Annotated in this window: 50 protein-coding genes (1 of these 50 running past the window's edge); 26 read left to right on the forward strand and 24 right to left on the reverse strand. The window is 46.2% G+C overall.

Annotation, left to right across the window (positions count from 1 at the left end; translation table 11 throughout):
* Window positions 1-183: 183 nt before the first annotated feature.
* Window positions 184-330 carry a hypothetical protein gene (locus QUB52_RS11455; RefSeq protein WP_265237859.1) on the forward strand — a complete coding sequence of 49 codons (147 nt, stop codon included), beginning with the start codon at window positions 184-186 and terminating at the stop codon, window positions 328-330.
* Here the strand turns inward: QUB52_RS11455 and QUB52_RS11460 are convergent.
* From QUB52_RS11460 to QUB52_RS11470, 3 genes are all read right to left on the reverse strand, one after another.
* Window positions 298-1,947, reverse strand: a complete 1,650-nt coding sequence (locus QUB52_RS11460; RefSeq protein WP_265237858.1) for a CHAT domain-containing protein — start codon at window positions 1,945-1,947, stop codon at window positions 298-300. The genes QUB52_RS11455 and QUB52_RS11460 overlap by 33 nt on opposite strands.
* Window positions 1,948-1,951: 4 nt before the next feature.
* Entirely contained in the window at window positions 1,952-2,206 is a 255-nt protein-coding gene (locus QUB52_RS11465) for a hypothetical protein (RefSeq protein WP_265237856.1), read from the reverse strand.
* Window positions 2,207-3,302: 1,096 nt separating this feature from the next.
* Window positions 3,303-3,497: a hypothetical protein gene (locus QUB52_RS11470; protein ID WP_332968361.1), complete on the reverse strand. Its 195-nt coding sequence runs from the start codon at window positions 3,495-3,497 to the stop codon at window positions 3,303-3,305.
* A 257-nt stretch (window positions 3,498-3,754) separates the two neighbouring features.
* Between QUB52_RS11470 and QUB52_RS11475 the strand changes: the two genes are divergently transcribed.
* A complete protein-coding gene (locus QUB52_RS11475; RefSeq protein WP_332976178.1) occupies window positions 3,755-9,085 on the forward strand; it encodes a beta strand repeat-containing protein in 5,331 nt (1,776 codons plus the stop codon).
* A gap of 288 nt (window positions 9,086-9,373) precedes the next feature.
* Here QUB52_RS11475 and phnE read toward each other — a convergent pair whose 3' ends face one another.
* From phnE to QUB52_RS11490, 3 genes are all read right to left on the reverse strand, one after another.
* Window positions 9,374-10,168: a phosphonate ABC transporter, permease protein PhnE gene (gene phnE, locus QUB52_RS11480; protein WP_332973253.1), complete on the reverse strand. Its 795-nt coding sequence runs from the start codon at window positions 10,166-10,168 to the stop codon at window positions 9,374-9,376.
* A 76-nt stretch (window positions 10,169-10,244) separates the two neighbouring features.
* Window positions 10,245-10,985 (reverse strand): phosphonate ABC transporter ATP-binding protein, encoded by a 741-nt coding sequence (locus tag QUB52_RS11485; protein ID WP_332973254.1) that lies wholly within the window; start codon window positions 10,983-10,985, stop codon window positions 10,245-10,247.
* Window positions 10,986-11,160: 175 nt separating this feature from the next.
* Window positions 11,161-12,135 carry a phosphate/phosphite/phosphonate ABC transporter substrate-binding protein gene (locus QUB52_RS11490; RefSeq protein ID WP_332973255.1) on the reverse strand — a complete coding sequence of 325 codons (975 nt, stop codon included), beginning with the start codon at window positions 12,133-12,135 and terminating at the stop codon, window positions 11,161-11,163.
* Between the two features lie 249 nt (window positions 12,136-12,384).
* On the opposite strand from QUB52_RS11490, the gene QUB52_RS11495 reads away from it, so the two are divergent.
* Window positions 12,385-12,690, forward strand: a complete 306-nt coding sequence (locus QUB52_RS11495; protein WP_265237849.1) for a small RNA NsiR4-regulated ssr1528 family protein — start codon at window positions 12,385-12,387, stop codon at window positions 12,688-12,690.
* A gap of 137 nt (window positions 12,691-12,827) precedes the next feature.
* Here the strand turns inward: QUB52_RS11495 and QUB52_RS11500 are convergent, their stop codons facing one another.
* Complete coding sequence (locus QUB52_RS11500; RefSeq protein WP_265237847.1) at window positions 12,828-13,250, reverse strand: EamA family transporter; 423 nt, start codon at window positions 13,248-13,250, stop codon at window positions 12,828-12,830.
* Between the two features lie 216 nt (window positions 13,251-13,466).
* Window positions 13,467-14,342: an NAD(P)H-dependent glycerol-3-phosphate dehydrogenase gene (locus QUB52_RS11505; RefSeq protein WP_332976179.1), complete on the reverse strand. Its 876-nt coding sequence runs from the start codon at window positions 14,340-14,342 to the stop codon at window positions 13,467-13,469.
* On the opposite strand from QUB52_RS11505, the gene QUB52_RS11510 reads away from it, so the two are divergent.
* Window positions 14,248-14,445 (forward strand): hypothetical protein, encoded by a 198-nt coding sequence (locus tag QUB52_RS11510; RefSeq protein WP_332976181.1) that lies wholly within the window; start codon window positions 14,248-14,250, stop codon window positions 14,443-14,445. The two genes, QUB52_RS11505 and QUB52_RS11510, sit on opposite strands and share 95 nt — an antisense overlap.
* A gap of 131 nt (window positions 14,446-14,576) precedes the next feature.
* Here QUB52_RS11510 and QUB52_RS11515 read toward each other — a convergent pair whose 3' ends face one another.
* Together QUB52_RS11515 and QUB52_RS11520 are read right to left on the reverse strand one after the other, a co-directional pair.
* Window positions 14,577-14,699: a hypothetical protein gene (locus tag QUB52_RS11515; RefSeq protein ID WP_332973256.1), complete on the reverse strand. Its 123-nt coding sequence runs from the start codon at window positions 14,697-14,699 to the stop codon at window positions 14,577-14,579.
* On the reverse strand, window positions 14,677-15,105 hold the full coding sequence (locus QUB52_RS11520) for an NUDIX hydrolase (RefSeq protein ID WP_332973257.1): 429 nt from the start codon (window positions 15,103-15,105) through the stop codon (window positions 14,677-14,679). The genes QUB52_RS11515 and QUB52_RS11520 overlap by 23 nt, the downstream gene beginning before the upstream one ends.
* Before the next feature lie 155 nt (window positions 15,106-15,260).
* Between QUB52_RS11520 and QUB52_RS11525 the strand changes: the two genes are divergently transcribed.
* Genes QUB52_RS11525 through QUB52_RS11535 form a run of 3 tightly spaced genes read left to right on the forward strand, consistent with a single transcriptional unit; the run spans window position 15,261 to window position 18,198 of the window.
* Window positions 15,261-16,181 (forward strand): alpha/beta hydrolase, encoded by a 921-nt coding sequence (locus QUB52_RS11525; RefSeq protein ID WP_332973258.1) that lies wholly within the window; start codon window positions 15,261-15,263, stop codon window positions 16,179-16,181.
* Between the two features lie 11 nt (window positions 16,182-16,192).
* On the forward strand, window positions 16,193-17,893 hold the full coding sequence (locus tag QUB52_RS11530) for a phosphatidylglycerol lysyltransferase domain-containing protein (RefSeq protein ID WP_332973259.1): 1,701 nt from the start codon (window positions 16,193-16,195) through the stop codon (window positions 17,891-17,893).
* An 11-nt stretch (window positions 17,894-17,904) separates the two neighbouring features.
* Window positions 17,905-18,198 (forward strand): hypothetical protein, encoded by a 294-nt coding sequence (locus QUB52_RS11535; RefSeq protein WP_332973260.1) that lies wholly within the window; start codon window positions 17,905-17,907, stop codon window positions 18,196-18,198.
* A gap of 289 nt (window positions 18,199-18,487) precedes the next feature.
* Here the strand turns inward: QUB52_RS11535 and QUB52_RS11540 are convergent, their stop codons facing one another.
* From QUB52_RS11540 to deoC, 4 genes are all read right to left on the reverse strand, one after another.
* Entirely contained in the window at window positions 18,488-19,714 is a 1,227-nt protein-coding gene (locus QUB52_RS11540; protein ID WP_265237835.1) for a glycosyltransferase family 4 protein, read from the reverse strand.
* A 127-nt stretch (window positions 19,715-19,841) separates the two neighbouring features.
* Complete coding sequence (locus tag QUB52_RS11545) at window positions 19,842-21,416, reverse strand: MFS transporter (RefSeq protein WP_265237833.1); 1,575 nt, start codon at window positions 21,414-21,416, stop codon at window positions 19,842-19,844.
* A 220-nt stretch (window positions 21,417-21,636) separates the two neighbouring features.
* Window positions 21,637-22,512: a DNA repair protein RecO gene (recO, locus tag QUB52_RS11550; protein ID WP_332973261.1), complete on the reverse strand. Its 876-nt coding sequence runs from the start codon at window positions 22,510-22,512 to the stop codon at window positions 21,637-21,639.
* Window positions 22,513-22,769: 257 nt separating this feature from the next.
* Complete coding sequence (deoC, locus tag QUB52_RS11555) at window positions 22,770-23,450, reverse strand: deoxyribose-phosphate aldolase (protein ID WP_332973262.1); 681 nt, start codon at window positions 23,448-23,450, stop codon at window positions 22,770-22,772.
* Between the two features lie 434 nt (window positions 23,451-23,884).
* Between deoC and QUB52_RS11560 the strand changes: the two genes are divergently transcribed.
* The 3 genes from QUB52_RS11560 to QUB52_RS11570 all read left to right on the forward strand — a co-directional run bounded on the left by QUB52_RS11560 (window position 23,885) and on the right by QUB52_RS11570 (window position 25,720).
* Window positions 23,885-24,247: a hypothetical protein gene (locus tag QUB52_RS11560; protein WP_265237826.1), complete on the forward strand. Its 363-nt coding sequence runs from the start codon at window positions 23,885-23,887 to the stop codon at window positions 24,245-24,247.
* Between the two features lie 262 nt (window positions 24,248-24,509).
* On the forward strand, window positions 24,510-25,532 hold the full coding sequence (locus tag QUB52_RS11565) for a tetratricopeptide repeat protein (RefSeq protein WP_265237825.1): 1,023 nt from the start codon (window positions 24,510-24,512) through the stop codon (window positions 25,530-25,532).
* The gene (locus QUB52_RS11570) at window positions 25,529-25,720 is read left to right on the forward strand and encodes a hypothetical protein (RefSeq protein WP_265237823.1); all 192 of its coding nucleotides are present in this window, start codon (window positions 25,529-25,531) and stop codon (window positions 25,718-25,720) included. The genes QUB52_RS11565 and QUB52_RS11570 overlap by 4 nt, the downstream gene beginning before the upstream one ends.
* 207 nt (window positions 25,721-25,927) lie before the next feature.
* On the opposite strand, the gene QUB52_RS11575 is transcribed toward QUB52_RS11570, so the two are convergent.
* The 3 genes from QUB52_RS11575 to QUB52_RS11585 form a co-directional block, all read right to left on the reverse strand.
* A complete protein-coding gene (locus tag QUB52_RS11575; protein ID WP_265237821.1) occupies window positions 25,928-26,821 on the reverse strand; it encodes a hypothetical protein in 894 nt (297 codons plus the stop codon).
* 65 nt (window positions 26,822-26,886) lie between these two features.
* On the reverse strand, window positions 26,887-27,147 hold the full coding sequence (locus QUB52_RS11580) for a hypothetical protein (protein ID WP_265237819.1): 261 nt from the start codon (window positions 27,145-27,147) through the stop codon (window positions 26,887-26,889).
* A 140-nt stretch (window positions 27,148-27,287) separates the two neighbouring features.
* Window positions 27,288-28,010: a pyridoxine 5'-phosphate synthase gene (locus QUB52_RS11585; protein ID WP_265237815.1), complete on the reverse strand. Its 723-nt coding sequence runs from the start codon at window positions 28,008-28,010 to the stop codon at window positions 27,288-27,290.
* A 57-nt stretch (window positions 28,011-28,067) separates the two neighbouring features.
* Here QUB52_RS11585 and QUB52_RS11590 point away from each other — a divergent pair, with 57 nt between their 5' ends.
* The 3 genes from QUB52_RS11590 (at window position 28,068) to QUB52_RS11600 (ending at window position 31,124) form a co-directional block, all read left to right on the forward strand.
* Window positions 28,068-28,220, forward strand: coding sequence for a hypothetical protein (locus tag QUB52_RS11590; RefSeq protein WP_265237813.1), 153 nt, complete (start codon window positions 28,068-28,070; stop codon window positions 28,218-28,220).
* Window positions 28,221-28,695: 475 nt separating this feature from the next.
* Window positions 28,696-29,556: a Tab2/Atab2 family RNA-binding protein gene (locus QUB52_RS11595; RefSeq protein ID WP_265237811.1), complete on the forward strand. Its 861-nt coding sequence runs from the start codon at window positions 28,696-28,698 to the stop codon at window positions 29,554-29,556.
* A 272-nt stretch (window positions 29,557-29,828) separates the two neighbouring features.
* Window positions 29,829-31,124, forward strand: coding sequence for a TldD/PmbA family protein (locus QUB52_RS11600; RefSeq protein WP_332973288.1), 1,296 nt, complete (start codon window positions 29,829-29,831; stop codon window positions 31,122-31,124).
* Between the two features lie 134 nt (window positions 31,125-31,258).
* On the opposite strand, the gene QUB52_RS11605 is transcribed toward QUB52_RS11600, so the two are convergent.
* Window positions 31,259-31,393 carry a hypothetical protein gene (locus QUB52_RS11605; RefSeq protein WP_265237121.1) on the reverse strand — a complete coding sequence of 45 codons (135 nt, stop codon included), beginning with the start codon at window positions 31,391-31,393 and terminating at the stop codon, window positions 31,259-31,261.
* A gap of 5 nt (window positions 31,394-31,398) precedes the next feature.
* Here QUB52_RS11605 and QUB52_RS11610 point away from each other — a divergent pair, with 5 nt between their 5' ends.
* The 4 genes from QUB52_RS11610 to QUB52_RS11625 all read left to right on the forward strand — a co-directional run bounded on the left by QUB52_RS11610 (window position 31,399) and on the right by QUB52_RS11625 (window position 37,194).
* On the forward strand, window positions 31,399-32,355 hold the full coding sequence (locus tag QUB52_RS11610; protein ID WP_265237119.1) for a GDSL-type esterase/lipase family protein: 957 nt from the start codon (window positions 31,399-31,401) through the stop codon (window positions 32,353-32,355).
* A 247-nt stretch (window positions 32,356-32,602) separates the two neighbouring features.
* Window positions 32,603-32,782 carry a hypothetical protein gene (locus QUB52_RS11615; protein WP_265237117.1) on the forward strand — a complete coding sequence of 60 codons (180 nt, stop codon included), beginning with the start codon at window positions 32,603-32,605 and terminating at the stop codon, window positions 32,780-32,782.
* 58 nt (window positions 32,783-32,840) lie between these two features.
* Window positions 32,841-33,914, forward strand: coding sequence for a tetratricopeptide repeat protein (locus tag QUB52_RS11620; RefSeq protein WP_332968330.1), 1,074 nt, complete (start codon window positions 32,841-32,843; stop codon window positions 33,912-33,914).
* Window positions 33,915-34,407: 493 nt separating this feature from the next.
* The gene (locus QUB52_RS11625; RefSeq protein WP_332973263.1) at window positions 34,408-37,194 is read left to right on the forward strand and encodes a chloride channel protein; all 2,787 of its coding nucleotides are present in this window, start codon (window positions 34,408-34,410) and stop codon (window positions 37,192-37,194) included.
* A gap of 124 nt (window positions 37,195-37,318) precedes the next feature.
* On the opposite strand, the gene QUB52_RS11630 is transcribed toward QUB52_RS11625, so the two are convergent.
* On the reverse strand, window positions 37,319-37,567 hold the full coding sequence (locus QUB52_RS11630) for a hypothetical protein (RefSeq protein WP_332968326.1): 249 nt from the start codon (window positions 37,565-37,567) through the stop codon (window positions 37,319-37,321).
* Here QUB52_RS11630 and QUB52_RS11635 point away from each other — a divergent pair.
* Together QUB52_RS11635 and QUB52_RS11640 are read left to right on the forward strand one after the other, a co-directional pair.
* On the forward strand, window positions 37,559-38,680 hold the full coding sequence (locus QUB52_RS11635) for a glycosyltransferase family 4 protein (protein WP_332973264.1): 1,122 nt from the start codon (window positions 37,559-37,561) through the stop codon (window positions 38,678-38,680). The two genes, QUB52_RS11630 and QUB52_RS11635, sit on opposite strands and share 9 nt — an antisense overlap.
* A gap of 10 nt (window positions 38,681-38,690) precedes the next feature.
* Complete coding sequence (locus QUB52_RS11640; RefSeq protein ID WP_265237112.1) at window positions 38,691-38,924, forward strand: hypothetical protein; 234 nt, start codon at window positions 38,691-38,693, stop codon at window positions 38,922-38,924.
* A 153-nt stretch (window positions 38,925-39,077) separates the two neighbouring features.
* Here QUB52_RS11640 and QUB52_RS11645 read toward each other — a convergent pair whose 3' ends face one another.
* The gene (locus tag QUB52_RS11645; protein ID WP_265237111.1) at window positions 39,078-40,013 is read right to left on the reverse strand and encodes an exopolyphosphatase; all 936 of its coding nucleotides are present in this window, start codon (window positions 40,011-40,013) and stop codon (window positions 39,078-39,080) included.
* A gap of 66 nt (window positions 40,014-40,079) precedes the next feature.
* Here QUB52_RS11645 and bioF point away from each other — a divergent pair, with 66 nt between their 5' ends.
* Together bioF and pirA are read left to right on the forward strand one after the other, a co-directional pair.
* Window positions 40,080-41,252: an 8-amino-7-oxononanoate synthase gene (gene bioF, locus QUB52_RS11650; protein ID WP_332973265.1), complete on the forward strand. Its 1,173-nt coding sequence runs from the start codon at window positions 40,080-40,082 to the stop codon at window positions 41,250-41,252.
* 270 nt (window positions 41,253-41,522) lie between these two features.
* Window positions 41,523-41,672 (forward strand): arginine synthesis PII-interacting regulator PirA, encoded by a 150-nt coding sequence (pirA, locus tag QUB52_RS11655; RefSeq protein ID WP_265237109.1) that lies wholly within the window; start codon window positions 41,523-41,525, stop codon window positions 41,670-41,672.
* 376 nt (window positions 41,673-42,048) lie between these two features.
* Here the strand turns inward: pirA and QUB52_RS11660 are convergent, their stop codons facing one another.
* A complete protein-coding gene (locus QUB52_RS11660) occupies window positions 42,049-43,416 on the reverse strand; it encodes a TldD/PmbA family protein (RefSeq protein ID WP_265237108.1) in 1,368 nt (455 codons plus the stop codon).
* A 292-nt stretch (window positions 43,417-43,708) separates the two neighbouring features.
* Between QUB52_RS11660 and QUB52_RS11665 the strand changes: the two genes are divergently transcribed.
* From QUB52_RS11665 to QUB52_RS11680, 4 genes are all read left to right on the forward strand, one after another.
* Window positions 43,709-47,986: a PAS domain S-box protein gene (locus tag QUB52_RS11665; protein ID WP_332973266.1), complete on the forward strand. Its 4,278-nt coding sequence runs from the start codon at window positions 43,709-43,711 to the stop codon at window positions 47,984-47,986.
* Between the two features lie 245 nt (window positions 47,987-48,231).
* Complete coding sequence (locus QUB52_RS11670) at window positions 48,232-49,089, forward strand: DUF1361 domain-containing protein (protein WP_265237106.1); 858 nt, start codon at window positions 48,232-48,234, stop codon at window positions 49,087-49,089.
* A gap of 438 nt (window positions 49,090-49,527) precedes the next feature.
* The gene (locus tag QUB52_RS11675; protein WP_332973267.1) at window positions 49,528-51,501 is read left to right on the forward strand and encodes an ABC transporter ATP-binding protein/permease; all 1,974 of its coding nucleotides are present in this window, start codon (window positions 49,528-49,530) and stop codon (window positions 51,499-51,501) included.
* A 217-nt stretch (window positions 51,502-51,718) separates the two neighbouring features.
* Complete coding sequence (locus QUB52_RS11680; protein WP_332973269.1) at window positions 51,719-53,341, forward strand: NB-ARC domain-containing protein; 1,623 nt, start codon at window positions 51,719-51,721, stop codon at window positions 53,339-53,341.
* Between the two features lie 162 nt (window positions 53,342-53,503).
* Here the strand turns inward: QUB52_RS11680 and QUB52_RS11685 are convergent, their stop codons facing one another.
* From QUB52_RS11685 to QUB52_RS11695, 3 genes are all read right to left on the reverse strand, one after another.
* Complete coding sequence (locus tag QUB52_RS11685; protein WP_265237103.1) at window positions 53,504-55,234, reverse strand: NAD(P)H-quinone oxidoreductase subunit 4; 1,731 nt, start codon at window positions 55,232-55,234, stop codon at window positions 53,504-53,506.
* Window positions 55,235-55,481: 247 nt separating this feature from the next.
* Window positions 55,482-56,183: a DUF4079 domain-containing protein gene (locus QUB52_RS11690; protein WP_332973290.1), complete on the reverse strand. Its 702-nt coding sequence runs from the start codon at window positions 56,181-56,183 to the stop codon at window positions 55,482-55,484.
* 278 nt (window positions 56,184-56,461) lie between these two features.
* A complete protein-coding gene (locus tag QUB52_RS11695; RefSeq protein ID WP_332973270.1) occupies window positions 56,462-57,145 on the reverse strand; it encodes a YHS domain-containing (seleno)protein in 684 nt (227 codons plus the stop codon).
* A 293-nt stretch (window positions 57,146-57,438) separates the two neighbouring features.
* On the opposite strand from QUB52_RS11695, the gene QUB52_RS11700 reads away from it, so the two are divergent.
* Window positions 57,439-57,671 carry the 5' portion of a cupin gene (locus QUB52_RS11700; RefSeq protein ID WP_332973271.1) on the forward strand. The gene runs 379 nt beyond the window's last position, so only the first 233 of its 612 coding nucleotides appear in the window; its start codon is at window positions 57,439-57,441; the stop codon falls past the right edge of the window.

A 57,671-nucleotide genomic window follows, 5' to 3' on the forward strand; every position in this document is an offset into this window, starting at 1 on the left:
GCTTTGATTTCGCCTTTGAAGGTTCGTATTTGGACTCTTCAAGAATCCCCTCGCCTTTAGGCATGGGGAGTATCAAGTTATTTCCACAGGCGAATGGAAAAAGACCGAATTAAATGCAGTACAGCTTAAATATTTGATGCAACACAAATTAGCAGCCATTCCCGGCAGCGAGTTTTGGTCGAAATGATGGTAAGTCCCAGATGCGATCGAGCAGCAGCCGATCGCGAATTACCAAAGATCACCGCAGTTAATTTCGATCCCCAGCAAGCAGGTTCAAACTCAGGATGGCGATCGGTTTTAGTGGCGTTCTTGCAAGTAATTTTGCGATAGGGGAGTCCGTACCGCCGGCAGTAACTCTTCCGGTTTCGTGCCTCGTTGATTCCAGTGCCGCCACCCAAACAAGCCAGCACTCAAAGCAACGGGCAACAAGCAAAGCATCACTACCAGACCTTTTTGCAATCCCCATTGTTTTAAAGATTTCTGAGTCGGTGCAGTGGCGCGAGTTGCTTTGATCGCCGCAGACTCAGGATTAGGAATAGAGTTCGGTGAATTAGCAGCAGAAGATCGATCGTTCTGGTGAACCCAATCCTTGCGATCTTTTAATTGGTCGGGAAAATATTCCCAGACTTCGCCATCATCAGTATCTGACTCCTGCGGTTGATTGGCTGCGATTGGCGGGTATGGGGCGATCGTCGAGAGCGCAGATGGCGCCTTCCATTCTGTACCTGCTCCCGCCGTCGGCGTTCCCGGTAAGATTAAATTTTGCACCGCAGATCCGGATGGCGCGCCGGTCAGATAGCCGTCAAAGTCCGGGTGCTGGTAAAGAATCGGCAAAGCCCAGTATAACTGATGAGAACCGTAGGCAGAAATTAGTCCCGCCCTGGCCCGACTCAGGCTGAGATCGACTGGATAGCCTTGATTCAGGTTGCGGTAAAACAGTCGCGTCAGAGTTAGGGCTACATCGTCGGGAATGCTTTCTGCCATTGCTAGCACTGCTGGAATGCCCCGCTTGACTAAAGCTGCGGTTAAATTGCGTTCCGGGCTGTCGTCCCCGATGTCTGAGGGGTCGCCGTAGGCCCCGCGGCAGGAATTGAACACGGCCATCTGAATGCCGTTGTTGACGAGCAATCCGGCTAAGTCGTCGCCACTCAAGGTTTCGGTTAACCCGGTGCGACTGCTGACTAGGTAGAGTTCGCCGCCCCTAGAACCTAAGTTGCTGTGGCCTGCGTAGTGCAAGACTTGGTAGTGTCCTTGTTCTAGGGCTTGGGTAAGCTGTTCTCGATCGGGCTGTTCGAGAATAGTCAGTTGAATTTCCGGGGAATGGGGGCTGTTTTTGAGGGGATTAGCGCTGCGGTTTTGCAGTTCTTGTTGCAGGTGGAGCACTTCTCGTTTGAGCTGCAAGCTGTCTTGATCGCTCGGAGAGGCGATCGCCACTAAAATTTTTAGTGGGCCGCTGCTAGGTACCATCCGGGTTTGTTTGAACAAACTTGTACCTGGTTGGTAGCGGGAAAATACGACATCGGTGCCGGTTGCCAAAGGGCGATCGTCCGCGTGCAGAACTTCCCACGGCAGCCGCGGTAAGTGCCTGCCTTTGAGTCCGAGGCGCAGTTGCAGCACTTCTCGGCGGTGCTGGGCGATGCCTTGAGCGCAAGTCCAGCTATCGCGCAAGTTTCCTTGAAACAGCCCGCTATATAATTGTTGCCCCAGGGCTACTAAATTCGGCGCTGAGTTTTTTGTGGATCGCCCAAGTCCGCGACCGGCACCGACTCCTTGGAATACGCCCACCATCGGGTCATTCATCAGTTGAGCAGAAAGTGCCAGCCATTGGTCGATCGGCCAGCGGACTTGTTGTTCTGCTAAGGGTACACCGGGTGCAACCTTTTCTGTCCGCACTAGATATTCGTCGTCGCCAACTGGGGTGACTGAGAGTTGAAATTCCTGGCTCACTGATTTAGCGCCCTCCCGCCTCAATTTTGAATATGCCTGCGTTTTTGCAGCTAGCAATCGCGATCGGCAAACTGATTTTTACTCTTTCAATCAAAGTTTCTGAATGCGCTTCCCCCGATCGGGCGATCGCTGGGTTCAAATATATTTCTTCAAACACTTTGAGGCTATAAAAGTTGTACTTTAATAACAGTTTATTAGTTTTGATTGCCCTATGGCTCGGTGAAAGCCGAATTTTCTCCAATCTTTCTATTTTGAACATTTTGCACCTCTACCGCAGACCCCTTTACCTTCGTCGGGAACTTGAGTTTGTCATTGCTCAGTAAAGTTAAATTGGAGGCACTTTACCAGGCGGATCTCTAGTTCTTATTAAAATTACTTCAGCTATCGCCCACCACTTTCAGGGCAATATCAGAGGTAAATTTGAGTATTTTTTTGGCGGTGGCGATCTGTCGCTGTGTCTTAACCGCTTATCCTCTACCATCAACCCCCCCATCTAAAATCTTGATTTTGTGTCAATTAATTAATTGGTCAGCCGGCGAGTCCTCATCCATAAGCCCTTCCCCTCATCCATCAGCCCTGAGTGGCGATCGCTAATCGATAGAGCGACCATCGAGGATTCCTCATCGATTATTGCTAATTTACCGCTTCTATGTTATAGATATTTTTAATTTAACTGTCTTAATCTAGTTAAAGTTAAGCAGGAAAAATCAAGTCAAGTATCCAAGAAGTTTTCAGAATACAACTGCTATCAAATATTCCCAGACTCTCCAGCAACCAGCATTTTGATCATCTAGACGGTTCAGCCTCATCCAGCCTCTTTATCGTAGAAATATTGGGAAAGGCAACTATAAACCTACAAATAAACCGGCTTTGTGATGCCCGCCAGGGGTCATTCGCGATCAAAATGCCGATCGATCTTGTAACTTTAACCCAAAATAATGCCAGTTTTAAAACGTAATGGAACTGTAGGCAAGCTTCAAGACTATACAAAATCGGTTATTACTCATGTCAAATCTCAAATCTCAAATTTATTATCTCAAATCTCAAATTCCAAATATAAAATGGTATAAATCCCGTGTTTTCTACTGTGTTGTCGGATTTTTACAATCTTTCTTGAGATAGATGTTTTTGGGCGTAATTAGTATTTTTATTCTGAAAATATAATATTTTATCGGTTCGCGAGGCTGGCTCGAATCGAGATCAACTTGTACGACAGAAAATTAAAACAAATATTTGTCTGGGCCAAATATCTAAATTTTTTATTAATCATCGGGAACTAAAATTAGGAGCGTTTAGTCAGTGGCAAAAGAGATGCAAATCCTAAGTCAGGGAAGGATTTGCCAGAGCTGGGAGTGTTACGAAAAGTTAATGCAACCAGGCTCGATCGCAGGAAAAGCAAGGGTAAAATTTTGATAATAAAGGTTTTGGGTAGTTATGTGGGAGTTGTGAGTTGCGAGTTTAAATTCTGCTAATTCACTGTAGAAATTACGTAGAAAATCTACAATTCGGCGCACTTCGGTGCAGGTTACTGTAGAAATTACGGAGAACATCAAAAGTGATCTGCGTTTCCGCGCAGCAATTACGGTGTATGTGGCGGATCAATTATTTTTGGTGCACCATTGCAGAAGAGAAAACTCGCAACTGATGGAAATAACCCCTTGCAGTTTAAATAGCATCTACAAGTAGAAACGTGGGAAATCAGCTATAGCAGGCGAAAGTATGAAATTAAAATTTTCTGCTTCTACTGCCTCATCCTTGCTGATAAACTGACTCTAAGAAACTCAGCCCTTTTTTGGAAATATCAAAGATGAAAGAAGAAATCAATGTATCGGGAACACTTTTTCCCGATCGAGATGAAACACAAATTTCTGACCTAAAAGCAACCAGTTTGTTTGTACCGCCCGTGGATGATGAGCAGCCAAAACTCGTGTTTTCTGCCAGCGAACTCGCTCGACTAGCAGATTTTCGCAACTCCAGCGCGCTCGATTCCAATAGCGAGTTAGCCAAGTTAGTTGATGATGCGATCGGCCAAAACAGGGGCAGCACTAACGGCCAAGTTCCGAATCCGCCTAACGACGCATCCCCCAAAGTTACTGATGATAGCAAAATTGCTGAATTGAGCAGCGTACCCGAAGAAGGTGTGGGCGGCAAAAATGACAAAAAAGATGACAGCGACACTGATGGCAAGACGATCGAAGGCACGGATGATGATGACATAATTGTCGCCACCGGCGCTAACCAGTCGCTCTACGGCAAAAAAGGCAAAGACAAACTCAAAGGAAAGAGTGGCAAAAATAAACTCTATGGAGGCAAAGACGACGACGATTGCGCGGGCGGCGATGGCGATGACGAAATAAAAGGCGATCGCGGCGACGACACCGTTAACGGTGGCGAAGGCAACGATACCATCTACGGCGGCAAAGACAACGACACTCTTTCTGGCGGCAGTGGCAACGATACCTGCAAAGGCGATGACGGCAATGACTGGGTGCACGGCAACGAGGGCAATGATGACGTTGACGGTGGCAGCGGCACTGATACCGTCTACGGCGGCAAAGGCAACGACAAGTGCGAAGGCGGCGAAGGCAACGATATCGTCAGGGGCGATCGGGGCGAAGACAACGTTAGTGGCGGCGAAGGCAACGACACCGTTAACGGCGGCAAAGATAACGACACCGTGATGGGCGGTGCCGGCAGCGACGTTTGCGACGGCGACGACGGCGACGACAGCGTGATGGGCGACACCGGCAACGACACCTTAATGGGCGGTGCCGGCAATGACGCTTGCGATGGCGGCGAAGGCGACGACAGCGTGATGGGCGACACCGGCAACGACACCTTAATGGGCGGTGCCGGCAATGACGCTTGCGATGGCGGCGAAGGCGACGACAGCGTGATGGGCGACACAGGCAACGACACCTTGATGGGCGGTGCCGGCAATGACGTTTGTGATGGTGGCGACGGCGACGACAGCGTTGTCGCTGGCACCGGCGACGACACCTTGATGGGCGGTGTCGGCAACGATACCCTCGTTACTGGCGACGGTAATGACATGGCAGACGGCGGCGAGGGCGACGACAGCGTTGTCGGTGGCGGATCTGGCAACGATACGCTGATGGGTAATGCTGGCAACGATACGATCGTTGGCGGTACTGGCAACCATACCTGTACCGGCGGTGCTGGAAATGACGTTTTTGTCATGAGTAACATGACCGCTCCCGGTAGTTCAGTCATCACTGACTACACAGCAGGTAGTGACAAGTTTCTGTTGTCTGGCGACTTGAATTTTAGCAGCTTGTCCTTTGTACAAGTCGGCCTCAATACCGAAATTCGAGGCAGCAATAACTTTGTGCTGACGATATTGTTGAATATCAACGCCACGATTATCAAAGCTGGCGACTTTTTGGGAGTTACCGCTCCAACTACAACTCCAACTCCAGCTCTACCTGTAGTTTCAGCTCCAATTACAACTCCAACTCCAACCCCTCTGTCAGTGGTAGCTAATCCCCTGACTGTCGGTTCCGGTGGCAGCCAAACTACTATTACTTCTGACTTGTTGAAGGTTGTCGATGGCCCGGCAGGCCCTAGTGGCACTGTCTTCAAGCTAACGGAACTGCCTGATGCTAAAACCGGGCAACTATTCTTTAAGGGAGTAGCGGTAACAGCAATCGGTGTTACCTTCACTCAAGCAGACATTAACGCCGGTTTGTTAACTTTCCAAGCAGTATCTGGTTTTACGGGTAAGGCTGACATTAGTTTTGGTTTTGAATTTAGCCAAGGCACAAAGATTATCACCGGTCAGCGTTTTAACTTGAAAGTCGAGCAAACTACCTTTGATTTTACTGGCAGTACAGCTCCTCAAGTTATTGTCGGTTCGGTGACGCTGGATAACGACATCAAAGGCGGCGACGGTGACGATGACATTAAAGGCGGTAACAAGACAAACAAAATTAAAGGAGGCAAAGGCAAGGACAAAATTAAAGGCGGTGATGGCGAGAATGATATCGACGGCGGCGATGACGATGACGATATCGAAGGTGGTAAAGGCAAAAACAAACTCATCGGCGGTATTGGCAATGACAAAATTAAAGGCGGCGATGGCGATAGTGAGATCGACGGCGGCGAAGGAACCAATACTCTAATTGGGGGTGCTGGGAAGGATCGCTTTATTTATCGCACTTCCCGCGAAAAGATTAAAACAGTTGCAGAAGCTGACTTAATTACTGACTTTAATGTCGATGACGATGTTTTAGATTTGTCGGCGGCAGCTTTTGGTAATCTCAGCGTTGCCAGCTTGACTCGAGTGGCGATTACTGCTACTTCTGCTGTTGGGGCGATCGGCAGCGCTAACTTACTCGACTTCAGCACTGATATCACCGTTACCAGCATCGCCACTTTGCAAGCGCGGTTTGCTGCTTTGGGTGGCAACAGCGATGCGCCTACTTTCTGTCAGTTTACAGATGCTGATACTGGCCGTTCCGTGCTCGTATTTGCTGTTGGAGTGCGCTTTGAAGTTATCGCTAGTTTCTCGATCAAAATTAGCCTGCAAATCAAGAACTTTGTCTTCAGTGGCCCATCGCTAAATGTTCCTGTCGGTACTGACGGCCCGGATACTTTTAACTTCGGTACTTATCCCGTCGGAGTTAATTTTGATGCTAAAGCAGGCGATGACAACATTGTCGGCAGCAACTTTAACGATACCATCAAGGGCGGTGACGGCAGCGATACCATCACCGGCGGTCTCGGTGCTGATGTTTTGAGTGGTGGCACTGGCGCCAATCTCTTTGTTTACACGACAACTAAAGAAGGCGACGATAAAATTACCGACTTCAAATCTGGAACAGATAAATTCCAGTTTGTATCGAGCGAATTCGGCAATTTGACTACTACTAACTTTGACGGTGTTAGCGGTTCAACTCCTGACATTACCGGCAAAGAGTTAGTAATTTTCACTGGCGGAACCTATGCCAGTCTCGAAGCCGCGCAAGCTAAGGCTTTGGGCAGTTCAACAACTCCTGGTTTCTTCGCATATAACAATGCTGCGAACGAAACGGTGTTGGTGTTTGACTCGAATGGTACGCTTCCAGGTGGTTCGACAATTGTTGCGAATCTGGGTACGGCTGCGGGGACTTTGGGCACAGCAGACTTCTTGTTTACTGGTGCGACTGGTTCTGCTCCGACTGGTACTTCTACCAATTCAGGTAGCATTGTTGATTTAACTGCTGCTGGAAATACCTATCCGACTGGAAACATTAATTTGGGTTCTGGTGCTGGCGGTTACAACTTCAGCACTCCTGTCTTATTTACCGGAGATGCGGCTGATAATAACGTCACTGGTACTGAATTTGCTGACATCCTCACAGGCGGCAGCGGTTCAGATATTCTGACTGGCGGTTCCGGTGCAGATATCTTTGCTTACAAGGCTCCCGGCGAAGGCGGTGATACGATTACTGACTTTGCTTTTGGGGTTGACAAATTGCAGTTTACTGCGAATGCTTTCGGCAATTTCACTACTACTAATTTTGCCAGTGTGAGCGGTTCAGCTCCTGATATTACTGGTAAACAGTTGGTGATTTTCACGGGCGGAAATTATTCGACGGTGGAAGCGGCTCAAGCTAAGGCTGTGGGTGGTTCTACAACTCCTGGTTTCTTCGTATTTACGAATACTGCGAGCGAAACGGTGTTGGTGTTTGACTCGAATGGTACAGCAGCAGGCGGTTTCACAACTGTTGCGAATCTGGGTACGGCTGCGGGGACTTTGGGCACAGCAGACTTCTTGTTTACTGGTGCGACTGGTTCTGCTCCGACTGGTACTTCTACCAACTCAGGTAGCATTGTTGATTTAACTGCTGCTGGAAATACCTATCCGACTGGAAGCATTAATTTGGGTTCTGGTGCTGGCGGTTACAACTTCAGCGCACCTGTGTTGTTTACAGGAGATGCGACTGCTAATAACGTCACTGGTACTGAATTTGCTGACATCCTCACAGGCGGCAGCGGTTCAGATATTCTAACTGGCGGTGCTGGTGCAGATATCTTTGTTTACAACGCTCCCGGCGAAGGCGGTGATACGATTACTGACTTTGCTTTTGGGGTTGACAAATTGCAGTTTACTGCGAATGCTTTCGGCAATTTCACTACTACTAATTTTGCCAGTGTGAGCGGTTCAGCTCCTGATATTACTGGTAAACAGTTGGTGATTTTCACGGGCGGAAATTATTCGACGGTGGAAGCGGCTCAAGCTAAGGCTGTGGGTGGTTCTACAACTCCTGGTTTCTTCGTATTTACGAATACTGCGAGCGAAACGGTGTTGGTGTTTGACTCGAATGGTACAGCAGCAGGCGGTTTCACAACTGTTGCGAATCTGGGTACGGCTGCGGGGACTTTGGGCACAGCAGACTTCTTGTTTACTGGTTCGATCGCAAATTCTCCAACTGGTACTTCTACCAACTCAGGTAGCATTGTTGATTTAACTGCTAATCCGGGTACTTTCCCGACAACCGGAGTTTACGACTTTGGTTCAGGTGTGGGCGGTTACAACTTTACCACTCCTGTCTTGTTTACCGGCAATTCAACCGCGAATAACGTTACCGGCACAGAGTTCTCCGATATCTTGAATGGTGGATCTGGTTCCGATATTTTCAACGGTGGCGCTGGTAATGACAGCATCTCCGGCGGCGCTGGTAATGACAGCATCTTCGGCGGCGTGGGTAACGATACTATCAACGGCGGTGACGGGAATGATACTTTAATCGGCGGTTTGGGAACGAATGTTCTCAGCGGCGGGCTTGGTGCTGATGTGTTTGTGTTCACCGGAACTACTGCTGGTGGCGGGGATATCATTACCGATTACAGCATTGTTGATGATGTCATGAACATTGACAAGATTGCTTTTGCCGGGTTGGGATCGGGGCCTTTGGGTGCGAATTTCTACCGGTATAGCAGCACGGTTGCTACTGTAAGTGCGATCGAGTCATCGTTGACTGCACCGTCGATTATTGCTCTCTTCGATAGTGTGGCTAATACTACTAAGCTGTACTACGATAGCAACGGTTCTACGGTTGGTGGCAACAGTTTGTTTGCTACTGTCAATGTCGATTTGGGAGTTTCTGGTAATTCTGAATTGGTCTTGTTCTAAAGGGCAAGAATTCCGATCTGGATATCGGCGGTATGTGTGGGGACAAAGCAATGCTTTGTCCCAATAAAATAAGGACACAGCATTGCTGTGTCCTTATTTTTGTATTATGTTAAATAATTTATAGATTGTGCGATCGATTACGATAATAAAAACGGTTCGTTCGTAGTGCGGAGTTTAGTCCGCAATCCGGGAACGGACTAAAGTCCGCACTACGAACCAATTTTAGATATGGCAATCTACCGGATGCGATATTAAGCGTAGATTCTACATTTTTTTCTCAATCCATGCTTACTTCGTTTCCAACCGCTGCCGCCAATTGCTGCTAATAATATCTATTACCGTAACGACAACCAACAACACCAACATCATAGTAGTAGCCTTATTGTACTCAAAAGACCTGATGTAATTCACCAATTCAAAGCCAATTCCCCCAGCGCCCACCACTCCCAACACCGAAGCCGCCCGAATATTATACTCAAACATCCACAGCGTGTAACCCAACGCTAGCGGCAACACCTGCGGAAAAATGCCGTATTGCGCTACTTGCAGCCAAGATGCGCCCGCAACTTGCAACGATTCGATCGATCGCGCTTCCACAGACTCGATCGCCTCCTGATAAAATTTAGCTAGATAACCTATAGTATAAATTCCCAGGGCCAAAGTACCAGCCGGCGCACCCAAACCAGTCGCCGATACAAACAGCAACCCCAGCACAATTGAAGGAACTGATCGCACGGCATTTTGCAATAAATTAGCTAACCATTGCAACCACTTTGGTGCTATATTATGGGAGCTGCAAATAGCAATTGGTATGGAAAGAATCGCCCCGATTGTGGTTCCCCATAGCGACATCTGAACTGTTTCGATTAAAGCCTTAATTGCTACATCAATAATTTCTAGATTCGGCGGCCACAAGCGCGAAAGAAAATCAGTCATGTAAGGCCAGCTACTTACCAAAGTTGTGGCATCAATTTCTAGTCCCCGTAGCGCCCAACCGTAAAGTACAATTAAACCTGCGATGATACCGAGATTTTTGATCCAACTATAGGTTTTTGATAAGTTACTTGAGTTTTTTTCGGTCATTGGCATTTATTTTAAGATTTTTTTTTAACCGCAGAGGGCGCAGAGGGCACAGAGGAAGAGTTGAGAAGAGAGCGGTTTAGGCTGGTATTTTGGGATTGGTTAATTTGCTGAATTTGTCGGAGAGGTTGTGGCATTTGCCATCATAGACTATTTGACCGGCATCTAGGACGATCGCCCTTTCGGGATAGGTGCTGGCCATTCCCAAATCGTGCAATACTACAACTATGGTCATGCCTTGTTCTCGGTGCAGTTGGGCGAGGATTTCCATTACTTGCTGGGCGGCGATTACGTCTAATCCGGTGGTGGGCTCGTCGGCGAGTAAAATCTGCGGTGATTGGATTAAGGCGCGGGCGATGGCGACTTTTTGCTGTTGTCCGCCGCTGAGTAGTCCGGTTTTTTGGTATGCTAGGTCTTGGAGTCCGAAGTCTGCTAGTAGGTCAAATGCTCGATCGCGCTTTTGCTTCGGAAAACCCCACAAAGTCTCCCAAGTATTCAATCCTCCCAAGCAACCACATAGCACATTGTCGATCGCAGGTGACTGTTTTACTAACCCGCCGCCTTGAAAAATTAAGCCGATATCCCGACGAATTCGGGCGATCGTGCGCGTATTCATCACAATATCATTAATCCGAATCTCTCCGGTTTTAACAGGGACTAAGCCGACGAAGGAGCGCAATAGGGTGGATTTTCCCGCACCGTTCAAACCCAGTAGCGCCACAAATTCGCCCTGTTTGATTTTGCAATCAATGCCGTTGAGAATGGGGCGATTTAGTGATTTGGAATAAGCTGTTTCTAAATTACAACATTCGATAGTCATGATCGATATTTATTGATAAATTAGCGATAACTAAATTGCGATTTGAAGGCAAATTTTGTACAGAGGCAGAGCCTCATTATCTCCATTCCCAGGCAGAGCGAGGTAATGAGGTAATGAGGTGATCAGTCAACAGTCAACAGTCAACAGTCAACAGTCAACAATAGACCTAATAAAATTAAGGCTCTAATTTAGCGCGCTGCAAAGCTTGCCGCAAAGTTGCTAAATGGCGCGTATGATCGACTTTTACTAATTTCTGGGAATTGTACAAGCTGCGGAACAATTGATTATTTGCAGGTTCGTTCATTTTCATGAAAGCATTGATCAGTTTTTCGCGCATTGGTGCAGGAATGCGATCGTCAATCACAATTCCGTGGGCGGGAACTCCGGGAACTTGTTGCAAAACTCGCAATTTCTTGCCTTCTTCCGCTGTAATCCAAGGTGGCAACAAAGCGTATTCGGAGACAACTCCGACATCTGCTTGACCTCTTAAAACAGATTGCAAAGCGCTGCTGTAGCCGTCGCCATAGGTGACATTTCCGAAGAAACTTTCCAATCTATCCGGCCCTGAAACTAATCCTTGACCTACCAATTCTGAGATTGGAAAAATGAATCCCGAACCGGAAGTTCGAGAAGTGAAAGCCATTTTTTTACCTTTCAATTGTTCGAGAGTTTGCTTTGCTGAACCTTTCGCGCGCAAAGGACTATCTTGGCGCACCACAAACACGGAATCGTAGGTATTTCCGCCGGAATAATCGCTGCGAACTTCTGCTAAATACATCCGCGCTTTCGCCAATTGTTCTGCTTTTAATGCCGCGCGCCCTGCTACAAATGCTACATCTGCCCTGTCGGCCCTCAAAGCTTCTACAGCGGCGGTTTCGTCGCCGATGACGGCTTCTACGGGCATTCCGATTTCTTTGGATAGTATTTGCGCTACTCGATTGGCTTTATTTTGCAAGTCTGTAGCATCTCTGCGGTTGGCAAATACGATTCTAATGCGAGTTATAGCAGCTTGTGCTCTTAAATCTCGATCGCCCTTTGGTGTTGTTTGGGTGATCGCCTTTTGCCCGATTCCAACTGCATTCGCTGTCAAACCAGCTAGCAGTAATAATCCCACGCTCGCGCTTGCTATAACTTTTGACTTGACCTTCATTAATCGCTCTCCTACTTAACCACAACTATTTGATAATTTATGGCAATAATTTTCCAATCATTGTAGAGCTTTTTTGGTAATTAGTTGCAATAGTGAAAGCATAACGATATATTATATAAAATATAAGCAATATTAATAATGCTTTGACTCTATGTATGGTATTTTTAGCATTCTACGGGGAAGAAGTGGTGCAAACTAGACACCATACTGATAAAATGCTCCTAAAGCAAACTTTGACAGCACAGCACAATGTCTTCAGAAACAAACTCAGCGCCTGCATCTACAACCGGTGCAGATGCGATCGATGTTGCGATCGCCTCAGGAATCGATTTTGACGGCACTCCGATTCCGAAAGCAAAATTAGACCTGTACGAGCAAGTAATGGGATTAGAAGCCGGGAGACAGCGCAGTGGCGTATCGAACACCATGCGATCGCGCATTGTCCGAATTGGTGTAAAACATCTGCCTCAAGCAGAACTAGATCCAATGTTAATTGCTGCCGACTTTGCACCGCTAAAAGACAAAGAAGTTGCCTTTTATTACGGCGCCAAGTAAAAATCAGATAATGCAGAAAGGCAAGATACAAGATATCAAAGAAACCGGGTTTTTTCCATGATTCAACGCTTTGATGCAATATTTTTCGCAAAAACCCGGTTTCTGCCTCCACGATAGATTCACAAAGGAGAGATATTTCAATAAGACGCAAGTATAACGGCAATTATGGCTAGCACAAGAGCGATAATTTGCGGAATTGTAATTGCTTCTTTCAGGAATAAAGATGATAGAAGTACGGTAATGACTGGGTACAGGGATGTAATGCTGATTACGCTGATAACTGGCCCGCTTTCAATGGATTTCAGAAAAATCACAGATGCCGCAGTTCCGCAAACACCGATTAATAAAGCAAATACGATTCCTGTAATATTTCCCTCAAAACTCAAGTTTTTACTGTTAGCAAGAATGAATACTGTAGTTAAAATAGCGCCGATTGTTTCATAAACAAAAGCTGTTTTGTAGTCGAGAGATTTAGTCGCTAACTTGCCAAAAAATCCCCAAAAACCGTATAATAATGAACAAATGAGTGCATAGATTAACCAATTGGGTATTTTAACCATTGTTTCAAAAATTTAAGTGTATTATTTTAGATCTGCAAAAATATCTAGGAATGGGCATCTTGCCAGTTCCACAAAAATATCTAGGAATGGGCATCTTGCCCGTTCCAAAATTTGATTAAAAAGACTTTTGCAAGAGTTTTTTTTTTGCTTGTTGTACTCGATTTTCCCTCGATATCACAGTTGATAACTTTTTGCTCATTGCCACCTGCAATGTTCTTAAATCTCCGGTTTCAAAGCACGTTCCATCAGCGATAAAACAGCTTGTTCGGGAGTAATATCACCATTCAGCAAACGATAAACTTGACGGGAAACAGGGACTTCAATCTCGCGCCGATTCGCCAAATCAATCAACACATTAGTAGTATTAACTCCTTCAGCAGTGCTCTGTAATTCCTGCAAAATTTGCTCCAAAGACTTGCCTTTCGCCAATCCGAAACCAACTCGATAATTGCGCGACAAAGAACTATTGCAAGTCGCGAGTAAATCTCCCAAACCAGACAAACCATAAAAAGTTTCGGCGCGAGCTCCCAAACGAACTCCTACCCGAATCATTTCCGGCAAAGCGCGAGTCAGCAAAGCAGATTTAGCATTAGTTCCTAATTGTAAACCATCGCAAACACCAGCGGCGATCGCAAAAACGTTCTTCAAAGTCCCACCCAACTCAGTCCCCAGGGGATCTTGATTCACATAAACTCGAAAAATATCGGAACTATAAATGGTTTGTACTTGCTTGGCTGCGGCTAAATCTAAACTCGCCGCTACCGTCGCAGCCGGTAATCCTTGCTGAATTTCCTCGGAAAGATTGGGCCCGGAAAGTACGACAATTGAATTGTGAGGAAAGGCATTTTGCCAGATTTGAGATGGAGTGCGTGTCGTCGCGGGGTCTAAACCTTTGGTGACAGTAACTATAATTGTACTGGGAGTTAGGTTTAAGGCAAGCAGGCGATCGACTGTTTCGCCAACTCCCTTCATCGAAACTGCCGAAATTACAACATCCGTGCCAGTTATAACCGATTCTAGACTAAAAGAACTGCGGCGCGACCACAAATTTACCCGATCGCCCTTTTTGCCTCCCAGATTTGCCAGTGCCAAACCCCATGCACCTCCGCCTAATATTGTCAAATTTACCATAAAATTTATTGAGAAGGAAGAAGGAAGAAGGAAGAAAGAAGAAGGAAGAAGAAATACCCAGTAAGCTTTTTCGCGAGCCGTATTTTACGTTTAACTTGGTAGATTTACTTATTTAGATCAACGAAAACGCAGGTGCACGCAGATCAACTATACATAATTTAGCATTCATCCGCGTTAATCGGCGTTATTCTGCGGTTAAAAATTTACATAATAATCTTCCTTCTTCCTTCTTCCCTCTTCCTTCTTCCCTCTTCCTTCTTCCCTCTTCCTTCTTCCTTCTTCCTTCTTCCTTCTCCTACAAACGCGGGCGCAATCCATAATGACGGTAACGCCAATAATCGCGTAAAATGCGATCGTGATCGAAACACAATTCACCTGGAATCTGCCAAGATTCAAAAACTTGTAAATTTTTAGCATCATCAGCAGCTTGGGGTTCGCCCGTTGCCGCAGCCAAGAATACAATACTGATAGTATGTTGGCGCGCGTCGCGATTTGGGTCAGAATAAACGTAAAATTGCTCAATTAATTCTACATTCAAACTCGTTTCTTCTAAAGCTTCGCGTTTGGCCGCCGTTTCTACCGATTCCCCGTAATCGACAAAGCCGCCGGGAATCGCCCAGCCGTAGGGAATATGGCGACGTTCTATGAGTACGATCGGTCGGTGCGGGCGATCGACCAATTCGATGATAATATCAACTGTAGGAGCGGGATTTTTATAAGTCATTTTGTTTGGGAATGGGGCATCGGGCATCGGGCATCGGGCATCGGGGATTAATGATTTTATATTTAACAAACAACAAATAACAAATAACAAATAACACATAACAGTCAACAGTCAACAGTCAACAGTCAACAGTCAACAGTCAACTAACAAACATTATGCCTAAGTGGCTGAGCAAAGTTTTAGGTATCGGTGCGGGTACAATCCTCCTATTAGGTGCGACTGGATACTGGTACGTTTTTATCGCCGGAGCACCTCAATTAGACCCTCCAAAAATCATCGCCGATGCCGACATAAAATTTGAACTCAAAACATATAAAAGTGCAGCTATGAATTCCGAGCGCACCTACGGCTTAATTTTACCACCAGGGTACGCAAAAAATCCCAAACAGCGCTATCCAGTGATTTTTTTGCTACACGGCGGGCACGGAGACGCGCGCGCTTATCAAGACAAAGCTGCTGTTACTTCCGTGCTCCACGATTTATATAAAAGCAAAAGATTGTCGCCGTCAATTGTCATTACTCCTGACGGGAACGACAAGCGGGGGACGAGCCCTTTGTGGGACCCGCAGTATTTTGATGGGCCCAATGGTCAGGTCGGAAGTGCGATCGGCTCCGAGTTGGTTCAAATCGTAAAATCGCGCTACAGAACGCTGGAAGACCCCAAATTATGGGCAATGGGAGGACAATCTTCGGGGGGTTGGGGAGCTTTTAATATCGGTTTGCGCTACTTGAATAATTTTAATATTCTGTTCAGCCACAGCGGTTATTTTACCGATCAAAGTGGCAAAGCTAACAGTCCTAAATATTTAGTTCCGAAACTTTCTACAAAAGATAGACAGCGACTGCGGGCTTATTTGGATGCTGGGGAAGGAGACAAGGAATTTCTGACTTCTACGCAACAGTTTCACGAACAATTAAACAGTTTGGGTATTGCCAACGAGTTTAAAAAATTTCCTGGCGGACACGGGATTGTCGGCCCCGATGTCGGTTGGAATTATTGGCACAAGCATTTAGCCGATTCATTGAGTTATGTTGGAAAACAGTTTAAGATATCACTGGCCGCACAGAAAAATTAAACAGGTGAACTGTGTTAACCCAAAAAACTAGGATTGGACTCTGGACTGCATCATTTTTAACCGGATTGGTAGGATTTATTAACCTGCTGTCTGCTGTAACTCCCACTTTACCAGATCGCCGAAATTGGCTAGAACCATTTTTTCCTTTTCCGGTGAGGGCGGGCGGGCATTTCTTTGCAGCCGTGATCGGATTTATGCTGCTAACTCTGGCAACTAATTTGTTGCGACGAAAGCGGATTGCTTGGTTGCTGACTGTGGGATTATTAATTGTTTCTATTGTAATTCATTTAGTCAAGGGATTAGATCTTGAAGAAATTTTGCTTTCTGGGGTTTTACTGTTTCAATTGTTGGTGATGCGGCAGACATTTACCGCTCAATCCGATCGCCCTTCAATTGCTCAAGGAATCCGAGTTTTGCTGGGGGCTTTGCTGTTTACCCTCGCTTACGGTACGGCTGGTTTTTACATTTTAGATGGGCGTTTTGAAGTTAACGAACGAGCAGTTAATTTTGATTGGGACGATGCTATATTCCAGACTTTTGCCATGTTTTTTACGGCGGACAATGCGGGTTTGGTTCCGAAAACTCGGTTTGCTAATTTTTTCGCAGATTCGATTTATGCTGTGGGTGTTGTAACTCTTGGTTACGCACTTTTCATGCTGCTGCGGCCGGTGCTGCTGCGAGATTCGGCAAGTATTTCGGAACGGAATAAAGCTAAACAAGTTGTAGCAGAATACGGGCGGACAACGCTAGCGAGACTGGCGTTGCTTGAGGATAAATCTTATTATTTTAGTCCTTCGGGAAAAAGTACGATCGCCTACGTGTCCAAAGGTAGAGGTGCGATCGCCCTCGGAGACCCCATCGGGCCAGCAGAAGACCGCAAAGAGGCAATTCTGGGGTTTCAAGAGTTTTGCTATCGCAACGATTGGTATCCAGCATTTTATCAAACTTTGCCCGACGATTTAGAAATGTATTCTACTCTCGGTTTTCGAGTAGTACAAATTGGCGAAGAAGCGATTGTAAACCTCAAAAACTTTAGTCTCAAAGGCAAGGCAAATCAAAACTTAAGAACTGCGATCAACCGACTGACAAAAGCAGGCTATCGTGTCGAATTTTACGAACCTCCTTTAAGTTTGGAATTGATGCGGCAAATGAAAGCTGTTAGCGACGAGTGGCTGCAAATGGTTCAGGGCGCGGAAAAACAGTTTTCTGTGGGTTGGTTTTATGAGGCATATTTGCGGGAAACTCGCGTCGTAGCGATTCACACTCCCGACGGTAAAATTAGTGCTTTTGCTAATATGATATCTGCGGCAAATGAAGTGGTTGGAGTTGATTTGATGCGCCGTCGCACTGAGGTAGAAAATGGGACGATGGAGTGTTTGTTTGCTTCGATGTTGCAACACTGTCAAGAATTGGGCTATGCAGAATTTGATTTGGGTTTGTCGGCTTTGGCGGGAGTCGGAGAAGAGGGTAAATCCGGGCGGTTGGAAAAGGTTTTGATTTATCTTTCGGATCACTTGAGCAAGTTTTATAATTTTAAGGGATTGCACAGTTTTAAAGATAAGTTTGGGCCGCGCTGGGAACCGCGTTATTTTGTTTATCCGAGTTTGGGAAGTTTGCCGGATGTTGTGGTTGCTTTGATTCGGGCCGATTCGGGCGATGGCTTACGCCCCGCTACGCTACGACTTTTTGACTATTTGCGCCCAGGAAGTTAGACCATTTTAGATTGAAGATTGAAGGTTTTAACGCAGCAATTACCAACAAACAGAAGCAGTTTATGAATTTGACGCTGAATCTATCACCTGAATTGGAGCAGTACCTCTTACAGTCTGCTGAGTGGCGCGGTATTTCTGTAGAGGAAGTAACCTTGCAAATGCTGATGGGATGTATGCAGAGTCAGGAACAGGATTCGATCGCATCTGGTGCGGTGTGTGAAGTTTGGTCTCCCTATGATGCGTTTGATGCTGCACAGACGATGCTGGAAGTTTTAAAGCAATCGAAATCCCAAGAAGATGAGTAATGTGGAACATTTTTTTTTGTATCTGAAAATGTACCGTTGATTTTGGGACAGGTAAATTTCTTTATGGAGTTTGATGTTTGTTTTTATCGATCGCAATTGGCGTTTAATGTTAGTCCTCGTTAACTGGTTCCCAAGCAGAGAGAGCCTGGGAATCCATAACGAGTAAACGAGTAATACCAATATCGCAGAGGAAACGGCACTGCCGCTTCCCTACCAATATCGAAGAAGACACGGCACTCTTACTCTTTCCTTCCCCCTTCTTCCTTCTTCCTTCTTCCTTCTTCCTTCGTTATGCCAAGCCCCGAAGTGGCACGCGCTGCTTCTGCAAAATCTGTGAATACAGCTTTTCCAACTCAGTAATATTCTGACTGAGAGTGTACCGCTCGATCGCCCGTTGGCGCGCTTTTTGACCAAGCAGCATTCCCAACTCAGGATGTTCGCGAAATAGCGGCAGTAAAGTTTGCAACTGACTCCGCACCCGCTGAGTGTTCAAAACTACCCCTGCGCCTTCCTCCAAAGCCTCACCGTCAGCACCGGCATCCGTTGCCAAACAAGCTAAACCGCAGGCCATCGCTTCCAGCAGCGACAGCGACAATCCCTCCACCAAAGAAGGCAAAATAAATACATCTGCACCGCGCAGAATTTCGATCCGGCGTTCCTCCTCGGCGACAAATCCGAGCCACACAATGCCCTCCTCTTCGCCGTAGGACAGTTGCAGCGACGCGGCTAGGGGCCCGTCACCTACGATCGCCAATACGTTACCAGGGCCAAAATTGCACTGTTTCCAGGCTTTCAGCAAAGCCTCGACATTTTTCTCCGGGGCAATGCGGCCTTGATATACAAAAAGTCGATCGGCCTTTAACTCCGACTTCAACCCCGAAGGCCCAGGAGAATACTTCATCGCGTCTACTCCGTTGGGAATCACGGCTACCCGTTCTTGCGGTACTCCCAACTTCACCAAAATATCCCGCTGAATGTAAGAAAAGACGATCGTCGAGTCGTAGTGAGCCAAAAACGGAGCATACAGTTGATACATCAGGTGCTGAGTTCCTGATGTCAAATTCCGCAATTTGCGATCGAACGGCGGGTGAAAAGTCGCCACCAAAGGCAAATTCAATTCTTGACAAATTTCCGGCAGCAGAAAGTCCAGAGGCGAAAGCGTCAGGGAAGCGTGAACAACATCCGGTTTCAGTCGCCGCAAAGACTTCATCAACACTGTGCGGGATTTGAGAGTCGGAATCGTATAAATTTGCGATTTGTAGTGACAAGGTAAAGAAACTTCGTTGCAACTCGCGGGCGAAAGCGAATTGGTATATGAAGTTGGAGTAATTCCAGTTCCCCATTTCCCATTTGCCATGCTCCACGCCGTATTATTCCTGTCCAATGGGCCCGCTTCTTGGGCAAAGTGCAGGAAACTAACCTGGTATCCCCGGTCTAAAAGTGCGTTGGTGACTTCCCTGGAGTAAGTGACATTACCGCAAAAAGGTGATTTTTTTCCTAGCCAAGCGATGTGCATTCAAGTAAATCAGAGTTTGTTAAGCAGAAGGAAGAAGGAAGAAGGAAGAAGGAAGAAGGAAGAGTGCTTATATAGCAAGCTTTATTGCCATCTGTATCTTACGTTTAATTAGGTGGATTTACTTATTTTATTGGAGTCGATCGACTTTAGTATTGCTGTTACGGGAAATATACCAGGTTAAGACGCCACCTGCGATCGCCAATCCTGCCAAAGCCAAAAATACTGTCGGCAAACCCAGAAATGTTTCAGCTACTCCAGCCAAAGCTAATGGTAAACTCAAAGCGATATTAGTGGCATTGTTTTGCAGCCCGAAAACTTTTCCCCGCATTTCTTCTGGGGTTTCTGCTTGAATCGTCGTCTGCATCGGCACTCCCACCAACGAGGCAAACAAACCCAACAGGGTAATGAACAGTACCGAGATCCACAAATGGTGTGTAAATGCAGAAAGACCCATCAGAGCCACTGCCATGCCAACTGATCCGATTAAACTAAGTTGGGAATGAGAAAATTTGTGACCGAGATAGCCGACAGTCGTCGCCCCAATAGCCATCCCAACGCCTACGGCAGCCAGCAAAAAGCCAAATTGGGAGGCTCTCATACCGGGCAGGATTTCTGCCAGCCGCACCGCTAGAACTGCCAAGGCTGCAAAAATTGAAAATAGAATAATTAGTTGAATTAAAGCATTGCGGACTTTCGGTTGATCGTTGATGTAACGCAGGCCGTCTTTTAAATCTGCTAGGGGATGCGGCGGTTCGTGTTCGACTTCGTTTTTTTCGCCTGTTTTCATCGACAACAATAGCACTCCAGCGAAGGCGTAACTGCCGCCTACTACTAATTCTTTGCCGATGCCGAGTCCGCCGCCAATGTTGGTAAATAGGGTGTCGGCTAAAGCTAGTAAGGGTTCTCCGACTGCGAAGCCAATAATCACCGAACCCATCATGGTGGTGGTGTAGAGGGAGTTTGCCGATAGCAGGTGGCGGCGTTCCACTATTAGGGGAATTACTGACTGTTCTGCTGGGGCGAAAAATTGAGTTAGGGTCGAAACTAGGAATGTTACTAGCAGCAGCAAGCAGAATCCCAGGGGTAGTTTACCGATTTCAAAACCGTCTGAGAGCCACAGCAGCAGGGGTAATGCTAATACGAAGCCTCCCCGCAGCAGGTTTGTGGCTACGAGCACGGCTTTTTTCGGCCAGCGATCTACATACACGCCTGCGGCGGCACCGAACAGCACTGCGGGTATGGTAAAGGCGATCATGATTGCTGATACCCATCTGCTGATGCTTTGATCTGGCGCTTGAAACCGGCTGGCTACGAGGGCGATCGTCAGTACGAGATAAACTTTATCTGCTAGTTGGGAGAAAACTTGCCCACTCCACAATGCTAGAAAGTTGCGGTTTTTGAGAACCGGCAGAAATCCTGTTGCTTTTTCGGGAGTTTCGGCAACTGTTTCGGGGAGTTCTGCTGCTGGCTCTGCTGTTGGTTCCGGGGTTATGGTTGGGGGTTGTTGGCTGTTACCGTTGTTCGAGTCTGTTTCTGGAGTTGTGGGATATTTATCCATTTCTGGGTGTTGGGCGTTGCTCCATTGTCGATCGGGCAAAATGGCATCAGATTGAAAATCTGGAAAATTTTCTCGTTCTTCCATCTTGTGGTGGGTCACAGCTAAAACAGATATTCTCAAATCAGTATCGGACAGTCGCATCATAGGATTTGGGGGATTGTCGCCTGGGATGGTTCAGGTTGGGGGGATGGGAATTTCAAATTGAGGCGTTAACCTCTAAGTTTAATAACTCGTAACTTTATTTATTATCTAGTGTTGCAACAAGAAGAGAGAATTTACATGAAATTACCTACAGGTTCGGATATCCCCCAGGCGGGTGCGATCGGCGATCGCCCGTTTCACTGTTTAACTCAAAATTCCCGATTTAAAACTCAAAACTCTCTAAGTAGGTGTCGATCGAGCTTCCCGATCGAATCGTGCAACCTAAATGATACTGGGCATATTGCCGCAAAATATTTTCTACTGATATCCAAGCCGTGCGATCGGTAATCCCCTCTTCTAGTTCTGCACTACCCAACTGTTGCAACGCCGCTAATTCTATAGCATTAATCTGGAAATTTGTCAAGTGTTTGCTATCGCTCGTTTGCGGGGAACGGGAGCTGGATCTGTACAAGCTACCGGTTTGTGAAGAGATTTCTGCCTCTAAGTTAGCTAGCTCGGACAAGCTGAAGGTTCCCCCAGAAGGTATACTAAACCCGGTTTTCCAGTTTGGATCGCTGAAATTTGGGACGATCGGTTGTCTGGTGGCGCAGCAGACTTGGACTTGGGGCGCGAGGCCTGCTAGGGCTAACAAGTGAAAAATACCCTGAGCCAGATGGGCGACTAGCACGGCGGCGGATGCGATTTCTGTGCGATCGGACAAACGCTCTAAACGGCTCAAGTGTTCGCCCAGCAAAAAGAAAAGTGATTCTTGCGGTTCGTCGGAAAGGGCGCTGGCGATCGCCAATTCTGCCAGATATTGCGCGGCTGCGAGTTTTCCGAGGTTGCGGCTCAAACCCGGATGGGATTCGACAGTGCTAGCTTGGGTAATCTTGTCGAGCGATCGGCCTTTGGCGATTAGCAATTCGTTGACGACAAATAACTCGCTTCTACCGCCAATGCTCGATCGCTGTTTGCGAACACCGGGCGCTACGGCTTTAATTAAGCCGAATTCCCGTGTCAAAACTGTCAGCAGGCGATCGGATTCGCCGATCGGTGCACTCTTAAGATTGATACCAGTTGCTTTGTAAGTTCGAGTCACTAGATTTTAGATTTTAGATTTTAGATTTTAGATTTACAAAGGCAGTAGCAAAAACAGTCCACGACGCAGAACTTTTATTAGATACTCCTTACCAGGCTCTGCCTGGTAACGCAGATCCGGAGGCTCTGCCTCCTAATCCCTGCCGAGGCAGAGCCTCTAAATATGGGTTCCAAGGCTCTGCCTGGGAACCAGTTAAATGACGGCAGGACTAATGACAACTGCCCACTGTCAACTGTCAACTATCAACTGTCAACTGACTAATGACTCTTATCTAAATTATCTCGCTGGCGGATTAATTCTGGGCCACGAGAAGTCCCCAAACGAGTTGCACCAGCCACGATCAAATCTACAGCTTGTTCGTGAGTGCGAATTCCTCCAGCGGCTTTAATACCAACCCTTCCCTTAGTAATTTCCTTCAGCAACCGCACGTCTTCAACTGTCGCCGCGCCAAAAAAGCCGGTGTTAGTTTTGATGTAAGCCGCGCCCGCCTCCATGCAAAGCTCAGCCGCTAATTGTTTTTCCTCATCAGAAAGCATCGAGCATTCGATAATCGCTTTGATAGTTTGTCCGGTTTCTTCGCAAATTTCGGCCAATTCCCGGTGAAATTCGTCACTTTTTCCAGCTTTCAACAATCCTAAATTGACGCAGACATCTAACTCCACGGCTCCATTGTCTGCGGCTTCTAGGGCTTCGTACAGTTTTACTGCTGATGTGGTTGCTCCTGTGGGAAAACCTATAACAGTCGAGACTTTTGGCTTTCTGCCGTGCAGAAGACTTACCGCTTGTCGCACGTAGGCGGGATACACGCAAACTGTGGCAAACCCAAATCTTTCTGCTTGTTGGCAGCAGTTTTCTACTTGCTCTGGGGTGGCACTGGGGTCGATCAAGGCGTGGTCTATATAGAGGGCAATATCGATATCTGGCCCTTTTGCAGCCATTGCTGTTTTTTCTCCGAAGTAACTACTTCCTTATTATGTAGCGAATTTACCAATTTTTGAATTGGCTCCTGGCCCGATCGAGTACAAATACTCAATTTACTACTTATAGCGGTTCTCAAGCGTGGTGAGGTATGCCCTATGCCCTATGCCCTATGCCATATCCCCTATGCCCTATGCCCTATGCCATATGCGTACCTCATTTTTCTGAGAAAGGCTATAAAAAAACTCTTGTGGCAATTGGTTCATCCATTTATGGCAAAAAAAATAAATTTTAGTATCTGCCTTTAGATACATTTTTTATCTTTCTTTAGGTATACTTTATTAAAAGGAGTTGGGGTAGAGCCTGCGTCAACTAGGCGATCGGGCAGAGCCTGGTAGCAGTCACTGTTTTTACTCCGATTAGCGCTTTAAAAACATCACAGCCAGTGCCAAGCATGAATCATTTAGAACTCGAACAAGAAATTGGGAAGATGACTAGAGCGATGATGACTCGCAATAGCTTAATTGGTAAAGATTTGATTGCCGATCTCAGAGGGCGGCTGTCTGTTGACAGTGTAGCTGCTTTGATGATTGTCAGTATTGAACGCTTGATTTGGTCTGACTGCGAGTCGGTGATCTGGAGTGTGAGTTATTTGATTCCTGCTGATGTGATGGAAGAAATTCGCCGGATTACGGCGCTGGTTGTTTGCAAGCGGTTGATGGGCAAAGGTTTTGTGCTGGGGAAGGATTTTAGTATTGATGCTTCTGGCAGGTTGCTGTTGAGCGATCATGCTCAAACAGCGGTTGTGGTTGCTTGAAGAAAGTCAGCAGAAGTTGGAGTGTCTGTCACGCACAGCCTGAGATTCGCAGCAGATCCAAGAGTGCGATGAGTGCGGTTAGCTGAAAGAGCATTTCATGAGAGGAAAATAGTTAGTTTCGATCGCCAATTGTTGAGGTTGTTACTGACAGTTTGTACGGGCGATCGCCCTGTATCAAAATTTTCAGAATTTTAGTGAAATTACAGTTTAACTCCGGGCATTGTTTCATGTAGAATCATCCCTAAGATAGATGCGAGATATTATGAACTTAATTCAAAACTTGGAAGCGGCTTGGTATTACCATCTCGGTTCGCGCCACCTCGAAGCTAACGATCATGATAGTGCTCTGGCGAATTTTGACAGAGCGGTGAAGTTGCAATCGGATCATTATAAGGCTTGGTTCGGGCGAGGTATGGCTTTGGGGAACTTAGAACGGCACTTAGATGCCCTGAAAAGTTTTGATGAGGCCTTGGCTGTGGAGCCGAATGCGAGCTTTGGCTGGCACAACCGGGCTATTGCTTTAGGAAAGTTGGGCCGCCCTTTGGAGGCGCTCAACAGTTTTGACAGGGCTCTGGAGTTTAACCCATGCTCGCCGAGTATTTGGCACAACCGGGGACTGACGCTGATCGATATGGGGCTTTACCATAAGGCGGTTCTGAGTTTCGATCGCTCTTTAAGTTTGCACCCGGAGGCTGCTTGGGCTTGGTACAACCGAGGTAATGCTCTGTTGGAATTGAAACTTTACCATCAGGCGCTCAACAGTTTCGATCGCGCGATCGAGTTTAACCCAGACGATGCGAACGCTTGGTACAATCGTGGTCTAGTTGCTAACTCAATGGGACTTTACAAACAAGCAGTGGCTAGTTTTAGCCGATCGATCGTTCTGAAACCGGGCAGAGCCGAAGCTGTGGGAGAGCGTCGAGTTGCTTTGGGAAAATTAGTAGGTTTAAATCAGAAAAATGCCAAGTTCACTCCTACATCTGAGTGTGCCTTTGAGGATTATTTGATTTGGTACAATCGGGGTGTGGAATTGGCGCGACAAGGTAGCTATTCAGAGGCGATCGTTTGCTACGAAACTGCCTTAGAAATCAATCCTGATTTTGCTAACGCTTTTTACAATCAAGCTTGCTGTTATGCACTGTTGGGGTTTGCAGATTTGGCCCTTGACAATTTGCAGCGGGCTGTGGAGTTTATGCCTAATTTATACCGAGAACTAGCTTTAGCTGACTCTGATTTAAGCTGCATTTGGAAACAAGAACGTTTTGCAGATCTGATTCAAGGTTGAGAAGGAAGAAGGAAGAAGGAAGAAGGAAGAAGGAAGAAGGAAGAAGGAAGAAGGAAGAGGGAAGAAGGAAGAGGGAAGAAGGAAGAAGGAAGAGGGAAGAAGAAGCAATTAAGGAACTTCCTAACCTTCTTGGTGGTTGCTATAGCGCGTCGTCAGGAGTTGTACAATCAATTAACGCTATTATCTAATCGCGTTAAATTGTGAACATCTTTCTCTCCCTCTTTCTCTCTTTTCTAGTTCCTCTGCGCCCTCTGCGCCCTCTGCGGTTAAAAAAATCTGATTTACAAATCAAATATAATTGCTATGTACGCAAAAAAAAGCTCGCGTTTCGGGCGAACTTTTGTGGATGGGCGACGGAAATTCGATCGCCCTCAACAGTGTTTTTGCAATCTTTGCTATTGCACAGAAACTCTGATGGAGGGCTTGACCGGCCTGTTGGCAACTATTAGTACCTTGTAGGTACCGGACTCCGGGAGTTGAGCAAAAGTTTGACCTGCGCCTTGATCCAGGAGTTGTCCCGACGGAGATTCGATCGCCACATCGAGATTTTTGTTGCTAGCACTCACCCTGATTGTCTGTCCCTGTTTTCCTGGAACTGTCAGGGGTTGGATTTGGTAGCCGGACATTTTGAGCCTAACTGTGGCTTCTGTTTCCCCGTATGCTATGGGAATTGCGCGATCGGGCCTATAAGTCCACTTAGCGTTAAAGTCGCGTCCGATCACGAAGCTGCTAGTCTCACCTTTCGGGGTAACTCGCACGCGGTAAATCCCGGACTCTGGCAATTGGCCGATCCACTGATTGTCGCTTTTTTCAATAACTCCCAGATTCTCGCCGTTGGGGCTGTACAGTTCGGCTGTCAGTTGTCCCGCCCACAGCGAGAGAGTGAGTTCTCGCCCTTTGATGCCTTCAAAAATATAGGTGGTTGGTTTGTTGATGGTGGCTCGAATTTCTGAGGTTGACATTCGCTCGATGGGTTCTAGCTTGGCAACTGGGGCAGAGGTAGCTGACGTTGGCTCGATCGGTTCTAGGTTGGCAACTAGGGCAGAAGTAGCGGGTTTATTAACGGTTTGTGTAATTTCCGAGGCAGCCATCCGATCGCCCGGTGCAATTTTTGGGGCTACAGGGCTGGCAAATACTGATTTTGCCGTCATCATGAGTAGCATTCCAGTCAGTAAAATTAGTTTTTTCATGTCACGCTTGCCAAAGGTAATCAGTTGTATATGTTTACTTGTGTGGTGCTGTTTGCACCGGATTAAATCTGCCGATCGCGCGATCGGCTTGATCAGCATAGAGGATACAGCTAAATATTTCGTAATTTCACAAAAATTCGCGGTAGTAAATTGCCCTGCCGAAGCTAAATAGTAGCCTGGGTCGATCGGACATTTCCATCATATTCCCTACCCATAATATCATCGGATCGTCCTAGTAATTTGGTCAAAAATTCAAGCTTTTTCCCAAAAGCTTGCTCAAAAAATGCCAACAACCCAAAAACGCGGTGTCTGGGTTCCAAGAGAGGCTTTGCTACCAGAAAACGACCCTTAACCCAGCGGGGGTTACGGCCTCTACTTTTAACTGGTGCGAGGGCGATCGGCTTGTAGGGCGATGCACACCGCACCTTATCCTATGGGTAGCGTGTCAAACCACTTTTTGACCTTAGTCCCAATCTTGTACTATAGGGCCGGGTAAGGCAAGGATATGTAATAAAAACGAGTTTACCGATGCCAAACCCGCCCTGCCAAGCCAGGTTTATTTTTACTACGAACCAGAGAGAATTTTTAGATAAGCTTGTACCGTGTTGGATAATCCCATTTCTAGCGCTTCGGCAATTAAAGCGTGACCGATCGAGACTTCTAGTATATCAGGAATCGAGCAAAACTTAGCTAAATTGTCTAAATTTAAATCGTGTCCGGCATTCACTCCCAAACCGACAGATTGAGCGGCTTGAGCTGCTAAGACATACTGTTGAAAAACAGATTCTACATTGCCTTCACGAAAAGCAGTTGCGTAGGGTTCCGTGTACAGTTCTACGCGATCGGCTCCAACTTCTTTTGCTAGGGGCATAAGAGCAGCATCTGCGTTCATAAACAGGCTGACTCTGATGCCGTTGTCTTTTAATTTTTGAATAATTGGTAACAGCCGATCGCGATTTTCGGGAATATTCCAACCGCTATCGGATGTTAGCACGTCTGGAGCGTCCGGCACTAAGGTACACTGAGCCGGTTTCACATCGCAAACTATATCCATAAATGGCGGCTGAAACGGATTTCCTTCGATGTTGAACTCGACAGTTAGCATTTTGGCTAAGTCGTAAACATCGGCAGCTTTGATGTGTCTTTCGTCGGGGCGGGGATGGACTGTAACGCCGTGAGCTCCGGCGGCAATTACTGTTTTTGCGGCTTCGGTAACGCTGGGGATGCCGATGTTTCGAGAGTTTCTCAGGAGGGCGATTCTGTTGATGTTGACGCTGAGTTTTGTCATGAGATTGGAAGTTGCGGATGTTTGTTGATTTTTAATTTTAACCGCTGATGAACGCTAATGAACGCTGATGCAGGCGGATTGATTTTTAGGGCGGCTGTTAATTGGGTTGATTTGGATGGTTGTGAATCAGCTTTTCTGCAAGCGGTAAGGTTTCGGCAAAAATCGCCTCTGCTGTTTGGTGTTTTGCTGGCAAATCTTGTAGATTGGTAATGCAGAAAAGTGGTGCGGTGCGATCGACTATTTATGCCATAAAATCTCGGCTGAAATATTTGAGTTTAAAGTCGGATCTGTGGGGACAGTAAATCATGGCCAACATTTCGAGTAATGGTAAAAGCGTCAAATTGTGACAATTAGGGTAGAAACAATATTTTCGAGCATGATTTGTCTCATAAAATCAAGCTATACTGTTTGTTTTCCCAAGCTTGCACAAGTTTAACAAACATCGCAGGTTGAGATTGCTGCGACATTGTTCTGCGAGGAATTGCTAATGTGTCCGGTTGTGGGCTGCTGCCGAAAATTGCAGGGGAAGCCGCAAGGGAGAAGGGCAATTTGGGGGAAAGTACGCGCGGCGGAGCTATCGGGTAGGAAATCGCCCGCGAGCAAAAATCAGTCTTAAATTCTCACTCATCAGAAACCTGCCCGCTGTCCGGTAATATGAGAAAGGATTAATTTTTAACAGCGCGGCATGGCTACTATTTGGGAACTCGATTTTTACAGCCGTCCAATCCTAGACGAGCGAGAGAAAAAAAAATGGGAAGTGTTGATTTGCGAAAGCCCGCTGAATGTAGGCGACAAGGCAGAATCTCTGTTTCGCTACTCGCAATTCTGCCCGAGTACAACCGTGAATTCCCTGTGGCTGGCTGGTGCAATTAAAGATGCGATCGCCTCTGCACCGAAACCACCCGAAAAAATCCGCTTTTTTCGCCGCCAAATGGCGAACATGATTACCAAAGCCTGCGAGGAATTGGATATTCCCGTCGCTTCCAGTCGCCGCACCCTCGCCCTCAGCCTGTGGCTGGAAGAACGGATGCAAGACGTTTATCCCGCCGAACCGGGCTATCAGCCGGTTGTGATCCAGAGCGTTCAATTTGTACCCGAAACGCCCGTAGCGTTGCCGGACGCCTTAATCGGCGAAAAATGGGCGTTTGTGAGTTTGCCGATCGCAGCTTTTGATGAAATGTCCGAGTGGGATATTGGATTTGGCGAAGCTTTCGGGCTCCCGATGACACGCCTCGCCCCGGAAACACAAATTCCAGGATTAATCATCTACTCATCGAGAGCAACGGCTTTAGCAGGTTGGATGTCGGGTTTGGAATTGGCTTTTCTCAAATTTGACACCCGCGAGCTCCCTAGGCTGGTATTAGATACGGGAGCTAACGATCGCTGGATTATAGCTAATCTCAGAGACGCAGCAACTGAGAAAGAAGCGAAAGGATTTGAAGCCGCGAAAAAGCAAGCAAAACAAGTACATTTCTTAGCAATTCAGTCGAATCCACAATCGGAATCTTTTGCAGGATTTTGGCTGCTGCACGAACTAACTATTTAGTCGATCGCTGGTGAATAACCGCTCTGGCATCGATCGCAAAAAATTGGTAATCGGTAATTGGTAAATTGGTAATTGGTAATTGGTAATTGGTAATTGGTAAATTGGTAATTGCTTCCAATGACAACTACCAACTGTCAACTGTCAACTACCAACTACCAACTCTCAACTACCAACTACCAACTGTCAACTGTCAACTACCAACTACCAACTACCAACTGTCAACTGCCAACTGCCAACTGTCAACTGTCAACTGTCAACTGTCAACTACTATAATGACCAATCACCAATCAGCAGAACAACTGCTAGAACTAGCCACCAAAGCAGGTGCCGAAGCTGCTGAGGTATTGGAATCGCAATCGCTCTCGCGGCCGGTCTTTTTTGAAGCAAACCGCCTCAAACAGCTAGAAACAGCCCAAGCAGAAGGCATTGCGCTGCGGCTGTGGCGGGACGGGCGGCCGGGTTTGGCGGTGGCCTACGGGCCGGTGGAACCGCAGATTTTGGTCGATCGCGCGATCGCACTTTCGCAACTCAACGAACCGGAAACCATCGAACTCGGCACCGGTGAGAAAGTTGTTTATCCCGATCGCGGAGTGTCAGTCCCAGCCGAACAGCTAGTAAACTGGGGAAAGGAGGCGATCGCGATCGTCCGCGAAGCCTATCCCGAAAGCCTCTGTACCGCCGAACTCGACTGCGAAATCGAAAGCACCCGCTTACTGAACACACTAGGCTTGGATTCGAGTCACACCGACACCACCCTCAGCGGTTACTTGTCAGCAGAATTAGTGCGTGGCGAAGATTTCCTCAACATTTGGGATGGCGAAACCGAACGCGGCACCCTCGACTTAACCACCAGCGCTAAGCGGGTTTTGCAGCGTTTGGAATGGGCGAAAGAAAATGTAGCCCCAGCCACCGGGCGCGTGCCGGTACTGTTTACAGCCAAAGCCGCTGATTTGCTGTGGGGGACTGTCTGTGCGGCGTTGAATGGCAAACAGGTAGTCGAAGGCGCTTCTCCTTGGAGCGATCGATTGGGCGAACAAGTGACTTCACCCCTTGTCACTCTCTCGCAGCAGCCGGATATCGGGCCCTATAGCTGTCCTTTTGATGACGAAGGCACTCCCACAAGGGCGATCGTCTTTATCAACAGCGGAGTATTACAGCTATTTTATACCGATCGCACCACCGGTCGAGCCTTGGGAAGCGGCACCACCGGCAACGGATTTCGCCCCGGTTTGGGCAGCTATCCCACGCCGAGTTTGTTTAATGTTTTAATTAAACCAGGAGAGCGATCGTTAATTGATTTAATCGCTCAATTAGACGACGGAATAGTCATCGATCAAATGCTCGGTGGCAGTGCCGGAATTTCCGGCGACTTTTCGATTAACGTCGATCTCGGCTACCGAGTCAAAAAAGGTCAAATAGTCGGCAGAATCAAAGACACAATGGTAGCCGGAAACGTCTACAGCGTCCTCAAACAATTAGTAGAATTAGGAGGAGACTCCGAGTGGAACGGTTCTTGCCACACACCATCTGTAATTGTAGAGGGATTGTCCGTCACCGGTAAAAACTAAATTCATCGACCAAACAGGGTAAACAGGGCATCGGGCATTGGTAATTGGTAAATAGTGAGTAGTTAGTAATTAGTGGTTACTTGTTGTAGGACTACAGTTAACAGTAAATCATAACTAAGTTTTTCGACACCGAGTCAACAGTCAACAATCACCTGACGGTGCAACCGGAATTGATATAACAAATGCCCGATGCCCGATGCCCGATGCCCGATGCCCAATTCCCAATTCCCAATTTCCAATTCCCAATTTCCAATTCCCAATTCCCCCATATAATATGCGTATTTGTTTTATCGGCGACTCCTTTGTCAATGGTACGGGCGATCCCAAATATCTTGGTTGGACAGGACGAATTTGCGCAGCCGCCAGCGGGCAAAGACAGGATATTACCTACTATAATTTAGGAGTGCGGGGAGAAACCAGTACCGATATAGAAACTCGATTGTTCAGCGAAATTTCTTGTCGCTTGCCTCACTACTGCGACGGCAGAATAGTATTTTCGTTTGGCGTCAACGACACTTACTTTGAAAACGGAAAACCTCGCGTAGCACTGGAAAAATCTCTGGAAAACCTCCGCTATATTCTGACCTCTGCCAAAGAAAGAGTACCAGTTTTAATGATCGGGCCGCCGCCAGTTGTTGATGTGGAGCGCACAATCAGAATAGCTAATTTATCCCAACACTTCTCCCAAGTTTGCAGCGAATTAAACGTGCCTTATTTAGATATTTGTACCCCCCTGGAAAAATCAGAAATTTGGCTCAAAGAACTTGCCGAAAATGACGGTTCCCATCCCCGCGCCCCTGGTTATACTGAACTGGCTAAAATAGTTCACAATTGGGACGGTTGGAAAGATTGGTTTAAGAATATAAACATATCAGATAAAGAGACGGTAACGCTGTTTAGAGCAGTCGGGAAAAAAGAAATGGAATTAATTAAAGAAAGCGATTTTATGGCATTTCCGCCGCGACTGTCTTTTCAGCCTATTTTTTATCCCGTACTTCACAAAGCTTATGCTATAAAAATTGCGCGAGATTGGAATACCAAAGATGCAGCATCGGGATATTTTGGCTATGTAACCCAGTTTCGAGTTTTGGCTGAATTTTTGAATGAATATCCCGTCCAAACTGTCGGCAATTCGATTCACCAAGAGTATTGGATTCCAGCAGAAGAGTTGGCAGATTTTAATCGCCATATTGTCGGAAAAATTGAGATTTTTGCTGAATATCAACCGTAGAATAGGATAAACATGACTTAGGAATGGGTGATCAAAAAGCGGCGACTTTGGCGAAAGACGGGTTTATAATTTTTAATTTCTGTAATATTATGTCCGGTTGTAGTGGGTTTTGGAGTCCTCGGTTTAATAGCGGACGGTTGTCCGCACTACGAACCTTACGCGCTACGGATTAATCGATCGGACACGATATAAAAATCCGGTTTCTAGACGGAGCGGATCGTTCTCGATACAATAGGAGCAATGACAGATGTTAGATTTTAATCAATTTGAAGTTGTGAGTTTTGATTGCTACGGTACTCCGATTGATTGGGAAAGCGGCATATTGCCAGTCTTGAGACAATTGCTGTCGGGCCGCGAACTCGATTTCAGCGCCCGACCAGATTTAGAAGTGCCGGATTTGAAAACGTTGGTGGAGGCGATCGCCTAAATAACCGCAGATTGATGTCAAAATAGTTGTTTAAAATTATAAAAATGTGGAGATTACTATGAATTGCCAAATATTGACCGGATTGTTGACGGGATTAGTTGTTTCGACTACCACAAGTTTGATAAATTGTCAACCAAGTTATGCGGAAAGTCACAAAATTTTAGGGGAAATTGCGATTAATTCAAATTTGAGATTGTTGGCTTCAGCAAAGGTAGATTTGGGAGTTGAGGTTGCGAGGAAGCTTGTGGCGGCAGAACCCACAGCCGAGGAGTTTTATAATCAGGGTGTGGAGAAGTACAACAAACGAGATTATCAAGGTGCTATAGAGGCTTTCGATCGAGCAATTCAGCTTAATCCTAATTATGTTGATGCCTACGTTAACCGGGGTAATGCCCGCGATGACTCAGGAGACAGACAGGGTGCGATCGCCGATTACGATCGAGCCCTAAAAATTGACCCCAACAATGGCTCAGCCTATTACAACCGGGGTGTTACCCGATCGAGGTTAAGAGACTATGAAGGTGCGATCGCCGATTACAGCGCAGCCCTGAAAATTAACCCCAACAATGGCTCAGCCTACTACCACCGGGGTGTTATCCGAGTGAGGTTAGGAGACAATCAAGGTGCGATCGCCGATTACAGCGAAGCCCTGAAAATTAAGCCCAACGATGCGTTAGCCTACAACGAGCGGGGTTATGCTCGCTATATATTAGGAGACAAGCAGGCTGCTCTCGCCGATTTCAACGAAGCCTTGAAAATTAACCCCAACTATGCGTCTGCTTACACAAACCGGGGTAATGCTCGCGATGACTTAGGAGACAAGCAGGGCGCGATCGCCGATTACGATCGATCCTTAAAAATTGACCCCAATAGTGATAATACCTACTACAATCGGGGTGTTACCCGATCGAGATTAGGAGACAAGCAGGGTGCGATCGAAGATTACAGCGAAGCCGTGAAAATTAACCCCAACTATGCGTCTGCTTACTACAATCGGGGAGTTATCCGCTATGACTTAGGAGACAAGCCTGGTGCGATACAAGATTTCCAAAAAGCCGCCAACTTGTATCAGCAACAAGGAAACACAGATAGCTACGAAAAAACATTAAACATAATTAGAAGAATCCAATAAATTTCTATAACTCCGGGCGAGTGCCGGTTACGCAAGTTCACAACTTTGATGTTAGAAATATGCGCGCACCCGCCCGACAAACATTATGCTTGTTGCTTGTTTAACCGCCCGCTAGCTAAAGATCGTTCAACTTGTAGCGACTTAATTCTCTTTTCAACAGCAGGGGCGAGTCAAAGTATCCCCCACAGCACAGATGCAGATTATAGTTGAGAACGGCTGCCCGACGGATTTGCCACATAAAATTATCTACTGGCAATCGCGCTGTGCACCATATTCAGGTAAAATTGTCAAGTCTTAAAAAACTACATTTAGGGCGATCGCCTTTATGAAAGTTAAATTAATCTAAATTATTTTGCTCTCTAGAACTTTGGAAATCAAAATTAGAGTGATCAAATAGTAATTTCGCGATTAAATTCGTTGCATTTTCCCAAATCAAGCGATTTCTTGCTAAACTCTAACCGAGCAGGAAATTTGCAGGCAATAAACGCTATTTATGCCGTACATTACTATCCCTAAACAATTTAGGGAACCTTCCAGGGTCATCAAATCTCAACTATTTTTAAGACCGAGACGGCTCGCCATTTTTGAAGCTTGTCTGATTGGCTTAGTCGCCGGAATCGCAGGCGTTTTGCTCAAGTCAGGAGTCGGATGGCTCGGCAGTTGGCGAGTAGCTAGCTCCACATTAATTCCAGTTTGGATATTACTCCCCAGCGTCGGATTAGTAGGCGGGTTCCTAACAGGTTTGTTGGTAGAACGTTTGGCTCCCGAAACTGCCGGAAGTGGCATTCCTCACGTCAAAGCTGCCCTCGGCGGTGTCAATCTTGCCTTAGATTTACGAGTAGCTGTCGCCAAACTGCTCACCACTATTTTAGCAGTTGGTTCCGGTTTATCTTTAGGAAGACAAGGCCCCACCGTGCAAATAGGAGCATCTTTAGCAGGCTGGATTGGTCACTTAATGCCTACTTCCCCAGACTACCGCAGACAATTGATTGCTTGCGGTGCAGCGGCGGGATTAGCTGCGGGTTTCAATGCTCCCATTGCGGGAGTTTTGTTTGTAGTTGAAGAACTTTTGCAGGATGTTTCGGGATTGACATTAGGGACTGCAATCATCGCTTCATTTATTGGTGCAGTTGTTTCGCAACTTTTGGGCGGCGATAGTTTAAACTTGAACCTGCGCGAGTACCCAATAAGTTTTCAAATTTCCGAAATTCCGTTTTACATACTGTTAGGAGTTCTAGCGGGAATTTTCGGAGCTTTGTTTAGCAAAGGGATTGTTGCTAGCTTAAACTTTAACAAACGAACCCTCAAATTGTCCTTGCCAGTGCGAATTGCTCTAGCTGGTATAATCTGCGGTTCAGTAATAGCTTTTTTGCCAGAAACTTTTCGGAACAATACAGGTTTGCGGGAGTTTTTGCTGACTGGCGAAGCCAACGCTACAACGAGTTTAACTGCTTTTACCGCTCATTTTTTTCTGACAATTATTTCCGCTGCTTCTGGAGCTCCGGGAGGATTGTTTTCTCCTTCCTTAGTTATGGGTTCTGCCCTGGGTCAGCTAGTGGGGATTTTGCAAGAAAATTCCCTTGGTGTTGGTTTGCCAACAACCTATGCTTTGGCGGGAATGGGAGGTTTTTTTTGCGCGGTTTCGAGGGCTCCGATTACTGCGGTAGTAATTGTGTTTGAAATTACGGCGGATTTCAAATTAGTGCTACCTTTGATGATCTGTTCTGTTGTTGCTTATTTAGTCGCAGAAAAGGTAGACAGCGGCTCGTTGTACAGTCACCTTTTGGAGTTTAACGGCATTCAACTGACGCAGGTAAAAGCTGCCAGCAATACTTTGAGCGACTTGCACGCAAACGACGTTATGCAGCGCCGAGTTGAAACTCTTTCGAGCCTGCTGACTTTGGAGGAAGTGATGCAGGCTTTTTCGCGATCGCACCACCGAGGATTTCCAGTAGTAGACGGCGGTAAATTAGTGGGAATTGTCAGTCAAACCGATTTGGCAAATGCCAGCAATCGCAATTTTTCCGGCAACTCCCTGCTAAAAGAATTTATGACTGTACAGCCAATTACGGTAAAAGCAACCGATACTTTAAGCGAGGTTTTGTACAGGCTCAACAACTACCATCTCAGCCGCTTGCCGGTAGTAGAAGGCCGCCATTTGGTGGGAATTATTACTCGCAGCGACATTATCCGAGTTGAATCCGATCGCCTCAGCGGAGAAGCAACCCAGGGCCCGCATCCAGAACCATCCTATGTAGTGTATCAAACCAAAGCTCCCCAAGTCGGCAACGGCAGGCTGTTAGTGCCACTTTCCAACCCGCAAACAGCGCCGGCTTTGCTGCGGCTGGCGGCGGCCATTGCGCGCGATCGCAATTACGAATTAGAATGCCTGCAAATCATCTTAGTACCGCGCAACAGTTCCCCCTCCGAAAGCGCAGTGCGGACTACAAAAAGCCGTCGCCTCCTGCAACAAGCCGAGCGAATTATTCGCACTTGGAACTTGCCAGTACACACCCAAATACGGGTAGCTCACGACGTGCCTAACGCGATTTTGGAGACGATTAAGGAGCGACATATAGATTTAATTTTGATGGGCTGGCAAGGCGAATTATCCACAACTGGACGCATTTTTGGCGATGTGGTAGATACTGTAATTCGGCAAGCTGGCTGCGAGGTAATTTTGGTGAAGTGGAGTGACAAGTTATTACTCAAAGGTAAGACAGGTGACTGGGGACAAAAGGGACAAGTTAGGGGCGAAGCATTGAGGAAAGAGTCTGCTGATTCGATCGACAACAACCTCCCAGAAAATCCCGAATCCCAAATAGCAGAATCTCCCGCACCATATTCCAACATTCACACCGAGGAATTGGGGTTGCATACGCTGATGGGTTTACAGCGCTGGTTAGTACCAATCCGCGGCAGTTACAAACAAGCCGCGGCTTTGCGATTGCTACCTGCTTTCGTGGCTGCGAGTGCTCTACCGGAGATTAAATTGTGTCAAGTTCACCAGCCTTCAGTTACAGAACCCTCGCGCGACGAATTAAAGCAAGCAGCGGAGTTTATCCAGCGCAGGGTTAGCTGTTCGGTAATCGCGACTACGGTTTGCGCTAAATCGGTTTCTGATGCTTTAATCGATCAGGCTCAGAACGATCAGTGCGATGCGATCGTGTTAGGAGCGAGTCGCGAAGGGCTACTGAAACAGGTAATTCACGGGAACATCCCGGAAGCAGTGGCGCGCGGGTGCGACTGTACAGTTATTTTAGTGCGATCGGCATCCTAGAAAAATCATACCATTTGCGATTTGCGATCGGGGATTAAAGTTTGTAGGGTGTGCACTGCGCACCGATTGATTTTGTAGCTAACCGTAGGGTGCTTAGCGGGGTAAATTCTTGAGTAGGTGGTCGTCATATTCTGACCTGACGCACCCTACAATAACTAACTTCTTCCCTCTTCCTTCTTCCTTCTTCCCTCTTCCTTCTTCCCTCTTCCTTCTTCCTTCTTCCTTCTTCCCTCTTCCTTCTTCCTTCTTCCTTCTTCCTTCTTCCTTCATTATGGTTCACTACGCACCCTACAATAACTAACTTCTTCCCTCTTCCTTCTTCCCTCTTCCTTCTTCCCTCTTCCTTCTTCCTTCTTCCTTCATTATGGTTCACTTTAACGTCGGCTTTCAAAATTTTAATTCCTTCGCCGACATCACCCTATCACTGGCGAAAACCTTAGACAAAATGGGAATTCCTATTTCAGTCGAACCCTCAGAAATCGCCTCTCACATCACCCGCAATTCCACAGCCGAAGAAAACCACCTGCTAGCGAAGTGGATGAACACCGTACCCTCAGATTTATTTCAGATAAAATGGTCTCATTACTGGAAACCTTACTTTTTAAAAGAACTCAACGGACATCTCAACTTAGAATTTTTTGCCATTAATTACGAATTCGCCAAAAACAATGATGATCATGATTACTGGATTTACGATGCAGTCAACAATTCATCCCACATTTTAGCAGTAAGCGAATATTCTAAAAACGTTTTAATCAAAGCTGGCTGTCCCGCCCAAAAAGTCTCAGTCGTACCTTTAGGTTTCAATCCTTTAATCTCGCAACTGTATTCTCCCAAACCGCACAAAACCCAAAAAAATATAAAATCTATTCTGCACATGACCAATTCTTACGATTTGTATAGATTTGGCACCGACCTCGCCATTCAAGCATTTTATCAAGAGTTTAAAGATGATGCCAACGTAGAGTTAATTATCAAAGATGGCGGCAAAAATCCTGATGTCATAGTGGAACATCTCGTAAATATCGAAAAGCAATTCGGCAAGTTAAAGCCAAAAGTTTACGTAAAACCTAAATTTTTTACCAAAGCAGAACTAGCTGATTTATACTTATCAGCCGATGCTGTTTTAGCTCCCTTTCGCGGCGAAGGTTTTGCGATTAAAATTTTGGATGCCTTTGCTGCGGGTTTACCCGTCGCCATGACTCTGTACGGAGGCCCGACGGACTACGCCAATACTACTAACTGCTATCCCATTGCTTACGATCTAATTCCCGTCGGAGAGTGTTACGATACTCAGTATCTGAAAATCAGAAATGCTCCTCATTGGGCAGAACCAAATGTTCAGTCTGTTCGCGAGCAATTGCGAAAAATTATTGAAGATCCGATGCGTTTTGAGATAGCTCAAAAAGCTAGAGAGACGGCGGATTTGTTTAATTGGGAAGCTACGGGCAAAAAATTGCTAAGATTGATGCGAGAGTTGTTTTAGGAGCGGAAATATGGGACTCGAACGCAAAATGTTTAGGGGAATGTTTTCACCTAGCGAAGTGGTAAGATTGAAGCAGCCTTGTTTTACTCCTGGGCGATTGTTTGAACCAGGAAATTATAACGCCGCTGATTTACCAGATGTGGCTTTTGATATGGGTTTAGTAGACCATTTGTCGCCAGTCAAAGGCAAGAGTGCAGAAAATCTCAATACCCCGAACGCGCAACCTCAAAACCTTGAGGACTAAACTCCTGTTTGTAGTAAGGACTTTAGTCCTGAAAACTCCCGTTTGTACTAAGGACTTCAGTCCTGAAAACTCCCTTTTGTACTAAGGACTTCAGTCCTGAAAATTTAAATAATCAAAGACTCAAGTCCTGAATGCAAAAAATATCAAGCTAATTTAACGATTTTGTTCAATCTGGGCAATTAACTCTTTCAAAACTTTACTAGCTTGATCGTTTTCAATCTGACAAGTTCCAGCATTCCGGTGCCCGCCGCCGCCATATCTTAACATTAACTCCCCAATATTAGTTTGAGAAGTTTTGTTAAAGATTGATTTGCCAACTGCGAAAACAGTATTTTGTTTTTTCAGTCCCCACAGTGCGTGAATCGATATATTGCACTCCGGGAACAAAGCGTAAAGTACAAAACGATTCCCTGCATAAATCACATCTTCGTTGCGCAAATCCAAAACAACTAAATTACCATAAACTTTGGCGCAGCGCTGTATTTGGTCTTGAAATTTTTCTGATTGCTCGAAGTAGAGGTCTACTCTTTCTTTCACATCAGGAAGCTGCAATATTTGATCGATGGTATGATTTTTGCAGTAATCGATTAACTCCATCATTAACTGATAATTGGAAACCGTAAATTCTTTAAACCTGCCCAACCCGGTGCGGGCGTCCATTAAAAAGTTTAACAGTACCCACTCTTGCGGATGCAAAACCTCTTCTTGGGCAAATTGAGCGGAATCTGATTTGTCAACTGCCGCCATCATCGCCTCGGAAATAGTAGGAAACTTTGCTTTGCTTCCATAATATTTGTAGAGTACCCTAGCTGCTGAAGCTGCATAGGGGTCGATGATGTGGTTGATTTTGATTTTGTCGTGTCTGAGAGTTTCGCTGAAATGGTGATCGAAAGCTAGATGCACTCCCTCAACATAGGGTAAATTGGTGCTAATATCGTTATTTGTTATGTCGATTTTTCCGTCTTGCATATCTTTAGGATGCACGAATTTAATCTCGTCGATCAAATCGAGTTCTTTGAGCAAAACGGCACAGACAAGACCGTCAAAATCGCTGCGGGTGACTAATCTGTATTTTTTAGTGAGTGGCATATGCTTTGGTGATGCGGAGGAACTGATCACCCGCTAATATAACTTATTACCCGATCGCCGAACAATATGAACGCAGACCCTTATGCTTGGATAGAGAAGTCCCTCGACACAGTTCACCGGGCGGATTGGTATCGATCGCCACAATCGATCGAAAGTTGCCCGGGCCCTGCGGTAAAATTAGGAAACCGCCGGCTGATTAACTTTGCCAGCAACGATTATCTCGGCCTAGCGGGGGATGACAGGCTAATTCAAGCGGCTGTGGCTGCAACTCAGGAATTTGGTACGGGCGCGACGGGTTCGAGGTTGCTCAGCGGACACCGCGATTTGCACCGACAGCTAGAACTGGCTATAGCTAATTTAAAACAAACCGAAGACGCTTTAGTATTCAGTTCGGGATATTTAGCGAATTTAGGGGCGATCGCATCAGTTGTCGGCCAGCGCGATTTGATATTATCTGACAAGTACAACCATTCGAGCCTGAAAAATGGAGCCACACTCAGCGGTGCAACCGCGTTAGAGTACAATCACTGCAATCTTGAAGATTTAAAAGCCAAACTAGAGCAAAATCGGGCCAAATACCGCAAGTGTTTAATTATTACCGATAGCGTCTTCAGCATGGATGGGGACTTGTGTCCGCTGCCGCAGTTACTAGGTTTGGGCGAGCAATTTAATTGTATGGTATTAGTAGATGAAGCTCACGCTACAGGAGTTTTCGGTGCTAGCGGTGCCGGTTGCGCCGAACATTTCGGGTGTACGGGATTGCCACTAATCCAAGTTGGCACGCTTAGCAAAGCTTTGGGAAGTTTGGGCGGCTACGTTGCGGGCTCTGCTGCTTTAATTGATTTTCTCCGCAATCGAGCTGCAACTTGGATTTATACTACAGCATTGACGCCTGCTGACACGGCGGCTGCTTTGGAAGCTGTGAGAATTGTCCAGCAAGAACCAGAACGCCGAGTGCGGTTGCAGCAAAATATTGAAACTTTTAAATATGGCGCGATTACCAATCACCAATTACCAATTAGCAATTCCCTCTCTCCAATTTTCAGTCTGCCGTTAAAAGATGCAGCCACAGCTTTAACAGTTAGCAGCAAACTCAAGGAGATGGGTATTTTTGCTGTGGCGATTCGGCCTCCGACTGTCAGCGTGAGTCGAATTCGGATTTCGCTGATGGCAACTCACGAGCTCGCACACCTTCAGCAGTTGGTAGAGGCGCTGGGGCAAGTTTTGAGTTTTCAGTAAATGTAGGGGATTCCCGTCTGTTGAGCTAAATTCTTGCCTGCCCCACATAAGTCTTGAAGCAATGAGTGGAGCGAGAATCTGGCCGACCCCTACTATTTAAATTAGGGAAATTGTCAAGATATCGCTATTGACTTATGGCAAATAGTGTACACTATTTTGGGCGATCGGTCAATCAATGTAAATTTTTTGTAAATTTCGATACTTTTTGAAATTTCGCGCTATATTGAATAAGTAGCGAGTACACCAAATTAAATATAAGGAATGTCCACCATGAACACAAATCGCCAAAACGTCAAAAAAATCGCTGACACCCACCGTGCTAATATTCAAAAGCAACTGACGCACCGCATAGAAGTAGCCAGAGCCAACGGCAACCAAGATTTGATTCGGGTGCTTGAAGATGAAATGAGACAGCTTTAAGTAGCTGCCACTAAAATTGGCCCGTAGTTTGATTTAGAGGTTGCGCGAGAAATGCAGAATTCCCGCAACCGCTACATTTTGATTTTTCACTCCTCTCACTTTAGTTGGTAGAAAAAACCCCGGTTTCTTGAAGAAGCCGGGGTTTTTATTGAGCTTTTGGGTGCTTGTGGCGCGCCTGACTGGGATAAAAACCAATACGGTTTAGTTAAGCCCGGAGATCCCCCCTAACCCCCCTTAAAAAAGGGGGGGACAAGAGTATCCTCAAATTCCCCCTTGCTTTCGGGGGATTTAGGGGGATCTCCGGGCGATAAATAGCGATAACTGAACCATATTCGGATAAAAACTGTTGAGTTCAAAAATCAAAACTCAACATTTTTTATCTTCCTCCGACTACAACATTTTTAATCCGCAAATGGGGGCCGCCGACGCTGACGGGTAAACCGCTTTGGCCACCTTTGCCGCAGCCGCCGTAGGCATAAACTGAGTCGTTGCCGATCGACTCAATATCCTTTAAAGTCTGAAATACATTGCCACTTAAAGTGACATCACTCACCGGTTCAGCCAATTTGCCGTCGCGAATCATGAAGCCTTCAGCCGCCGCAAAGGTAAACATTTCGCCGTTGGTTTGTCCTCCCAACATCCGCACTGCATATACTCCTTCCTCAATGTCGCCCACCATTTCGTCAAAAGAATGTGCGCCAGATTCGATCGCCGTATTAGTCATCCGCACCAACGGCATAAAAGTAGCACTCAGGGCCCGCGCATTTCCCGTCGGAGCTTCGCCCATTTTGCCCGCAGTCTCGCGATTGTGCATCCTCGCTGCTAAAACTCCATTTTTGATTAAATGCTTGCACTGAGCGGGCACGCCTTCGTCGTCATATTTGAGAGTTCCTGGCAATCCCGGCAGAGTTGCATCGTCAATTACGTTCAATTGTTCGATCGCCACAGGCTTGCCCAAAGTCAACAATTCCTGCATTTTCGGGTTTTCGTAAATGCCGTCTGCTTCCGACAAATGCCCGAAAGCTTCGTGAATAAACACCCCCGACAAATAAGGGTCTAAAATCACCGGATACTGACCGCCTTTGACCGGTTTTGCCTCTAGTTGGCTGACAGCTCGAACCGCCGCACTCTTAACACGATCTTCAATATTTGTCAAGACATCGTAATCCGATCGCGAATGAATCGACTCAAAGCCTTGACGGACGACACCATCTTCATTGCGGGCGATCGCCCCGAAGCGCCCGGTGACATCCAAGCGCTCCTGAGCGATCGAAGTGCCTTGAGAATTCACAAAATAAGTAATCCCAAATCGATCGCTATAACCGGCCATTGTCGTCTGAATTCGCGGGTCATAATCTAACAGCAACTGGTTGTAAGATTCGAGCAACTTGCGCTTTTCTGCTAGAGTGATCGATCGCGGATCATGACCCAATTCCACCGCTACATAATCTTGAATCGGCGTGACATCTGCTAGTACAGTTTTTTCGCTGCCAACTAAACGAGACTGCACGACAGCTTCTTCAATCCGAGCTTTTAACTCAGCTAAACCGTTAAAAGTTACAAAACTCCAGCCGCCTTTGTGACAGGCGCGGATGCCGCCGGCGAGACTGAAACTGCGGTTGACAGCATCTAACTGAGGGCCGCGAAAACTAATCGCCGTTGACTCGCTTTTTTCGAGGCGAACTTCTAAATAATCTACTCGATCGCGGTAAGGGGCGATCGCTTCCATCAACTGTTCCTGCATCAAATTGCCCCTATGAAGATTTACGCCCAGTGCTGACAAAAATTATTGCTAACTCCATTTTAACTAATAAATCCCGTCTTTCGGGTGCGCGAGTCCGAACGGGGAGAGGGAGAGTCTGGACTGTTTCATTCTAGAAAAAATCAGGGTTTTGTCTTGTAGGGGTAGTGCCCCCGTGCCTACCCCTCCACTCTTACCCCAAGCCCGGTATGTCGGAAATTTTGCATCGGCCTAGAAAAATCGAATTAAAATAAATCTATCTAAAGACTTAGAAATATAGCTTAAGTGCCGGCCAATGCAATACTTTAAGATTAAAAAATTTCAAATTTCACCTTATATAGCAGCAATTGTCACATCAGTAGCAATTTTGGTGGGAGTTGGCATTTTAGACCGATCGGAACAACAGCGATTTTTGCAGTACAGCCGCACTAGCACGATCGATCGGCTCAGCACAGTCCGTTCTAAGCTGGAAAGCTCTTTAAATTCCCGGCTGTTTTTGATCCGGGGTTTGGTGGCTGACATTTCCAACAACCCAAACATCACCGAAGCCGAGTTTGCAGCGACGGCGAGAATTCTGCTGGCACAGCAAACCGGTATTCGCAGCATAAGTTTAGTTAAAGGCACGACGATCGCTTACATTTATCCGCGGGAGAGAAATCAAAAGGCGATCGGGCTTGACTTGACGGCGGTACCCGAACAGCGACAAATGGTCGAAGAAGTCATCAACACCAGAAAAACTTTGGTTGCCGGGCCAGTGAAATTATTGGAGGGAGGCGTGGCCTTCGTCAGTCGATCGCCCATTTTTCTCACACCCCCTGGTGCCGAGCCCGAAACTGGAGTTTACTGGGGCTTGGCCAACCTGGTTCTCGACAAAAACTCCCTGTTGGACGAAGCAGGACTCAACGATTCCTCAGCCAAGCTGCAATACGCTGTGCGGGGCAAAGACGGGAGGGGAAAGTCCGGCGACGTGTTTTTCGGCGACAAGTCGATTTTTGAGAACAATCCCGTGGTTCTGGAAGTGACCTTGCCCAACGGTTCCTGGCAGTTGGCAGCAATTCCGGCGGGAGGATGGCAAAAGAATTCGCCGCTGCGGGGGTGGTTGCTGTTTGGCGGCTGCTTGCTGGCTGTTTTCTGCGGGGCGGTGGCCTTTAGCTGGGTCTACGGCACTGCGAAATTGCGCGCGAACGAAGCTAAGTACCGGCAATTGGTGGAGAATGCTAACAGCATTATTGTGCAGTTAGATAGCGAAGGTAAGATTACTTTTTTTAATGAGTTTGCGGAAACTTTTTTTGGGTATTTAGAAGCAGAAATAATTGGCAAAAGTGTGATCGGCACAATTGTAGATTCGGCCGATTTGTCCGAAAATTCTTTAGCCGTAATAATTCGAGACTGTGCTGCCGAGCCGGACAAATACTTCAAACACGAAAATCAAAACATCCGCCGCAATGGCGAAAAAGTCTGGGTAGCCTGGAGAAACCAACCTTTGCTCGATGCCCAAGGGCGATCGATCGGGATCCTGTCGGTAGGTACAGACATTAGCGATCGCAAAAAAGCCGAAATCGCCCTGCAAGCATCTGAATCAGAATTGCTAGCTTTGTTTGCGGCCATGAATGACGTGATTTTGGTGCTGGATATTGAAGGACGCTTCCTGAAAATTGCCCCCACAAATCCCGAACTTTTGTACAAGCCACCGGCCGAAATTATCGGACAAAAAACCCGCGATATATTTGATCCAGAAAAAGCAGAAATGTTTCTGAAGCAAATTCGCCTCGCCCTCGCTACGAATCAAATCAGTAGTTTTGAATATAACCTGCAAATTGGCAGCGAACAAAAGTGGTTTTTCGCTAACATTTCGCCCATGAAAGAAAATACGGTTCTCTTGGTAGCCCGCGACATTACGCAGCGCAAGCAATCTGAAAATTGGTTGAGCGGTCAAAAACAAATTTTAGAAATGATTGCTCAGGGCGCTTCTCTGAGCGATACTTTAAATACATTAATTGAAATTGTCGAACAGCAATCGAGAGATGTCATGGGTTCGGTTTTGCTGTTAGATGAAGACGGTCAACATTTGCTGCACGGAGCGGCGCCGAGTTTGCCGGAAAGTTACAATGCTGCTGTTAATGGTGCAGCCATCGGCCCGGATGTCGGTTCCTGCGGCACTGCTGTCTACCGCCGCGAACAAGTGATCGTTACAGATATTGCTACCGATCCTTTGTGGGAAAATTATCGAGATTTAGCCTTTACTTTTGGACTGAGAGCTTGCTGGTCTAGTCCGATTTTATCGTCGGTCGGCAAAGTTTTAGGGACTTTCGCCATGTATTCCGCCGAACCGCGCGCTCCCCAAAATTTTGAGCTGGAATCGATCGAAACTGTCAGGCATTTAGCAGGAATTGCGATCGAGCGCAAACAAGCAGAAGAAAGTCTCAAACAGCTTAATCAAGAACTAGAAAATAGAGTAGAAAGAAGAACAGCTCAATTGCTCCAAACAGAAGAACGGTGGCAGTTAGCGCTCAAAGGCAATAATGATGGTATTTGGGACTGGAACTTACACACCGGAGAAATATTCCTATCCGATCGCTTTAAGGCAATCACCGGATACGAACAAAGCCCAAATCTCGATTACTTTGACGAATGGAACAGGATGACGCATCCCGACGATTTAGACTTAGTAATGCAGGCTTTCCAAGACCATTTAGACAGAACAACACCCCATTACATCATCGAATACCGCTTGTGGTGCTACAACATCTCCTACAAATGGATACTCTGTCGGGGACAAGCTTTGTGGGACGAATCTGGAAAAGCAGTCCGCATTGTTGGTTCAATTACTGACATTACGGAGCGCAAACAAGCAGAGGAAGCACTGCGTTCAAGCGAGGCAAAATTTCAAAAGCTGTCGGCTAATTTGCCGGGAATGATTTATCAATGTTTGCTGCGTTCAGATGGCTCTGTCAGTTTCCCTTACATGAGTCCTGCTTCCCTAGAAATGTTTGAGTTAGAACCCGAAGCTGTTTTACAAAATGCGGATTTACTAATAGATTTAATTCATCCAGACGACCGCCAAAGTTATGAAGAATCTATTACTATTTCAGCGCAAAATTTGCAACCTTGGCAGTGGGTAGGAAGGCTGGTGCTGCCTTCTGGCAAAATTGGCTGGTTTCAGGTAATTGCGCGTCCTGAAGCTAAAAAAAATGGCGATCTTCTTTGGGACGGCATCACCATTGATGTGACGGATCGCAAGCAAGCTGAATTAGCTTTGCAAGACAGCCAGCAGTTCATTAAAAAAATCGCCGATGCTACTCCCGGTATGTTGTATCTCTACGACTTGGAAGAACAGCGAAATGTCTATGCTAATTCTTCTATTGGCACGATTTTGGGCTATAGCTTTGACGAAATTCAAGCGATGGGTGCGTCACTGATTCCTCAGTTAATGAACCCCGAAGATTTGTCAAAAGTTCTGGAACATCACGCGAGTTTTGCAGGAATTGAGGATGGCAAAGTTCTGGAAATTGAGTACCGGATGCAGGGCGCAGACAATCAATGCTTTTGGCTGCAAAGTAGGGATAGTATTTTTAGCAGGAATTCTGAAGGTCAGCCCAAGGTAATAATTGGATTTTCCCAGGATATTACGACTCGTAAACAAGCAGATGAAGATCTGCGACAAAGCGAGGCGCGAGAAAGATCGAGATCCAGAGAGTTAGAGTCAGCGCTGCTGGAATTGCGCTCTACTCAATCTCAGCTCATTCAAACTGAAAAAATGTCTTCTTTGGGGCAATTAGTTGCAGGCATCGCCCACGAAGTTAATAATCCGGTTAACTTCATTCACGCTAACATTGATTATCTCAAGCAATATACTACACAGTTGATCGATCTGGTGACTCTTTACGAACATGAGTATCCCGAACCTAATCCAAAAATTGTCGATCGCATTCAAGAGATTGATTTGGATTTCATGGCTGAGGATTTAATAAAAATTGTGGGTTCGATGCAGGTGGGAACCGAGCGCATCCGGCAAATTGTTTTGTCCCTCAGGAATTTCTCGCGGCTGGACGAATCGGCAATGAAGCCCGTTGATATTCACGCGGGAATTGATAGCACTTTGTTAATTTTGCAGCATCGCTTGAAGAGTGGGGACAGCCGCCCGGAAATTGAAATAATTAAGGAGTTCGGGAAACTGCCGCCGGTGGAGTGCTATGCGAGCCAATTGAATCAGGTGTTTATGAATATTCTTGCTAATGGCATTGATGCGATTGAAGAACGATATCAAAAATTGTCGGTTCCGCGATCGGAGACAAATCCCGGGCGGATTGCTATTTGGACTGGTGTAACGCCGCAAAACACTGTGATGGTGGAAATTTCGGATAACGGTACGGGCATTCCCGATGAGATTGTCGATCGCATTTGTAACCCGTTTTTTACCACAAAAGCTGTGGGGAAAGGTACGGGGCTGGGAATGTCGATCGCGCACTCGATTGTGGTAGAAAAGCACAAGGGTAAGATTGAGTGTATTTCCCAAATGGGACAGGGAACGACTTTTAAGATTGAAATTCCGATCGGCAAAAGCTATCAGTAGTAGGGTGCGGAGCTTCGATTTGGGATTTTAGATTGACTCCATAGTGGTAGGGTACGTCAGCTCATGGCCGAATTTTTAGGTGGGGAGCCAGAAGCGGCGAGCTGACGCACCCTACAAATCAGACTGTCAATTGTCAACTGTCAACTGTCAACTGTCAACTCTTCCTTCTGCTATAGCGACTAAGATAGATTCAAGCTGCTGAGAAAGCGGTGCTGCCTCAAACCTTTAACTGTATAAAAATTAACATGATGGGATTAATCCTGGAAGCGCTCGAAGCAATGGGACACAATGTCCGCTGGATGTCTTGGAATTTATTTTTAGGTTTACTACCGCTGGCGCTGAGTTTTTGGCTGTTCCGCAAACCCCGATCGCGCTGGCTGCTGTGGGGTACATGGGTGCTTCTGGGCGCTACTTTTGTGCCCAGTACCCGCCATGTTTTGTCCTATCTGAGGCACATTGTGCAGGATGTGGGCAAAACTTACGTTTTGGGGGCGATCGCCATTACGATCGTGCTGATGGCTGTAGACATCTGGGTACTGCGACAGCGCGGAGTTCGCTCTCTCCGCTGGTGGGGCGGTTTTCTGGCGTTTATCGCATTTTTGCCCAATGCGCCCTACGTTTTAACTGATATTATTCATCTGATCCGCCAGATTCAATATGGGTACTCGGAGTGGACTGTAACTCTGGCTTTAATTCCGCAGTATCTGGCGTTTATGCTGGCGGGATTTGAGGCCTATGTACTGTCGGTGATGGCTTTGGGTTACTATCTGAAGCAACAGGGTTGGGGTAGATTTATTCTGGTAACGGAGATAACTATACACGCACTTTCGGCGATCGGCATTTATTTAGGGCGATTTATCCGCTTCAACACTTGGGACATTCTGACGAATCCCGATGCGTTGGTTAACACCGTCATGAATGATTTGATTGGTAAGCGTCCGGTTGTCGTAATGGCTGCAACATTTGTCGTCATTGCTGTTTTGTATTGGGTGCTCAAGCAAGTTAGTTTGGGGATTAGCCACCGATTTTACTACAATCTATCGTCGTCGGAGGCGATCGGCGACAGCGCGACTGCTTCTGATGCGATCGATTTGAAATTTTAGATTTGCTCCACAACTAACCTACAAACTTTTTGGCTTTCCAGGACTAAAATCGGAAAACAAATATTCCTCTTTCAGTTGACAGTTGACAGTTGACAGTTGACAGCTTGAGGGCGACATCTACGTAGAAGGAAGAGGATTGGAGTAATGAATCGTCTGATTTTAATTTCTCCAGATCAGGGTTCTGGCTTTAAATCAATTCTTTCTGGTAATTAAGATCGTGTCCGGTCAAATAACCGTTATCAGGTTGGTAGCGAGGACTTCAGTCCTCTGATTTTCATGAGGACTAAAGTCCGAACGATCGAACCAATTTAATTGTACTGACCGCGCACATGATATGAAACCCAATTTCTTCGCTCAACTCCCAAATAAATTACTGCGACACTCGGTAATAAAACTTGATATGTTAAAACAGTTGAAGTAGTTTTGTAAACAGCAAAGATGAATCGATTTGACCGTCAGTTGTGGAAGAGATTTATTGCGATCGCTCAGCCTTACTTTTATCCTTTAGAGCCTAGAGGAGGCAAGATTTTTCTGGGATTAGTAGCGCTGTTGTTGATATTTCTCTTCGCTGCTATGTTTTTACTCGTCAGTGCTGTATGTTTGGGCGGGGCCGCTCTTTTTCCCGTTTTTGTCAATAATATTGCTGCTGGGTTAGTTAGTTTGTTGCAAGGAATTATTCATTCTTCGGCAATGCTTATTATTGCCTTGATGCTAATTATTCCTTTCAGCAGTTTTTTATTAGTCAAAGGCAAATTGAGACCGCATTGGCAGTCGTGGGCATTATTGGCTCTATTGCTGTTATTGTCCCTATCTGTCAGCGGCTTGAATGTAATAATTAGTTACGTCAGCAACTTTTTCAACACAGCACTAGCAAAGAAAGACCAGCTAAATTATTGGAAGTATCTTTTTGTCTATGCAGGGGTTTTTGCAGTCGGCACTCCTATTGTAGTAATTTACGGCTACACCCAAGATAAATTGAGTCTCTACTGGCGGGAATGGATGACAAATAAGTTCCTGGACAAGTATTTTAAGAATCGGGCTTATTATGAAATAAATTCACACAAGGAAATCGACAATCCCGACCAACGAATTTCTGAAGATGTTAAATCGTTTACTCAGACAAGTTTGACATTTATAGTGGCCATCCTGGCTTCAATAGTTAATATTATATCTTTCACAGGTATCCTGTGGTCAATCTCGAAACCACTTTCGATTTTCCTGGTTGTCTATGCTATTTTGGGCACGATCGCCACTCTGATTTTTGGTCAAAGATTAGTGCCTCTGAATTTCGAGCAACTTAAAAAAGAAGCTAATTTGCGCTACGGACTGGTTCACATTCGCGACAATGCTGAATCAATTGCTTTTTATGGGGGGGAAGAGCGAGAATCGATGCAAATAAAGCAGCGGTTCGTGGAAGTATTTCGCAATTTTAATTTGCTAATTGGCTGGCAGCGAAATTTGAATTATTTTACAACTGGATACGGGTATGCTGTGGTGATTATTCCGGCTTTGTTTCTCGCTCCTGCTTATTTTGCCGACAAAACCGATACGATCCAGTTTGGAGACATCACTCAGGCGGCTTTTGCTTTCCGTCAGGTTTTAGCCGCTTTTTCACTGATTGTCAGTCGCATTGAACCGCTTAGTTCTTTTGCAGCTAGCATCAATCGTTTAACTATATTTACAGATACTTTGGAAGCAGAAAGGGCGGTATCTCGTGCAGAAGGAACTACTATAGATGTCGTAGTAGATTCTCAGTTAACGCTGAAACACGTTACTTTAGATACTCCCAAGCATCAAAAGACTTTGATTAGGGATTTGTCCGTAGCGGTGTCGCCGGGAGAAGGACTGTTAATTGTCGGTCAAAGCGGTTCTGGGAAGAGTTCTTTGCTGCGGGCTATTGCGGGTTTGTGGGATTCGGGAACGGGTTGTCTGGCGCGGCCGGAACTGCGAGAAATGCTGTTTTTGCCGCAGCGTCCTTATCTGATTTTGGGCAGTTTGCGATCGCAACTTCTCTATCCCAACACCAGCAGCGAGGTTGATGAGGAACAATTGCGCCAAGTTTTGGCATTAGTAAATTTAGCAGATTTGCCGGACAGATTGGGCGGTTTTAATGAGGCTTTAGATTGGGTCGAGATTTTGTCCCTGGGAGAACAGCAGCGTTTAGCTTTTGCTAGATTGTTGTTGACGAAACCGCGATATGCTATTTTGGATGAGGCGACAAGTGCTTTAGATTTGAAGAATGAGCAAGTTTTATACGAGCAGTTGCAAGCAACTCAAACTACATTTGTGAGTGTCGGCCACCGATTGAGCTTGTTGAAATATCACCAGCAGGTTTTGGAACTTTTGGGCGATGGGAGTTGGCGGCTGCTTTCGAGCGAAAAATACCGCGATAGTACGAAGGTTTTTGGCTGATACAGAGCTGCTTTCAGGAATTGTAAATTGACCCGGTTGTTTGTTCGCGGTGGTGGCGGCGCGGTTGGAGATTTATCGTTGAGTGCTACAGATTAATTGCCGCGCCGACCCCCACCCTAGAATAGGTTCTACTACTTCCTGTCCCTGGATTTGAGGACTGAGCCAGGTTACAGAATATAATAGAATGTATATTTTTAGTACAGGCGAGATTCCTACTTTGACTACTCCGATCCCTCAAAACTTTGTGCAAACGATCGCCAAAGAGCGCGGTGTCACAGATGCCGAGTTAGAGACTCTGTTTATGGCTCTCGATGGTCAATCTACGGCTACCATTGCAACCCAGCTTGGCATTAGCGATATCGCAGTTCGCAAAAGATTAGGCGAAGTTTACAAAAAGTTTCAGATTGCGGGGAACGGCCCTGGAAAGCTCTCGGAATTGAGGCATCAGTTGCTATTTTCATACCACACGGAGCAGGGTTCGATCGATTTTAGTCGAAGTAAAGGATCTCTGTTCAAAATGCCTATCGCCCGCCGACAGGAAGATTGGGGCCAAGCACCGGATGTTGCGGTTTTTTACGGACGGACTGAAGAATTAACTACTTTAAAGCAGTGGATTCTATCGGATAATTGTCGGGTAGTAGCGCTGCTGGGTTTGGCCGGTAGTGGTAAAACCACTCTGTCGGTGCAGTTGGCAAAACAGGTACAGGATGAGTTTGATTTTGTGATTTGGCGATCGCTGCGATCGACTCCAGCACCATCCGACTTCCTCGCTAGCTTAATTCAACTTTTTTCTAACCAACAAAGACCTGATTTACCAGCAGACCTCAACGGCAAAATTTCGCGATTAATCGATTATCTGCGCAAACACCGCTGTCTGCTAATTTTAGACGATTTTGAATCAGTGCTCAAACCCGACGCACTAGCGGGACACTACCGCGAAGGCTGCGAAGGATATCGAGATTTAATTGTGCGGCTCTGTGAGGTCAATCACCATAGCTGTTTTGTCCTAGTTAGTTCCGAAGAACCTACGGAAATGGCTTTGCTGGCGGGAGAAAAAGTCAAGTCTTTAAAACCGGCGATTTCCCAGGAAATAGCCAGGGAAATTTTCCAAGAAAAAGGCTTATCGGCTCAAGATAGAGAATGGGAAATATTGTTAACCCGGTACGGAGGCAATCTGTTAGCATTGAAGATTGTAGCGACAACGATTCACGAGTTTTTTGATGGGAATGTTGGCAAATTCTTGGAAGCGACGGCGTTATTTATTGAAGAACATATCAGCAATTTGCTCGCGCAGCAGTTCGATCGAATGTCGAGTTCAGAACAAGAGATTTCCTACTGGCTGGCTATTGCTCAAAGTCCGATTTCCCTGGCGACTTTGCGAGAGCAGATGTTGGTCAATTCGTCGCTTTCGGATTTGCTCAAAAATCTCGATTCTCTGGGTCGTCGCTCGCTGATTGAAAAAATCAGTGAGGGCGGGGAAACTGTTTTTATGCTTCAGCCTTTAATCGTGCAATATGTAAGCGAAAGATTAGTCGAGCAGATTCGAGCAGAGGTTTTGGAGACGGTGAAGACGCAAGGAATAGAAAGAATGCGGCTATTGAAAACTCACAATTTGAGCGCGAGTATTGCTCAACAAAAAGAGATTAAAGAGGCTCGAAGTCGCTCTATTTTAGAATTAGTTAAAAATCGGCTGCAAGTTTTGTTTATGACAACTACAGGCTTTGAAGAACCGCTAAATATTCTGACCAAAGTTGCATCTTTGTTGGAATATAAATCAACCCTGGATGTGGGATATGCTAGGGAAAATCTAGCGCGGATTATTGCAGAAATTCAGCGCTAAGGCAACCGCAAAGATGGTTAGGACGTTGTTAATTGCTTCTTCTCTGTTCCCTCTTGTTACTCGCTCGCGAAGCCGAATGGCCTGCTTCCTTCTACAAAAAAACGATCGCCCTTTCAAAAAAAGCGATCGCCCGATTTTCAACAAAAACAGAATTCAATAAAATTATTTGACAATGCCCAAAACCGAGGCAGATTCAGAGGCAGTAATTTTGCCCAAAGCAGGCGTAGTTGGAGCCTGTGCAATTTTGGGAGCCAAAAATCCCTTCGCATAAATCTGAGGATTTTGTTGAGCGATTTGGATGTAAGATTCGCGGACTTCGGCATTCACCGCCACAGTCTTCGCGTCGTAAACCTGCATCGCCATGTTGGGATAAAAACCAATGCCGACAATCGGTATCAAAAAGCAAAATGCGATCGCCACTTCGCGAGGTTTAGCATCAATAAACGGTGCATCACCAGGCAAAACGCAACTATTACCGAAACAAACCGCTGCATCCAGATTATTTCTCTGATTCAGCAAATTTAGATCTTCGATGTCGCAAGCCGCCAATGTTCCACAGTTGTAAAATAACTGTCGCAGCATCGAGAGCAAATAAATCGGCGTCAAAATCAGTCCCACTGCCGCCAGGAACACAATCACCGCGCGGAAAGAAGTGCTGTACATATCGCTAGTTGCGACGCCCACAAACACTGACAATTCGCTAGCAAAACCGCTCATACCGGGGAGTGCCAAAGAAGCCATCGCGCCTGCTGTAAACAAGGCAAACACTTTCGGCATCACTTTCCCAATCTCGCCCATCTCGTCCATGATCATGGTATGAGTGCGATCGTAAGTCACGCCAGCCAGGAAAAACAATACTGAGGCGATCAAACCGTGGGAAATCATTTGCAGCAGCGCCCCGTTGATTCCCAAATCCGTGAAGGAAGCAATACCCAACAACACGAATCCCATGTGAGAAATCGACGAATTCGCAAGGCGGCGCTTCATGTTCGTTTGGCCGAAGGAATTCAGCGCGCCGTAGATAATATTAACCACGCCGAGCACCGCCATAATCGGTGCAAAGTAAACGTGTGCTTTGGGAAGAAGTTCTAAATTCAGGCGAATCAGTCCGTATCCGCCCATTTTCAGCAACACGCCAGCCAGAATCATCGACACAGGAGAAGATGCTTCACCGTGGGCGTCAGGTAGCCATGTGTGAAAGGGGAAAATCGCCAGTTTCACGCCGAAGGCAATGAACAATCCGCCATAAAGCAGGATTTCTAAACCTAGCGGATAGTCCTTCAAGCCGAGTTCTACCATGTCGAAGGTAACGTTTCCTCCGCCGTAAAATCCCATTGCTAAGGCAGCTATCAAAATAAAGATGGAAGCGCCGGCGGTGTAAATCAAGAATTTGGTAGCTGCGTAGCGACGGTTTTGTCCGCCCCAAATCGAGATTAGCAAGTACACCGGAATGAGTTCTAATTCCCAAACAATGAACAGCAGCATGATGTCTTGGGCGACGAATACTCCGATTTGTGCCGAATACATCACCAACATGAGGAAGTAGAACAATCGCGGCTTGCGATCGACCTCCCATGCAGCAAAAATAGATAGCGTCGTCACCAATCCCGCCAACAACACCAGCGGAACCGACAGCCCGTCAACCGAAACAGACCAGTTGAGGCCTAAAGAAGGTATCCAGGAATATTTCTCGACGATTTGGAAAGTAGAGATGCTCGGATCGTAGTGCGTCCAAAACACCCAACACATTAATACAAAATCTGTAATGCCTACACCCAGCGCATACCAGCGCACAGTTTTGCCGTCTGTATCGGGCAAAAAAGGGATGGCGAGGGCAGCGATGAGGGGTAGGATGACTATCGCGGTTAGCCAAGGAAATTGATCCGCTATCATGTTAGTGAGAATAAATACTTAGTTGGAAGTTACCTCGATTATAATACTTAAGTTAATAAAAATTTAAGATTTGTAAATATTTTTTTTCTACCAATACTGGGGTTAGTAACTTAATCACAGATTGTGGCAAATGTCAAGAACTTTTTTCAAATTAAATAAAGGTACGTTGTTGCGCTTGGGCGCTCTTTTGGATAACAGGAAAGAGCGCCCAAGCGCAACAATATATTTAAAAATTAACCCCGATCGCTCACGGTTTGGGGCAGGTCTTATTGGGGAAGTCACAGCTATAAATATAGGGTTTCTGCCAGTTTAGAGGAATTTCTAGCAAATCCCTGGTTCCAGTCATTCCCTGTCCCAGAAACAGCAGGACAGCGATCGAGTTCAAGATGACATGGACAGTGCGCCAGCGATTCGATCGATCTTTGTAGATGTCTTGAATTATGGCAAGGGAGAAAACCATCAGTAGCGCAGCGGTGATCCCAATGTAGTAGTGAGACCAATACCATTCATCGGTGCGACGATAAACGCCATCTTGAGTGCCAAGAATCACCAAGCCAGCACCAGTCAAAGTCGCAAATATGCCACGCCATAACGCCGGTGTCGATCGATACAACATGACCAAAGAGGCGATCGTCGCAACAAACATCAGCACAATGAAAATGACCTGAAACGAGTTTTTACTCCAAACATCCTTGCTCAAAATATGCTCAAAAATCGGGTAGCCTAGCCCCAACAGCGTCACTCCTACCACAGAGCCTGACAGAATTTTACCTGCTTTGACGTGTTCTGCGCCGACTACAGGAGGAATTTTGCTCTTATCCCCGGATGCAATTTGCTGGCGGCGCTGCATGGTTTGCCAAGCCATATTCAGAACCACGCCCAGCATCGGAAAAACGATCGCTACAGCTACAACGGGATGCAGCAAAGCCATAAAATCTTTAAATTCCATAAAGAACCTTTTTGTTTTTAAAGTCGATCGAACCTCAGATGTTACACCATTCTCAAGAACAGGCAAGATGCCTGTTCCACAAAACAGCAAGTTTGTTGTCGGGTAGGCGTCAGCAGCCACAGACAAGATGCCTGTGGCACCAAACATCAAATTGCTGGCGGGGTGGGCATCCCGCAAGCAGTAAAAAAACTTATTTGCGGTACAAAATGTGACTTTGAGCCAAGTATGACAGTTAAAAAAACAGTTACTGAGTACCCGCGCCCAAGTCCTATTAGAAGTTAGCGAAATAATTCTTTGTTATTCAAAATAGCCGGCCAATTTTTGTTTGCTAAAACAATGTGACCGGGAATATCACCCATCCACTGTGCTTGTACTTTCTTGTCGTAGTTGAGATAAAGCTTCCCATCAACAATTTTCCAGGCATCAGGCTGGGTGGCAACAAGATTGCCTTCACTCGCAGCCTGAGCGCAATATCCACCGTATTGAGGAGCATACTTTTCAGGATTTTGAGCAAACATATCGCGGTTTGCTGCACTAGCAAACATCCAAGTTGTTCCGCCCCAATCCTGTTTAAATTGGCTAACTCCCATCACTAATTTACTTTGGGTGAAATAGGCTACGACATCCTGACCATCAAGGGCTACGCCTTTCTCGGTATAATACTTAGGATGAACAGTTGTTGTGCTGCTTTTTCCTGCACAAGGATTGGCTTTACCCGCACAAGGATTAGCTTTACCCGCACAAGGATTGGCTTTACCCGCGCAAGGATTTTTACCAGCGCAAGGATTTTTACCAGCGCAAGGATTGGCTTTACCAGCGCAAGGATTGGCTTCTGCAATTTTGGATGAAACGGTTGTAGAGTTTGAGTTTGTTGAAGCTTTGAGATTGGCGTAGCTAACATTAGCTGTTGCCAAACCTAAAATGGTGGCAATGGCGATCGTGGTAATGTATTTTACTTTCATGTGTTTAATTCTAGATAAATTGTTAGTAGTTTCAGGCTAGATATTTGCTTGAAAATTCTTGCTTTCTGGCAAATCTGCTGATCTTTTGTTGTCCTCAAGACTTGAGGTTATTTACATTAACACTCAAGAATATGAGTGCTAGATGAGGAAGAGATGGATGGGAGATAAAACTCTGAATGCTGGATCTGTCCGTTTCTTCAGCAAAAATTCATCTGGGAATTAGGAACGCATCATCTAGTTAGCAGGAATATCTTATAGAGTGGAGATCAACCCCGATCATTGGTGTCAAATTTATGACAGGAAAAGACTGGTTAGTGACGGATGATGGACAGTACCATGTTTGCGAAGCTACTAATCAAATTGAAGATTTGACTCATCCCTACCGACTTTACCGCTTTTTAACTGACTTGGAAGATGTCTTAGAGCAAATTAGTGATGATTCTTTACGACTCCAGGCAATTTGTCCCCTTGTTCGCAGGTTGTTAGATAGTTCCCCCTGGTTTCAAATGTCTCTCCTTGAGCCTGA

Origin of the sequence: Microcoleus sp. A6-C6 (genome assembly GCF_036705955.1) — a bacterium.
Classification (GTDB): Bacteria; Cyanobacteriota; Cyanobacteriia; order Cyanobacteriales; family Microcoleaceae; genus Microcoleus.

Excerpts from the sequence above, each read along its gene's own strand:
- QUB52_RS11565 (WP_265237825.1), top strand. The coding sequence starts at position 24,510 with ATGAACTTAATTCAAAACTTGGAAGCGGCTTGGTATTACCATCTCGGT.
- QUB52_RS11470 (WP_332968361.1), bottom strand. The coding sequence starts at position 3,497 with ATGTTCTCCGTAATTTCTACAGTAACCTGCACCGAAGTGCGCCGAATT.
- QUB52_RS11615 (WP_265237117.1), top strand. The coding sequence starts at position 32,603 with ATGTTAGATTTTAATCAATTTGAAGTTGTGAGTTTTGATTGCTACGGT.
- QUB52_RS11625 (WP_332973263.1), top strand. The coding sequence starts at position 34,408 with ATGCCGTACATTACTATCCCTAAACAATTTAGGGAACCTTCCAGGGTC.
- deoC (WP_332973262.1), bottom strand. The coding sequence starts at position 23,450 with ATGGCTGCAAAAGGGCCAGATATCGATATTGCCCTCTATATAGACCAC.
- QUB52_RS11500 (WP_265237847.1), bottom strand. The coding sequence starts at position 13,250 with ATGGTTAAAATACCCAATTGGTTAATCTATGCACTCATTTGTTCATTA.
- QUB52_RS11575 (WP_265237821.1), bottom strand. The coding sequence starts at position 26,821 with ATGCTGATCAAGCCGATCGCGCGATCGGCAGATTTAATCCGGTGCAAA.
- pirA (WP_265237109.1), top strand. The coding sequence starts at position 41,523 with ATGAACACAAATCGCCAAAACGTCAAAAAAATCGCTGACACCCACCGT.
- QUB52_RS11665 (WP_332973266.1), top strand. The coding sequence starts at position 43,709 with ATGCAATACTTTAAGATTAAAAAATTTCAAATTTCACCTTATATAGCA.
- QUB52_RS11690 (WP_332973290.1), bottom strand. The coding sequence starts at position 56,183 with ATGGAATTTAAAGATTTTATGGCTTTGCTGCATCCCGTTGTAGCTGTA.
- QUB52_RS11585 (WP_265237815.1), bottom strand. The coding sequence starts at position 28,010 with ATGACAAAACTCAGCGTCAACATCAACAGAATCGCCCTCCTGAGAAAC.
- QUB52_RS11515 (WP_332973256.1), bottom strand. The coding sequence starts at position 14,699 with ATGGATTGCGCCCGCGTTTGTAGGAGAAGGAAGAAGGAAGAAGGAAGA.
- phnE (WP_332973253.1), bottom strand. The coding sequence starts at position 10,168 with ATGACCGAAAAAAACTCAAGTAACTTATCAAAAACCTATAGTTGGATC.
- QUB52_RS11660 (WP_265237108.1), bottom strand. The coding sequence starts at position 43,416 with ATGCAGGAACAGTTGATGGAAGCGATCGCCCCTTACCGCGATCGAGTA.
- QUB52_RS11635 (WP_332973264.1), top strand. The coding sequence starts at position 37,559 with ATGGTTCACTTTAACGTCGGCTTTCAAAATTTTAATTCCTTCGCCGAC.
- QUB52_RS11540 (WP_265237835.1), bottom strand. The coding sequence starts at position 19,714 with ATGCACATCGCTTGGCTAGGAAAAAAATCACCTTTTTGCGGTAATGTC.
- QUB52_RS11495 (WP_265237849.1), top strand. The coding sequence starts at position 12,385 with ATGTCTTCAGAAACAAACTCAGCGCCTGCATCTACAACCGGTGCAGAT.
- QUB52_RS11675 (WP_332973267.1), top strand. The coding sequence starts at position 49,528 with ATGAATCGATTTGACCGTCAGTTGTGGAAGAGATTTATTGCGATCGCT.
- QUB52_RS11605 (WP_265237121.1), bottom strand. The coding sequence starts at position 31,393 with ATGGGGGAATTGGGAATTGGAAATTGGGAATTGGAAATTGGGAATTGG.
- QUB52_RS11685 (WP_265237103.1), bottom strand. The coding sequence starts at position 55,234 with ATGATAGCGGATCAATTTCCTTGGCTAACCGCGATAGTCATCCTACCC.
- QUB52_RS11640 (WP_265237112.1), top strand. The coding sequence starts at position 38,691 with ATGGGACTCGAACGCAAAATGTTTAGGGGAATGTTTTCACCTAGCGAA.
- QUB52_RS11620 (WP_332968330.1), top strand. The coding sequence starts at position 32,841 with ATGAATTGCCAAATATTGACCGGATTGTTGACGGGATTAGTTGTTTCG.
- bioF (WP_332973265.1), top strand. The coding sequence starts at position 40,080 with ATGAACGCAGACCCTTATGCTTGGATAGAGAAGTCCCTCGACACAGTT.
- QUB52_RS11645 (WP_265237111.1), bottom strand. The coding sequence starts at position 40,013 with ATGCCACTCACTAAAAAATACAGATTAGTCACCCGCAGCGATTTTGAC.
- QUB52_RS11590 (WP_265237813.1), top strand. The coding sequence starts at position 28,068 with ATGAACGCTGATGCAGGCGGATTGATTTTTAGGGCGGCTGTTAATTGG.
- QUB52_RS11600 (WP_332973288.1), top strand. The coding sequence starts at position 29,829 with ATGACCAATCACCAATCAGCAGAACAACTGCTAGAACTAGCCACCAAA.
- QUB52_RS11455 (WP_265237859.1), top strand. The coding sequence starts at position 184 with ATGATGGTAAGTCCCAGATGCGATCGAGCAGCAGCCGATCGCGAATTA.
- QUB52_RS11695 (WP_332973270.1), bottom strand. The coding sequence starts at position 57,145 with ATGAAAGTAAAATACATTACCACGATCGCCATTGCCACCATTTTAGGT.
- QUB52_RS11525 (WP_332973258.1), top strand. The coding sequence starts at position 15,261 with ATGCCTAAGTGGCTGAGCAAAGTTTTAGGTATCGGTGCGGGTACAATC.
- QUB52_RS11485 (WP_332973254.1), bottom strand. The coding sequence starts at position 10,985 with ATGACTATCGAATGTTGTAATTTAGAAACAGCTTATTCCAAATCACTA.
- QUB52_RS11545 (WP_265237833.1), bottom strand. The coding sequence starts at position 21,416 with ATGATGCGACTGTCCGATACTGATTTGAGAATATCTGTTTTAGCTGTG.
- QUB52_RS11465 (WP_265237856.1), bottom strand. The coding sequence starts at position 2,206 with ATGTTCAAAATAGAAAGATTGGAGAAAATTCGGCTTTCACCGAGCCAT.
- QUB52_RS11475 (WP_332976178.1), top strand. The coding sequence starts at position 3,755 with ATGAAAGAAGAAATCAATGTATCGGGAACACTTTTTCCCGATCGAGAT.
- QUB52_RS11595 (WP_265237811.1), top strand. The coding sequence starts at position 28,696 with ATGGCTACTATTTGGGAACTCGATTTTTACAGCCGTCCAATCCTAGAC.
- QUB52_RS11490 (WP_332973255.1), bottom strand. The coding sequence starts at position 12,135 with ATGAAGGTCAAGTCAAAAGTTATAGCAAGCGCGAGCGTGGGATTATTA.
- QUB52_RS11520 (WP_332973257.1), bottom strand. The coding sequence starts at position 15,105 with ATGACTTATAAAAATCCCGCTCCTACAGTTGATATTATCATCGAATTG.
- QUB52_RS11670 (WP_265237106.1), top strand. The coding sequence starts at position 48,232 with ATGATGGGATTAATCCTGGAAGCGCTCGAAGCAATGGGACACAATGTC.
- QUB52_RS11610 (WP_265237119.1), top strand. The coding sequence starts at position 31,399 with ATGCGTATTTGTTTTATCGGCGACTCCTTTGTCAATGGTACGGGCGAT.
- QUB52_RS11560 (WP_265237826.1), top strand. The coding sequence starts at position 23,885 with ATGAATCATTTAGAACTCGAACAAGAAATTGGGAAGATGACTAGAGCG.